Source organism: Bacillus sp. V3-13, from assembly GCF_002860165.1.
Lineage (GTDB): Bacteria > Bacillota > Bacilli > Bacillales > Cytobacillaceae > Bacillus_BJ.
This window is the reverse complement of the sequence record NZ_PGUZ01000001.1, coordinates 1-57,342: the sequence shown is the minus strand read 5'-3', so window position 1 is coordinate 57,342 and position 57,342 is coordinate 1. Positions and strand designations below refer to the sequence as shown.

General features: G+C 44.0%; 58 protein-coding genes, 13 tRNA genes and 1 riboswitch (1 of these 72 only partly in view). Of the genes, 20 read left to right on the top strand and 51 right to left on the bottom strand.

Annotated features, from left to right (window positions below; genetic code table 11):
* The 16 genes from CU633_RS00355 to CU633_RS00280 form a co-directional block, all read right to left on the bottom strand.
* Positions 1-986 carry the 5' portion of an ammonia-forming cytochrome c nitrite reductase subunit c552 gene (locus CU633_RS00355; protein ID WP_101657743.1) on the bottom strand. 445 nt of this gene lie to the left of the window's left edge, so 986 of the gene's 1,431 nt are visible here — the first part of the coding sequence; the start codon lies at positions 984-986; its stop codon lies beyond the left edge, outside the window.
* Entirely contained in the window at positions 979-1,503 is a 525-nt protein-coding gene (locus CU633_RS00350; protein ID WP_101657742.1) for a cytochrome c3 family protein, read from the bottom strand. Before CU633_RS00350 ends, CU633_RS00355 begins: the two co-directional genes overlap by 8 nt.
* Before the next feature lie 53 nt (positions 1,504-1,556).
* On the bottom strand, positions 1,557-2,069 hold the full coding sequence (locus CU633_RS00345) for a TlpA family protein disulfide reductase (protein WP_101657741.1): 513 nt from the start codon (positions 2,067-2,069) through the stop codon (positions 1,557-1,559).
* 57 nt (positions 2,070-2,126) lie between these two features.
* Positions 2,127-2,258, bottom strand: a complete 132-nt coding sequence (locus CU633_RS00340; RefSeq protein ID WP_101657740.1) for a CcmD family protein — start codon at positions 2,256-2,258, stop codon at positions 2,127-2,129.
* Positions 2,259-2,276: 18 nt separating this feature from the next.
* Positions 2,277-2,987 (bottom strand): cytochrome c biogenesis protein, encoded by a 711-nt coding sequence (locus CU633_RS00335; protein WP_101657739.1) that lies wholly within the window; start codon positions 2,985-2,987, stop codon positions 2,277-2,279.
* The gene (locus CU633_RS00330; RefSeq protein WP_101657738.1) at positions 2,987-3,670 is read right to left on the bottom strand and encodes a heme exporter protein CcmB; all 684 of its coding nucleotides are present in this window, start codon (positions 3,668-3,670) and stop codon (positions 2,987-2,989) included. The genes CU633_RS00335 and CU633_RS00330 overlap by 1 nt, the downstream gene beginning before the upstream one ends.
* Positions 3,667-4,371: a heme ABC exporter ATP-binding protein CcmA gene (gene ccmA / locus CU633_RS00325; protein ID WP_180954806.1), complete on the bottom strand. Its 705-nt coding sequence runs from the start codon at positions 4,369-4,371 to the stop codon at positions 3,667-3,669. Before ccmA ends, CU633_RS00330 begins: the two co-directional genes overlap by 4 nt.
* Positions 4,372-4,388: 17 nt before the next feature.
* The gene (locus CU633_RS00320) at positions 4,389-4,727 is read right to left on the bottom strand and encodes a hypothetical protein (protein ID WP_101657736.1); all 339 of its coding nucleotides are present in this window, start codon (positions 4,725-4,727) and stop codon (positions 4,389-4,391) included.
* Entirely contained in the window at positions 4,724-5,098 is a 375-nt protein-coding gene (locus CU633_RS00315; RefSeq protein WP_101657735.1) for a hypothetical protein, read from the bottom strand. Before CU633_RS00315 ends, CU633_RS00320 begins: the two co-directional genes overlap by 4 nt.
* A gap of 44 nt (positions 5,099-5,142) precedes the next feature.
* On the bottom strand, positions 5,143-5,622 hold the full coding sequence (locus tag CU633_RS00310; protein ID WP_101657734.1) for a cytochrome c-type biogenesis protein CcmH: 480 nt from the start codon (positions 5,620-5,622) through the stop codon (positions 5,143-5,145).
* 5 nt (positions 5,623-5,627) lie between these two features.
* Positions 5,628-7,604, bottom strand: a complete 1,977-nt coding sequence (locus tag CU633_RS00305; protein ID WP_101657733.1) for a heme lyase CcmF/NrfE family subunit — start codon at positions 7,602-7,604, stop codon at positions 5,628-5,630.
* Positions 7,605-7,675: 71 nt separating this feature from the next.
* On the bottom strand, positions 7,676-8,125 hold the full coding sequence (locus tag CU633_RS00300; protein ID WP_101657732.1) for a cytochrome c maturation protein CcmE: 450 nt from the start codon (positions 8,123-8,125) through the stop codon (positions 7,676-7,678).
* Positions 8,126-8,129: 4 nt separating this feature from the next.
* Positions 8,130-9,083, bottom strand: coding sequence for a hypothetical protein (locus CU633_RS00295; protein WP_101657731.1), 954 nt, complete (start codon positions 9,081-9,083; stop codon positions 8,130-8,132).
* 305 nt (positions 9,084-9,388) lie between these two features.
* Positions 9,389-9,841, bottom strand: a complete 453-nt coding sequence (locus CU633_RS00290; protein ID WP_101657730.1) for an Hsp20/alpha crystallin family protein — start codon at positions 9,839-9,841, stop codon at positions 9,389-9,391.
* 246 nt (positions 9,842-10,087) lie between these two features.
* A complete protein-coding gene (locus CU633_RS22615) occupies positions 10,088-10,255 on the bottom strand; it encodes a hypothetical protein (RefSeq protein ID WP_180954805.1) in 168 nt (55 codons plus the stop codon).
* 48 nt (positions 10,256-10,303) lie between these two features.
* A complete protein-coding gene (locus CU633_RS00280) occupies positions 10,304-10,495 on the bottom strand; it encodes a hypothetical protein (RefSeq protein ID WP_101657728.1) in 192 nt (63 codons plus the stop codon).
* A gap of 295 nt (positions 10,496-10,790) precedes the next feature.
* On the opposite strand from CU633_RS00280, the gene CU633_RS00275 reads away from it, so the two are divergent.
* Together CU633_RS00275 and CU633_RS00270 are read left to right on the top strand one after the other, a co-directional pair.
* Positions 10,791-11,750: a TIGR01212 family radical SAM protein gene (locus CU633_RS00275; protein ID WP_101657755.1), complete on the top strand. Its 960-nt coding sequence runs from the start codon at positions 10,791-10,793 to the stop codon at positions 11,748-11,750.
* A 41-nt stretch (positions 11,751-11,791) separates the two neighbouring features.
* Entirely contained in the window at positions 11,792-12,364 is a 573-nt protein-coding gene (locus CU633_RS00270; protein ID WP_101657727.1) for a class I SAM-dependent methyltransferase, read from the top strand.
* A gap of 34 nt (positions 12,365-12,398) precedes the next feature.
* Here CU633_RS00270 and CU633_RS00265 read toward each other — a convergent pair whose 3' ends face one another.
* Together CU633_RS00265 and CU633_RS00260 are read right to left on the bottom strand one after the other, a co-directional pair.
* On the bottom strand, positions 12,399-13,499 hold the full coding sequence (locus CU633_RS00265) for a tetraprenyl-beta-curcumene synthase family protein (RefSeq protein ID WP_101657726.1): 1,101 nt from the start codon (positions 13,497-13,499) through the stop codon (positions 12,399-12,401).
* Positions 13,500-13,513: 14 nt separating this feature from the next.
* Positions 13,514-14,317 (bottom strand): alpha/beta hydrolase, encoded by an 804-nt coding sequence (locus CU633_RS00260; RefSeq protein ID WP_101657725.1) that lies wholly within the window; start codon positions 14,315-14,317, stop codon positions 13,514-13,516.
* Between the two features lie 160 nt (positions 14,318-14,477).
* Between CU633_RS00260 and CU633_RS00255 the strand changes: the two genes are divergently transcribed.
* Together CU633_RS00255 and CU633_RS00250 are read left to right on the top strand one after the other, a co-directional pair.
* Positions 14,478-14,990, top strand: a complete 513-nt coding sequence (locus tag CU633_RS00255; protein ID WP_101657724.1) for a gamma carbonic anhydrase — start codon at positions 14,478-14,480, stop codon at positions 14,988-14,990.
* A gap of 139 nt (positions 14,991-15,129) precedes the next feature.
* Positions 15,130-15,996 (top strand): C39 family peptidase, encoded by an 867-nt coding sequence (locus tag CU633_RS00250; RefSeq protein WP_101657723.1) that lies wholly within the window; start codon positions 15,130-15,132, stop codon positions 15,994-15,996.
* Between the two features lie 101 nt (positions 15,997-16,097).
* On the opposite strand, the gene asnB is transcribed toward CU633_RS00250, so the two are convergent.
* Both asnB and metK read right to left on the bottom strand, forming a co-directional pair.
* Complete coding sequence (asnB, locus tag CU633_RS00245) at positions 16,098-18,005, bottom strand: asparagine synthase (glutamine-hydrolyzing) (RefSeq protein WP_101657722.1); 1,908 nt, start codon at positions 18,003-18,005, stop codon at positions 16,098-16,100.
* 234 nt (positions 18,006-18,239) lie between these two features.
* Entirely contained in the window at positions 18,240-19,442 is a 1,203-nt protein-coding gene (gene metK / locus CU633_RS00240) for a methionine adenosyltransferase (protein WP_101657721.1), read from the bottom strand.
* 387 nt (positions 19,443-19,829) lie between these two features.
* Positions 19,830-19,975, bottom strand: a riboswitch (SAM riboswitch).
* 229 nt (positions 19,976-20,204) lie between these two features.
* Between metK and pckA the strand changes: the two genes are divergently transcribed.
* Positions 20,205-21,791, top strand: a complete 1,587-nt coding sequence (gene pckA, locus CU633_RS00235) for a phosphoenolpyruvate carboxykinase (ATP) (protein WP_101657720.1) — start codon at positions 20,205-20,207, stop codon at positions 21,789-21,791.
* Between the two features lie 207 nt (positions 21,792-21,998).
* On the opposite strand, the gene CU633_RS00230 is transcribed toward pckA, so the two are convergent.
* Both CU633_RS00230 and CU633_RS00225 read right to left on the bottom strand, forming a co-directional pair.
* A complete protein-coding gene (locus CU633_RS00230) occupies positions 21,999-22,241 on the bottom strand; it encodes a DUF2584 domain-containing protein (RefSeq protein ID WP_101657719.1) in 243 nt (80 codons plus the stop codon).
* A gap of 46 nt (positions 22,242-22,287) precedes the next feature.
* On the bottom strand, positions 22,288-23,070 hold the full coding sequence (locus CU633_RS00225) for an alpha/beta hydrolase family protein (RefSeq protein WP_101657718.1): 783 nt from the start codon (positions 23,068-23,070) through the stop codon (positions 22,288-22,290).
* Positions 23,071-23,251: 181 nt separating this feature from the next.
* Here CU633_RS00225 and CU633_RS00220 point away from each other — a divergent pair, with 181 nt between their 5' ends.
* The 3 genes from CU633_RS00220 to CU633_RS00210 are packed head-to-tail and all read left to right on the top strand — an operon-like array spanning position 23,252 to position 25,856.
* Entirely contained in the window at positions 23,252-24,250 is a 999-nt protein-coding gene (locus tag CU633_RS00220; RefSeq protein WP_101657717.1) for an ABC transporter substrate-binding protein, read from the top strand.
* Between the two features lie 39 nt (positions 24,251-24,289).
* Positions 24,290-25,063 carry an ABC transporter ATP-binding protein gene (locus CU633_RS00215; RefSeq protein WP_101657716.1) on the top strand — a complete coding sequence of 258 codons (774 nt, stop codon included), beginning with the start codon at positions 24,290-24,292 and terminating at the stop codon, positions 25,061-25,063.
* The gene (locus tag CU633_RS00210; RefSeq protein ID WP_257958335.1) at positions 25,047-25,856 is read left to right on the top strand and encodes an ABC transporter permease; all 810 of its coding nucleotides are present in this window, start codon (positions 25,047-25,049) and stop codon (positions 25,854-25,856) included. The genes CU633_RS00215 and CU633_RS00210 overlap by 17 nt, the downstream gene beginning before the upstream one ends.
* 46 nt (positions 25,857-25,902) lie before the next feature.
* Here the strand turns inward: CU633_RS00210 and ytkD are convergent, their stop codons facing one another.
* Positions 25,903-26,385, bottom strand: coding sequence for an RNA deprotection pyrophosphohydrolase (ytkD, locus tag CU633_RS00205; protein ID WP_101657714.1), 483 nt, complete (start codon positions 26,383-26,385; stop codon positions 25,903-25,905).
* Between the two features lie 83 nt (positions 26,386-26,468).
* Positions 26,469-26,792, bottom strand: a complete 324-nt coding sequence (locus CU633_RS00200; RefSeq protein ID WP_101657713.1) for a hydrolase — start codon at positions 26,790-26,792, stop codon at positions 26,469-26,471.
* Positions 26,793-26,996: 204 nt separating this feature from the next.
* On the opposite strand from CU633_RS00200, the gene CU633_RS00195 reads away from it, so the two are divergent.
* Positions 26,997-27,251: a DUF6154 family protein gene (locus tag CU633_RS00195; RefSeq protein ID WP_101657712.1), complete on the top strand. Its 255-nt coding sequence runs from the start codon at positions 26,997-26,999 to the stop codon at positions 27,249-27,251.
* A 126-nt stretch (positions 27,252-27,377) separates the two neighbouring features.
* On the opposite strand, the gene CU633_RS00190 is transcribed toward CU633_RS00195, so the two are convergent.
* Complete coding sequence (locus CU633_RS00190) at positions 27,378-27,815, bottom strand: Dps family protein (protein ID WP_101657711.1); 438 nt, start codon at positions 27,813-27,815, stop codon at positions 27,378-27,380.
* A gap of 135 nt (positions 27,816-27,950) precedes the next feature.
* Between CU633_RS00190 and ytzI the strand changes: the two genes are divergently transcribed.
* Positions 27,951-28,127, top strand: a complete 177-nt coding sequence (ytzI, locus tag CU633_RS00185; protein WP_101657710.1) for a YtzI protein — start codon at positions 27,951-27,953, stop codon at positions 28,125-28,127.
* A gap of 54 nt (positions 28,128-28,181) precedes the next feature.
* Here the strand turns inward: ytzI and CU633_RS00180 are convergent, their stop codons facing one another.
* Positions 28,182-28,655 (bottom strand): S-ribosylhomocysteine lyase, encoded by a 474-nt coding sequence (locus CU633_RS00180; protein WP_101657709.1) that lies wholly within the window; start codon positions 28,653-28,655, stop codon positions 28,182-28,184.
* 148 nt (positions 28,656-28,803) lie between these two features.
* On the opposite strand from CU633_RS00180, the gene yidD reads away from it, so the two are divergent.
* Positions 28,804-29,034 carry a membrane protein insertion efficiency factor YidD gene (gene yidD / locus CU633_RS00175; protein WP_101657708.1) on the top strand — a complete coding sequence of 77 codons (231 nt, stop codon included), beginning with the start codon at positions 28,804-28,806 and terminating at the stop codon, positions 29,032-29,034.
* Here yidD and CU633_RS00170 read toward each other — a convergent pair.
* Positions 29,031-29,594, bottom strand: a complete 564-nt coding sequence (locus tag CU633_RS00170) for a beta-class carbonic anhydrase (protein WP_101657707.1) — start codon at positions 29,592-29,594, stop codon at positions 29,031-29,033. The genes yidD and CU633_RS00170 overlap by 4 nt on opposite strands.
* Positions 29,595-29,851: 257 nt before the next feature.
* Between CU633_RS00170 and CU633_RS00165 the strand changes: the two genes are divergently transcribed.
* The 4 genes from CU633_RS00165 to CU633_RS00150 all read left to right on the top strand — a co-directional run bounded on the left by CU633_RS00165 (position 29,852) and on the right by CU633_RS00150 (position 33,812).
* Positions 29,852-30,904 carry a metal ABC transporter solute-binding protein, Zn/Mn family gene (locus tag CU633_RS00165; RefSeq protein ID WP_101657706.1) on the top strand — a complete coding sequence of 351 codons (1,053 nt, stop codon included), beginning with the start codon at positions 29,852-29,854 and terminating at the stop codon, positions 30,902-30,904.
* 236 nt (positions 30,905-31,140) lie between these two features.
* Positions 31,141-32,502, top strand: coding sequence for a cytochrome ubiquinol oxidase subunit I (locus CU633_RS00160; protein ID WP_101657705.1), 1,362 nt, complete (start codon positions 31,141-31,143; stop codon positions 32,500-32,502).
* Positions 32,503-32,517: 15 nt separating this feature from the next.
* The gene (locus tag CU633_RS00155) at positions 32,518-33,558 is read left to right on the top strand and encodes a cytochrome d ubiquinol oxidase subunit II (protein WP_101657704.1); all 1,041 of its coding nucleotides are present in this window, start codon (positions 32,518-32,520) and stop codon (positions 33,556-33,558) included.
* A 101-nt stretch (positions 33,559-33,659) separates the two neighbouring features.
* Complete coding sequence (locus CU633_RS00150) at positions 33,660-33,812, top strand: DUF1540 domain-containing protein (protein ID WP_101657703.1); 153 nt, start codon at positions 33,660-33,662, stop codon at positions 33,810-33,812.
* A 163-nt stretch (positions 33,813-33,975) separates the two neighbouring features.
* Here CU633_RS00150 and menC read toward each other — a convergent pair whose 3' ends face one another.
* The 6 genes from menC to CU633_RS00120 all read right to left on the bottom strand — a co-directional run bounded on the left by menC (position 33,976) and on the right by CU633_RS00120 (position 41,450).
* Positions 33,976-35,082: an o-succinylbenzoate synthase gene (gene menC, locus CU633_RS00145; RefSeq protein ID WP_101657702.1), complete on the bottom strand. Its 1,107-nt coding sequence runs from the start codon at positions 35,080-35,082 to the stop codon at positions 33,976-33,978.
* Between the two features lie 6 nt (positions 35,083-35,088).
* Positions 35,089-36,570 carry an o-succinylbenzoate--CoA ligase gene (locus CU633_RS00140; RefSeq protein WP_101657754.1) on the bottom strand — a complete coding sequence of 494 codons (1,482 nt, stop codon included), beginning with the start codon at positions 36,568-36,570 and terminating at the stop codon, positions 35,089-35,091.
* A gap of 82 nt (positions 36,571-36,652) precedes the next feature.
* Positions 36,653-37,471, bottom strand: a complete 819-nt coding sequence (menB, locus tag CU633_RS00135; protein ID WP_101657701.1) for a 1,4-dihydroxy-2-naphthoyl-CoA synthase — start codon at positions 37,469-37,471, stop codon at positions 36,653-36,655.
* 15 nt (positions 37,472-37,486) lie between these two features.
* A complete protein-coding gene (gene menH / locus CU633_RS00130) occupies positions 37,487-38,296 on the bottom strand; it encodes a 2-succinyl-6-hydroxy-2,4-cyclohexadiene-1-carboxylate synthase (RefSeq protein ID WP_101657700.1) in 810 nt (269 codons plus the stop codon).
* Complete coding sequence (menD, locus tag CU633_RS00125) at positions 38,296-40,047, bottom strand: 2-succinyl-5-enolpyruvyl-6-hydroxy-3-cyclohexene-1-carboxylic-acid synthase (RefSeq protein ID WP_101657699.1); 1,752 nt, start codon at positions 40,045-40,047, stop codon at positions 38,296-38,298. The genes menH and menD overlap by 1 nt, the downstream gene beginning before the upstream one ends.
* A complete protein-coding gene (locus tag CU633_RS00120) occupies positions 40,044-41,450 on the bottom strand; it encodes an isochorismate synthase (RefSeq protein ID WP_101657698.1) in 1,407 nt (468 codons plus the stop codon). The genes menD and CU633_RS00120 overlap by 4 nt, the downstream gene beginning before the upstream one ends.
* A gap of 337 nt (positions 41,451-41,787) precedes the next feature.
* Here CU633_RS00120 and CU633_RS00115 point away from each other — a divergent pair, with 337 nt between their 5' ends.
* Positions 41,788-42,720, top strand: coding sequence for a 1,4-dihydroxy-2-naphthoate polyprenyltransferase (locus CU633_RS00115; protein WP_101657697.1), 933 nt, complete (start codon positions 41,788-41,790; stop codon positions 42,718-42,720).
* 183 nt (positions 42,721-42,903) lie between these two features.
* Positions 42,904-43,653 carry a TraR/DksA C4-type zinc finger protein gene (locus CU633_RS00110; protein WP_101657696.1) on the top strand — a complete coding sequence of 250 codons (750 nt, stop codon included), beginning with the start codon at positions 42,904-42,906 and terminating at the stop codon, positions 43,651-43,653.
* A gap of 25 nt (positions 43,654-43,678) precedes the next feature.
* Here the strand turns inward: CU633_RS00110 and CU633_RS00105 are convergent, their stop codons facing one another.
* From CU633_RS00105 to glgB, 5 genes are read right to left on the bottom strand one after another with little or no spacing between them, the layout of a single operon-like run.
* Positions 43,679-46,087, bottom strand: a complete 2,409-nt coding sequence (locus CU633_RS00105; protein WP_101657695.1) for a glycogen/starch/alpha-glucan phosphorylase — start codon at positions 46,085-46,087, stop codon at positions 43,679-43,681.
* Positions 46,077-47,528 (bottom strand): glycogen synthase GlgA, encoded by a 1,452-nt coding sequence (gene glgA, locus CU633_RS00100; RefSeq protein WP_101657694.1) that lies wholly within the window; start codon positions 47,526-47,528, stop codon positions 46,077-46,079. Before glgA ends, CU633_RS00105 begins: the two co-directional genes overlap by 11 nt.
* Positions 47,525-48,553, bottom strand: coding sequence for a sugar phosphate nucleotidyltransferase (locus CU633_RS00095; RefSeq protein ID WP_101657693.1), 1,029 nt, complete (start codon positions 48,551-48,553; stop codon positions 47,525-47,527). The genes glgA and CU633_RS00095 overlap by 4 nt, the downstream gene beginning before the upstream one ends.
* 40 nt (positions 48,554-48,593) lie before the next feature.
* Positions 48,594-49,763: a glucose-1-phosphate adenylyltransferase gene (locus CU633_RS00090; RefSeq protein WP_101657692.1), complete on the bottom strand. Its 1,170-nt coding sequence runs from the start codon at positions 49,761-49,763 to the stop codon at positions 48,594-48,596.
* Positions 49,705-51,651 (bottom strand): 1,4-alpha-glucan branching protein GlgB, encoded by a 1,947-nt coding sequence (glgB, locus tag CU633_RS00085; RefSeq protein WP_101657691.1) that lies wholly within the window; start codon positions 51,649-51,651, stop codon positions 49,705-49,707. Before glgB ends, CU633_RS00090 begins: the two co-directional genes overlap by 59 nt.
* A 504-nt stretch (positions 51,652-52,155) precedes the next feature.
* On the opposite strand from glgB, the gene CU633_RS00080 reads away from it, so the two are divergent.
* From CU633_RS00080 to CU633_RS00070, 3 genes are all read left to right on the top strand, one after another.
* On the top strand, positions 52,156-53,019 hold the full coding sequence (locus tag CU633_RS00080) for a metallophosphoesterase (protein ID WP_101657690.1): 864 nt from the start codon (positions 52,156-52,158) through the stop codon (positions 53,017-53,019).
* 205 nt (positions 53,020-53,224) lie between these two features.
* Positions 53,225-54,673, top strand: a complete 1,449-nt coding sequence (gene cls, locus CU633_RS00075) for a cardiolipin synthase (protein WP_101657689.1) — start codon at positions 53,225-53,227, stop codon at positions 54,671-54,673.
* Positions 54,674-54,904: 231 nt separating this feature from the next.
* Complete coding sequence (locus CU633_RS00070; RefSeq protein WP_180954804.1) at positions 54,905-55,528, top strand: GDSL-type esterase/lipase family protein; 624 nt, start codon at positions 54,905-54,907, stop codon at positions 55,526-55,528.
* A gap of 60 nt (positions 55,529-55,588) precedes the next feature.
* Here the strand turns inward: CU633_RS00070 and CU633_RS00065 are convergent.
* From CU633_RS00065 to CU633_RS00005, 13 genes are all read right to left on the bottom strand, one after another.
* Positions 55,589-55,660: transfer RNA gene (locus CU633_RS00065), tRNA-Glu, on the bottom strand.
* An 8-nt stretch (positions 55,661-55,668) separates the two neighbouring features.
* Positions 55,669-55,759 (bottom strand) — tRNA-Ser (locus CU633_RS00060).
* Positions 55,760-55,766: 7 nt separating this feature from the next.
* Positions 55,767-55,841 (bottom strand) — tRNA-Asn (locus tag CU633_RS00055).
* A gap of 213 nt (positions 55,842-56,054) precedes the next feature.
* Positions 56,055-56,131: transfer RNA gene (locus CU633_RS00050), tRNA-Ile, on the bottom strand.
* A 5-nt stretch (positions 56,132-56,136) separates the two neighbouring features.
* A tRNA-Gly gene (locus CU633_RS00045) sits at positions 56,137-56,210 on the bottom strand.
* 25 nt (positions 56,211-56,235) lie between these two features.
* Positions 56,236-56,311: transfer RNA gene (locus CU633_RS00040), tRNA-Phe, on the bottom strand.
* A 160-nt stretch (positions 56,312-56,471) separates the two neighbouring features.
* Positions 56,472-56,547: transfer RNA gene (locus tag CU633_RS00035), tRNA-Asp, on the bottom strand.
* Between the two features lie 3 nt (positions 56,548-56,550).
* Positions 56,551-56,624: transfer RNA gene (locus CU633_RS00030), tRNA-Met, on the bottom strand.
* A 36-nt stretch (positions 56,625-56,660) separates the two neighbouring features.
* Positions 56,661-56,753: transfer RNA gene (locus tag CU633_RS00025), tRNA-Ser, on the bottom strand.
* Between the two features lie 16 nt (positions 56,754-56,769).
* Positions 56,770-56,846 (bottom strand) — tRNA-Ile (locus tag CU633_RS00020).
* A gap of 165 nt (positions 56,847-57,011) precedes the next feature.
* Positions 57,012-57,088 (bottom strand) — tRNA-Met (locus tag CU633_RS00015).
* A gap of 19 nt (positions 57,089-57,107) precedes the next feature.
* Positions 57,108-57,183 (bottom strand) — tRNA-Ala (locus tag CU633_RS00010).
* A 14-nt stretch (positions 57,184-57,197) separates the two neighbouring features.
* Positions 57,198-57,274: transfer RNA gene (locus tag CU633_RS00005), tRNA-Pro, on the bottom strand.
* Positions 57,275-57,342 lie beyond the last annotated feature (68 nt).

Here is a 57,342-nt window from a genome sequence, read left to right as displayed (position 1 = left end):
CGGTTGCTGTGGCAGGTGGCACATGATTGATCCATCGTTTTAAGCGGTGATTGCCACCAGTGGGAACTGATTTTCTTCTTTCCATCAACACGCTCATATGGCATGTGGCAATCTGCACAGCTGACCCCGGCCTTGCCATGCGGCCCTTCGAGATGAGTTTCAAATTCAGGATGCTGTGCTTTCAGCATTGCTGTACCGGATACATTATGAACCCAGTCTTTTTCAAAGCCATTTTCTTTTGCGGTCGTTTGATAGTATTCAAACATATCTTCCGGTTTAAAGCCGTTTGCCCACGGGAATGTAACTTCTCCGTTTTCAGCAGCAAAATAGTATTCAACGTGACATTGCCCGCAAACATAGCTGCGCATCTCGTTTTTCGTAGGATTGGACATATCAATTCCTTGAGATTCCATTCCTTTTATAAAGTTTGGCCGGGTAATGCGGAGATCCATTGTTTCAGGATCGTGGCAGTCAGAGCAGCCGATCGGCGAATGCCCCATTGCTTCTGCTTTCGGCCAAATATCCTTATTAAAATTGCCATTCCAATAGTCGTCGCCCATTTCTTCAATCATCTGCGGAACCGCAGTTGACTTGCACGTTAAACAAGATCCAATTGACTTGTCGGTAATCCGGGCAACGGCACGGATATCCTCATTTGCGTAGATGTGGCCGCGGTCCTCATTATATTCAGTCGCAAAGCCATATCCGTTAAAGAGGATTGGCAAGTATGGCTCTTTGTCATGATCAAACTTACTTCGTTTAACAGATCCGCTGTATTTCGTATCTTCCTGTTTCTTATTTTTCATATAGCTGTCGTACTGAAGCGGAAACAAGTCTTTGAATGCTTCATTGCTGATTTCGTCTTTCGACAATCCGGTCTTCTGCCCATCGGTGGAAACAGCGGCTTCCTCATTGGCAGAGCAGCCCGCGATCATCAGCAGCACAGCGACCAGGAATAGGTATGTCCATCGGTAAGCCCTAGCCATTGTCCATTGTGCCTCCTTTGTTTTTCAATAGTTCTCCCGGCTTAGGCGGTTTATCAAAGTCTTCCGTCTTAAAGCCTTTTCCATGCGGTACTGCCTGGTGGCAGCTTGAGCAGCTGTCTTTCGCATCATGGGAGACGTTATCAAGCGTGCTTTCATGGCAATCAATACAGTTTTGATTAATCACTTCACCCGAGCTTTCGGTTGCATGTATGACATCGGGAACCTTTGACGACCCGATCGTGTTGTAATAAACGTGGGTCATCCCAGCCTTTGCCTTATACATCAGCTTTCCTGCTTTGCTCTCATGCGGCAAGTGGCAATCCGCACAGGCGAGCTTGGCATGTGTGGAATCTGTAAAAGATTCATGGACATTCGTCATAATGTGACAGCTCTGGCAAAAATCAGCTGAGTCTGTATAGGCCAGGGTTTTAACCGTTACTGCCGAAACGATAATTCCTGCAAACACGCCGATAAATAAAAGCAGCCTTTTATCTATTGCAAAAAACTTTCGCAACATTTTTTATCACCTCCTCTCAGATCAGCCTCAGACACGCTTTTCGGTGGTGACGGCTATTTATCGTTAAGGGCGGGATTTTCAATCAGGTCAATGAGCTTATCCTTCGTGGTCGGTCCTGAAAATCTTTGTTGAATGATGCCATTTTCATCGATAATAATCGTTTCCGGCTGGCCGATCACACTATAATTCTTCGAAACTTCTTCTTTCGTATCAAGTAAATAAGTTAATTGTGAGTTGGAATCTTTCAGATAATCTTCAATTCTTTTCTTCGTCTCTCCTTTTGCGATGATCAGGAGCTCTGCACCGCCATATTCAGCGCCGAAGGCTTCGAGCTCCGGAGCTTCGTCAAGGCACGGCTGGCACCACGTCGTAAAGAAATTCAGCACTACTTTCCTGCCTTTATAATCTGCTAATTTATAAGTCTCGCCAGTGACCGTCTGCAGTTCAAATTCTGCCGCTTTATCCCCTGGATTTGCCGAAGCTTTGCCGCTTAACCCGCTAACGAGCATCCCAATGATTGCAAACGCAACAATAATGACGATAACAGGAACCAGTTTTTTAACCATTAGCTTCACCTGCTTTAAATTTCGATTAAATAAATCCTGTTCAGACAATGCGGGCACTTATCTTTCTGAATTCCATTCTTCAAGAAGCGCGAGCTCTTTTTCCAGCTGCTTCTGGCGCTTGCCGAGTGTAAAAATATAGCCTGCTAATAGTCCCCAGATGACCGTGTATGCTGCAAATAAATATTCCATTTTTACTTCCTCCTTGTTTTAACCGGCTAACCGGTTGATCGTTTTTGATTTTGCTTTTTTGACGGTAAGCCGCATCCGCTCAATCTCCGTTCCTTTCCGGTGCAGGAATAAATACAGAACAGTCATTGTAAAAATACAGAATAATAGGGTTAAAAGCATATCAGGTGCAATTCCTCCGCCGGACTCACTTTTCCCTTCCCCAAAAACAACAGGGTGCAGTTTCGTGTTCCACCAGCGGATCGCCATAAAGACAATCGGTACGTTCAAACAGCCGACGATTCCAAAAACGGCTGACAGTTTGGCGATCTTTTCCCAGGAACCGTCCATTTTACGGACAAACAGATACGCGACATAGATAAACCATAGAATCAGCGTGGTTGCAAGGCGCGGTTCCCAAGTCCACCAAGTATTCCAGGCCGACTTTCCCCAGATCATTCCGGTAATTAATGTAATCGTCGTAAACAAAACGCCGATTTCTGCAGCTGCGCCGGCTTTAATATGAAAGGACTCCTTCGGTTTGATTAAAGTGCGGACGCTGTAGAATCCAACGGCAAAGAAGGCAAGAAAAGCGACCCAGGCACTGCTGACATGAAAATAAAAGATTTTTTGTGTCACCCCCATTATTTTTTCGACGGGAGACCATAGGAACACTAAATATAAACTGATGAAAAACGACGGCACCAATATCAAAAACAAGATGCGATCAATAAGCCCTGATGTTTGCTTCATCAAGATCCCTCCATAATAAATTCAAATAAGAAAAAGCATGCAGCGAAAAACAATAAGTCGTATCCGGACATGAGCTGCAGCCAAGATACCGCGTCTTCAATACTTTTATCATTGAGGACAATTTTGGTTGCCTGCACGGCGGAAATCATGAGCGGGCTTAACAGCGGCAGCAATAATACAGGCAGGAGCATTTCGCTGTTTTTTGCATTGGCTGCGAGCGCAGCCAAAAAAGTACCAACAACAATAAAACCAAATGTTGCACACAAAATAATCAGGATAAACGCCGCAAAATGCCCGTTAAAGTGATAGTCAAACAATATAAACAACACAGGAATACTTATTGCTTGCACACATGTCACAATCAAAAAATTTGCAATGACCTTTCCGAGAAAAATGCTGGAAGGATCAATCGGCGCTGAACGCAACCCTGTTAAACTGTCATTTTCATGCTCCAGCAGGAAGGAACGGTTCAGCCCGAGAATTCCCGAAAAGATTGTGATCACCCAAATCAATCCCGGGACCACAGCAGCAACGGTATTGTTTGTCGGGTCAAAGGCAAAGCTGAAAACAAGAATCACAAGGCTTGAGAAAATAATCATCATTCCGATTGTCTGTTTGGACTTTATTTCATTGCTTAAATCTTTACTCGCAATCGTCCACGAGTCAGCCAAAATCGTTTTCACAGCGGGTTCACCGTCATTTCATACCACAGTTTAAACTGCTGCAAATCATGCACTGCCCCTTTTTCCGCCTCAGCAATAATCCTTCCTTTGTGCAAGACGGCAATCCGCTCCGACAGCGCGACGACCTGTTCAAAATCATGGGAAATCAGTAAGACAGAAGTTCCTTCAGACTGTTTCTTTTTGATGATTTGATTGAGCAGGGAAACCGCTTCCTGGTCCAAACCGGTATGAGGCTCATCGAGCAATAAAATATCAGGTTCGGCAAGCAGCACGCGCGCAATGGCAAGCCGCTGCATCATTCCCCGTGAGAACGAACGGATTGGAATATCCCTGAATGTATACAGCCCAACCGTCTTTAAAAGTTCTTCCGTTTTAGCGGCAATATTTTTTACCTTATAGAGTTTTCCAAAGAAATGAAGATTCTCCACCGGTGTCATCGAATTATATAAGAAAGACTCATGCCCTAGGAATCCGATCTTTCTTTTCGTTGAAGCGGAATTTTTCTTTATGCGCTCACCGGCTAAGATGATTTCGCCGCTGTCCTGCTGGAGCAATCCGACGATGCACTTAAAAAAAGTACTTTTTCCTGCTCCGTTCGGTCCTACAATTGACAGGCTTTCACCTTTTTTAACCGCCAGAGATACGTTCCGCAACACATGTTTATCTCCGAGTACCTTGCTGACATTCTCGATTAGAAGCATCGTTCCCAACTCTTTCATTAAGTAAATTGATGCAGCCGCCTGATGACTCCCTGGAGGTGCTCCCTGTACTCTTCGATTGTTTTCGTGTATTGTTCCAGAGTGACATCACCTTGTTTTCGTTGGAGCTCCAATTGTTCGATCTGCTTTTCAATGATTTCTTTTTTCGTTAACAAAAGCTGAAATTGTCCTTCTTCAGAATCAACCCGGTTCCGGCTTGATTTCTTCTTTTTCAAATAAATAATCCCGATGACGAGAACAATAAGTCCGATCAGGAAATAATGCGGGTTAACGAGATTGAGTCCCGGTGTCGTTAACCAAAATGTGACGAGCCAATCGGGATGGTATGGAGGATTCATTCCTCTCGCCTTCCCTTCGTTTCGCGCAGCTTTTGAAGTTCTCTCATGATCTCCTCTTCCACTTCTTCAGATACAGCCTGTTTATGCGCTGCGTTTTTAGAACCAGCCGGCCTGGCTGCTTTTAGCAATTGAGCAGCCACGCAGTTGTAGTGGCTTTTCATTTGTTCAAAGTCTTCCTTGGATATTTTTTTCATTAGGTAATCCATTTCAAGCTCATTCAGCTCAGCATAAACCGCTTCCAGCGATAAACCGTCTTCAAGCTTTCCGCCAGTCGAAGCGAACTGGTACTTTCCGTTAAAAAAGGGGGCTATAATAAAATAAACACATGTAATCATCACGATTGAACCGATGATTAAAAATAAGTAATCCACTATTGGCAGCTCCTTTTTCGATTTTGCAACCCCTGGCCAGAACACTAAAACAGCTTGCGGCGCTCTTCCTCAATCGTTTTTTCAGTAATTTCTTTTTCTGCAGAAGAACTCCAATAATCGATCGAGGAAAACCCAGTCCCGGCAGCTTCCTTTTTGGTGATCATTTTTTTGATCAGAACCGCCACGATGATCGCTCCGGTCAGAAAGCCGAGTGCCGGCATCGCCCAGGCGACAAGGTCGGCACCTTGATTCCCGGGCGTTCTTAATGCCGCCTGCCCGTATTCATCAACATAAAACTGAATAATTTCCTTTCCACTTTTTCCTTGTTCCAGCATTTCAACGACTTCATCGTAATACACTTTTTTGACCGTACAGGTTGACAGGTCATGGTCAGCATGGCCCTGCATATCCAGCTGCTTGATGACATCCTTGAATTCCTTTGAGTTATAGGTGATTCCTGCTATGGACAGGCTCGGAATCAGGATAAAACCAAACACAATTAAAAGGATCATTTTATATTTCATGTTCGTCACCTGCCTTTAACCGTTGCATCTGTCTTTTTCGTGATTCGCACTGGTTTTCCGCCAATTAAAGCAATTGCCGTACCGAGAACCATTACGGCTCCTCCGATCCAGATCCAGCTGACAAATGGGTTTATCATCACCTGAAAGGTAGCTTTGTCCTCAGTTTCCCATGAGCTTAACACGACATATAGGTCCTGCTTCCAGTTGCTTTTAATCGCTACTTCTGTCGAAGGCTCCGGCCATGTTTTGTAAAATATTTTTTCGGGATGGATTTTCCCAATGTTTTGCCCTTTATAATCGACCGACATGTCCGCATACACGATGCCATTCCCATTTTCCATTCGTTCCGCAAGCTTATTGAAAGTCAGTTTGTATTCTCCGATCGACAAGCTTTCACCTTGGTTAATCGTATTGAGTCCTTCCTCCGGGTAGGCATGGGATGCCACTACCCCGATGGCAATCAAGGCAATACCGATGTGGACAATATAACCTCCATAACGGCGCTGATTTTTAAGAGTCAGCTTCAAAGCCGCGGTCAAATAGTTTTCTTTTGTTGCTTTGCGGCGGGCCCTCATCCCCCGCCAAAATTCAAGAAAATGGGTAGCCGCCATGAATACCGTTGCCGATAGGCCGATGATTGCATAGGTGCCTCTAATGCCGAGTGCGAGCAGTACAACAGTAAAAAGAACTGCCGTTAACAGCGGTACGAGCATGTTTTTTGTAAAGCGGCTCCATGCCGCTTTCTGCCATGAAATCAGCGGGCAAACAGCCATTAGCAGGATGAGAGCCAGCATGATCGGAGCCATCACTTTATTAAAATAAGGAGCTCCCACATTCACTTTTGCACCGGTTAAAGATTCGGAAATAAGCGGATACATCGTCCCCCAAAAGACGGCAAAAGCAGCAGCGACCAGAATCAGATTGTTCAGCAGAAAACTGCTTTCTTTCGAAAAATAAGCCTCAATCGGAGCGCTTTCTTTTTTTATCAGCTGGTACCTTGAGATCACAACATAGATCGATAACGCGAGCATAAATGTCATGAAGACGAGAAAGTAAGTTCCCAAATTGCTGTCCCCGAAGGCGTGAACACTTGTTAAAACGCCGCTCCGGACAAGGAATGTCCCGAACAGGGATAAAAGATATGAGAGAATGATCAAGCTAAGATTCCATGTTTTCAGCATGTTTTTCCGCTCTTGAATCATGACGGAATGCAGGAACGCTGATACGGTCAGCCACGGCAAGAAGGAAGCATTTTCAACAGGGTCCCAGGCCCAGTAACCGCCCCAGCCAAGTTCAAGATAAGCCCACCAGCCTCCGACTACATTGCCGAGCGTCAGGAATAGCCAGGCTGTCAGCGTCCACCGCCTTGTCAGCTTAATCCATTCTGCATCCATTCTTTTTAAAATTAACGCGGCAATTCCGAATGCAAATGGAACAGCAAGGCCGACATAGCCCATATACAGGGTGACGGGGTGAAGAATCATGCCCGGATTTTGCAGCATCGGATTCAAGCCTTTTCCATCGGCCGGAATGGTTTCGGTCATTTCAAACGGATTAGCGGATATCGCCATTACGGCAAAGAAGAATAAAATATTGACAAGCAAGATGCTCGTTACATATGGCGTCATCTCATTGCTTCTTTTTTTTGAAAATGAAATCATCGCTGCATAAATGCAAAGCAACAATGCCCACAAAAGCAATGATCCGGCATTCCCTGCCCAAAATGCGGTCAGCTTATAGATAAGCGGCAATTCATGGTTCGTGTAAGCTGCCGCGTATTTGTACTGAAACTGGCTCGTGCCAAGAATATAAAACAAAAGAAACGAAGCAATACTTGAAAGAAACACGAGAGATAAAATGCCGCCCCGGGCGCTTTCAAGCCATTTCGGACTCCTCTTTTTGATGCCGGTCATATTGGCAGCCAATGAATATAATGCGATTACAATTCCGAGAATAAGAGAAATATTGCCGATAAGATACATGATGCACCGCCTGTCTGTTTTTACTGTGTGAACGCAAAGGATAGAAACATCTTGTTATCACAGGAAGGTTTTTATTGTTCAGATTTGTCATTGTAAAGCTTTTTGTGCATTTCCTGATCGTAATTTTTCATGTCTTCGCCCTCGTATTTGGAAGGGCATTTCGTCTGGACTTTTTCCGCCTCAAACACGCCATTTTCTCTCATAAAGCCCTCGATAATGACAATGACATCCTTTGAAAAATTATCGGGCTGTACGCCTTCATACCGGACCGGAAGCGGGTCGCTTCCTTCTTCGTATAACTCGAAATTCAATATTATTTCATCCGGATTCCATTCCACAGACTCTTCGGAAAGCAGCCCCTGGGTCATGATATATTCATCTTTGTAAGTTGATTTATGTTGCTCAAGTTCCGCAATCGTAACCTCTTTGCTGCCTGCACTTGGCATCGTAGAGAAAAACATGATAAAAATAGCGGCTGTGACTAAAATGAGACCGAAGCCGATCTTTTTGTTTTTCGACATCCATCTAACCTCCCAGTTTTTTCATTAACTGTTTATACTCTTGTTCTGTAATGCTTCCATCAAGAAGCATGCCTCTTAAGCGTGCTTTTTTCCCGGCTGTGACTGCCTCGTTTTTATCGGTTTGGGATGATTTTTTCCCTCTTCTTTTCAAAAAGAAAATTAATGCAGCGGCGAAAACTGCGGTGATGCTTGCAATAACTGTGGCTGCAATCCATGTCGGGACCGTTTCGTTCTTCTTTTCAGCTGCGAGCGCCTGCGCGTCACCAGCCATTTCTTCCATGATTTCCATTGAGGTTCTTTCTTCACCGCGCTTGTATTCAAGGTTCAGCTTCTCTTCCTGATTCATTTTCACTCCATTAAACTGGTACATAAACATATTCATTCCATATGTGTTTTCCTGATGAGAGATTGGCTCGGGCTCCAATTTGAAGGAATCTGTGTTTAAAGGTTCCATAAATACGATATTGAGGATGCCAATGTCAGCAAAGCTTTTAAACGCGTAGGATAGCTTCTTGCTGTCGCCCGTTGCTTCAAGCGGTGCAGCATAATATTCAATCACAAATTTATAGAGCTCTTCAGGCTGGATGGCCTCGCTTGTTTTCCATGAAATTGTGCCTTTCTCCATGTCGAGCTCATATTCAATCTCGTTCATTTCTGTCAGATCATGGTTGTAGTCAGCGACAAAACCGATCCTGAATTTTTTTTCTGCCATCGGAAGAGGGATTTCAACCCTCCCTTTTTGCGGCTGGTCACTTTTGTTCATAAATGTGCCATGATACCCGTAAAGCACTACTGGCCCATCCTTCTTTTTATCATCCGGATGGTACGTGTATTCCGGCATTACTTGTACGGTCAGTTCTTCCAACGTTAAGACATTTCCGCCCTGCCCGGCTTTGGCGATGTCTGGCACTGGCAGAAGAAGAAGGATTATGATGAAATGAAATAAATGTTTTTTCATGGGTTGCTTCCTTTCTAAAACGCGGTCGTGTTAGCGTTTAATTGTGAAATTATTGTGAACAAATTCACATGAGAAATCAGATGAAGAGGTTTGAAAATAAATTTATTACTTTCCTACTCTATTTAAACCATTTTAAGCCAATTTAAATCTGTGACGTAAATCACGTTTGGCAATGAGAAAATTACCTTTTTGTGAACGGAGTTACTGGTTAATATGAAAAAATTCCAGTGAAACTGAAAGCGTGCAAACCGCGATCATAATAAAAAGACCAATCTGATTTATGATTGGTCTTTACGATAGGAAAATTAATGGAACTCAACATCAATTTTTTTCTGATTTCCGTTTTCGTCATTTAATTTACGCATGCGAATCTCGAGGATGCCGTTCTTGTACGTTGCTTTCGCATCCCCTTCTGTGGATACACGGGAAGGCAGACTGATCGTACGCTGAAAGCGTCCGGAAAACCGTTCTTTCCGGTGGATATTCTCTTCCTTCACTTCATTTTCCCGGTTTATTGTTCCGCTAATTGAAAGAACGTTCGTGTCAATATTGATGTTCACGTCTTCTTTCTTTTCCAGACCCGGGATATCGCATGTAGCAACCACTTCATTTTCTGTTTCGTACACATCGATTTTTGGCACGCCAAAGTCATGATTGAAACCTGTTGTAAGCGAAGGAAAATCGGAAGAGAAGAAGTGATTTAATTCTCTCCTCATATTATCAAGATGCCGGAATGGTTCAAATGGAATTAATGACATAGCTATCGCCCCCTAATAAGAAATGCGGAAGCGCCTTGGTCAGCCCCGACAAGCGCTGGCCGACTAAGAGCGCCACGTCCTGTGGCAACGTCGGCACTAGTACGTCCTGTACGTCGGACGGCCTGACAGTGAAGTCGTTCTTTGACTTCATTGGCAGGACCGAAGCGACTCGAGGGGCTAGGCGCTGAAGCTGGACACCGAAACGCCTAACTATAATTAGAAACTTACCGGAACTGATTTTTTTCATCATAAAGGATTGAGCGGTGTTCCATTCGATTCTGCTCTTTTCATCATATCGGGTATAAAGTTTCCGTTGTCCTTCATGATCCTTGTTGCTTGAAGACCCGTCTTTTTAAATTCTTTTTGAAGGAAGCGTTCAATTGCTCTGCGTCTGCGTCCTGCTTTTGTAGCCATCTTTGAACCTCCTTTTTGAATCCGTTTCAGAAAATAAGCAGTGATATGTTACACCTTAAACTCGTCCTCATATTCTCTGAGATCATCCCTGTCGTAAAAATAAGGGTCGTAATCGTATTCGTCCATGTAAATATTGTCGATGTAAGCCTCTTCCACAGCTGCCCTGCACGTTGTACAGTAAGGACGGTCTCTCTGCCAGAAAGCGAGTTCTTTACCACAATAAATACACGCATCTGTCATACCTATCCCCTCCCAACAGAATTGGAATGACTTTTTACACTTTTAATATAAAAAAAGAAAAATCAGCTTTCAACACCAAAAATAATCGATTATTCTGTCTATTTTTTTATTTTTCCGCGTTTTGTCCATAAAAATGGTTCATTTCTCAAATTCTCTTGTTTTTTCAACGGTTTTTGAGGCCGGACATACATCGGAATAGCACCCTCTGTAATAGCAGGATTTTCATTTGGATAACGATATGCTTCATGCTACAATTCTTCTTATCTATATTGTACTTTACGGAGGTGAGCTGAGTTTGGTTGAGAACAGCCGATTTTGCTATGCAGCTGATAATAAACGCTACCATACATGGAATTACCATTTGCGGCAAACATTTGGCCATAAAGTTTTTAAGGTTGCTTTAGACGCTGGCTTTGATTGCCCGAATCGCGACGGGACGGTCGCACATGGAGGCTGTACGTTCTGCAGCGCAGCCGGTTCCGGTGATTTTGCCGGAGACAGGGCCGAAGATATCGAAACACAGTTCTTCAACATTAAAGAAAAGATGCACAATAAATGGAAAGACGGCAAGTATATGGCCTATTTTCAGGCTTTCACGAATACACACGCCCCTGTTGAGATATTAAGAGAAAAGTTCGAGGCAGCACTTAAACAAGATCGGGTTGTCGGACTTTCGATTGCGACAAGGCCTGATTGTCTCCCGGACGATGTTGTTCAGTACCTGGCAGAATTGAATGAAAGAACCTATTTGTGGGTTGAGCTTGGCTTGCAGACGGTGCATGAACGGACAGCGCTTTTAATCAACCGTGCCCATGACTTTCAATGCTACAAGGATGGTGTTGCCAAGCTAAGAAAGCACGGAATTCGCGTCTGCTCTCATATTATTAATGGCCTTCCCCTGGAAACGCCGGAAATGATGATGGAAACAGCAGAGGAAGTAGCCAAATTGGATGTACAAGGCATAAAAATTCACCTGCTTCATTTGCTTAAAGGAACTCCGATGGTGAAACAATATGAAAAAGGGATGCTCGAATTTCTGCCCTTTGACGATTACGTAAACTTAGTTTGTGACCAGCTTGAGATTTTACCGCCGGAAATGATTATTCATCGTATCACAGGGGACGGCCCGATTGACCTAATGATCGGACCGATGTGGAGCGTCAATAAATGGGAAGTGCTAAATGCGATTGATGCGGAATTAAGACGCAGAAACAGCTGGCAGGGCAAGCTCTATCAAACAGTGAAAGTCCTTTAGTCTCATGCCATTAATTGTAAAAGTTCCATTGGAGGTTAACGATGAAGCTTGAACGAATTTTGCCTTTTGCGAAAACTTTATTGAGCAGGGCTGTAGAGCCTGGGGATATCGTTGTAGATGCAACGCTTGGAAACGGACACGATGCACTTTTTTTGGCAAACCTTGTCGGTCCCGAGGGAAAAGTTTATGGTTTTGACATTCAGGAGAAAGCGATACTTTCGAGCAAAGCAAGGCTTGCTGAGCATAACTTGCTTGACCGTATTACTCTTTTTCATAAAGGACACCAGCATATGGTCGAGACTATTCCGGCTGCCGATCATGGAAGGATTACCGGCGCCATCTTCAATTTGGGCTATTTACCGGGCGGCGATAAAGAAATTGTTACCCGGCCAGGGACAACCATTTCGGCGGTTGAGCAATTGCTCAAGATGATGGCGCCTGAGGGGATCATCGTACTGGTCATTTATCACGGACATCAGGAAGGGGCGGCTGAACGCGATGAACTTCTGCAATACTTGGAGGAGCTTGATCAAAATACCGCCCATGTGCTGCAATATCGATTTATCAATCAAAAAAATAATCCCCCTTTTATCACTGCCATCGAAAAAAGGTAGGAAAAAACGGAGCATCAATCAGGTGCTCCGTTTTTTAAAGCTTATTTAATAGCGATCTCATTAAACCGGCCGGCATCCATTTTTGCATCATTCGGTATACTCTGCCGTTTATATAAAAAAAGAAGCTGACCGACCCGCCCTTTTTTATTATTGCCTTTGCAAGCTTGCGGACCCGCCTCTGCTGCCGGACCTTTTCATCCGATAGATAGACTCCCAAGAGCCCCCTGTTGATCAATTGATGGAAGCGCTTATGGGGAAGGTTATCCGTATGGCGGTCAGCCTCGGCAAGGAAATGCTCCAATCTGCTGAACATTTTTTCTTGATCATCATAATAAAAGCAAAAATTTAAGTCGCCGCCGGCAAGGTCCTCTTCCTGGTCGATTAAATAGTCGAGCAGTATGTGCAGTCCTTGTATGTAAGGAAAATACCCTTTTTTGATAATATCTGCATCTTCAGCACGGAAGTCCGCGCTCATCGCATAGGACATTAAACAAAAAATGCCGAGCGTGGAACCTGAGCACGCTGAAAACTCATACCATTCCATTTCGGGAACCGCGCCCTTATGATCGGCAAACCATGTTTGCAGCCGTTCCACTCTTTCATCGACTGCGACATGCTTATGGATTTGCAAATCACAATAATAACGGCACAATTCAAGCAAATGTGATTTTATAAGAGAATAATTTCTGCTATTTGAAAGCACTTCACGGCATGTTCCGGCAAGGTCGGCAAGGTAGTTGCCGTCGTCCTGGTCCTTTCTTAGACGGTAATAATTTTTCGGTTCAGCATCAAGCGTTAAGGCATCTGCCATCGATTCATGCAAAGCCCGGAAATCAGACGGATGGAGCGAGGTGCTGCGGTCACAAAGATTATCCAAATAATCGCTGATCGTTTGATAAGCCACAATAAATCGAATCGCTTCTTTATAGTTTTCCCTTGCCAGCAAAGCCAGAATCGCGCCGCCTTCACAATGGAATGTTTTGTGCTGGATGCTTGCGAGCGCCTGTTTTCGCAGTTCCTTATTGGGGATGCTGGCGGCCCGCTCCTTCCAGTAGTTCAGCTCTTTATGTACTACCGGAAACACTTTTCTGTACACTTTTGACATTAAGCTGAGCGGCTCGATTGGAATCGACATTTCTTCACCCTCCGTTAAACCAGATAGCCAATCACCTTTAATTGGCTGATCACGAAATCCTTTGCATATTCAAAAACATCATCACGTTCCGGTTCATTAAAAATTTCATGATAACAGTTCGGCCATTCTTTAAACCGTTTTTCGGAAAGGGGAACTTGATTAAACCAATCCTTCACGTTGGCCTTGTTGACTATTTTATCATTCCCGGCTTGCATGACGAGCATCGGAATATCCTGGGTTGCTTCCATATTTTCAAATACTTCCTTCATCGCTCTCATCATTTCGCGATACCATCTTATCGACACTTTTGTGACATAAAGCGAATCATTTAAATCCGCATCGCGGACATCATCGTTGCGTGTTGCCATCTCGACCGTTAACCCTGACTCAATCCGCAAAGCAGGAAGGATAAAATTCAAACCGAGGGAAATCATATTCAGCATTTTTGACGGATATTCGACAAGCCCGAGGCAGGGGGATGATAAAATAACCCCGGCAATATTCAATTCCTCTTCCTGCAAAAGCTTGATCGAGATAAGCCCGCCAAGGCTGTGCCCGACAAGAAATACCGGCAGATTGAATTGGTAGGCTGCCTCAATCCAATCCTTTACCACTGTTAAATATTCATCGAAGGAATCGATATGGCCCCGTCTCGACCTTGTTGTCATGCCCTGGCCGGGAAGATCGCCCATGATTACGTGAAAGCCGGATAAACGCCACATCTCAATTAGCCAGCCATAGCGGCGGTGATGTTCAAACGCCCCGTGAACCATCACTATAACTGCTTTTGCTTCTCCTTCAGCTTCCCATTTCCACATACAATCTTCCTCCTGTAACTAACAAATAAATAAATTTCGCTCATAGGTCTATTTGAAATATATCATATTCTCAGGCAAATACCGTTAAAAAAGCTTTGACACAAACTTAAAAACTTTCGGTAAAATCAAATTAGATGATAAGAGTAAAGGAGAATGAACGATGATTTATCCATACAAAGGAAAAACACCTGAAATAGCTCCATCCGTGTTTCTTGCTGATCATGTTACGGTCACCGGGGATGTAAAGATCGGAGCAGAGTCAAGCGTCTGGTTTAATACCGTCATAAGAGGGGATGTCGCTCCGACGATTATTGGCAAAAGGGTGAACATACAGGACAATTCCGTTCTCCATCAAAGCCCCAATCATCCACTCATCATTGAAGACGAAGTCTCCGTTGGACACCAGGTTATCCTGCACAGCTGCGTGATTCGCCAAAAAGCATTAATCGGGATGGGCTCAATCATTTTGGATGAGGCCGAAATTGGCGAAGGAGCCTTTATCGGTGCCGGAAGCCTTGTCCCGCAAGGAAAAAAGATTCCGCCTCATACTCTCGCATTTGGCAGGCCCGCAAAAGTGATCAGACAATTGACTGATGAAGACAAGCGGGACATGGAGCGGATTTCCAGGGAGTATGCCGAAAAAGGCCAGTATTACAGAGCCTTGCAAAAATAGGGTTGTTCCGATCGGGATTCCTGATTTTTCGTCACCGTCTTAGCATGGCAAACTTATATTTTATTATTGAATAACATGGCTTAACATATACGGCTTTCAATCCGATAATAAGCCTATAGATTTGTTAACAGGTGATGCTATGAATATATTTTTAATAACAGGACTGCTGCTCATTTTTCTGCTGCTCCTGCTTCCTTTTATAAAAAAAACAAGCCCCTGGAAGCACGCTTTTATGCTTGTTTTTATCGCGCTCGTCATTTTCAGTGCTTTCCTGTTGGACAACTCCAATCATCAGGTTGCAAAAGCGGTTGAAACAATCAAAAATTTGGTCAAAAGGTCTGATTACGAAACACAATCGGCTCTCCCTGATGATCGCGATTTTTCAATTATTAAAATTGAGCCCAATGTGCTCCTTGACGCACCCGTTGTTTCACAATTTCCCGAGCTGCCGCGCGGCTGCGAAGTAACGAGCCTGGCGATGCTTCTTCAGGCCGCAAACATCCAGGTTGATAAAATGACGCTGGCTGAGCAAGTGGCAAAGGATCCCACCCCTTACCAAAACTCTGGTGGACAAATCTTTTTCGGCAACCCGCATGACGGTTTTGTCGGCAGTATGTATTCCTATCATGAACCCGGCCTCGGAGTTTACCACGAGCCAATTGCACAATTAGCTGAACAGTATCTGCCCGGCAAAATCCTTGATATTACCGGCTCCAGCTTTGAAGAGCTGAAAATTCACCTGTCTGACCGCAGACCGGTTTGGGTGATTACAAACACACGTTATAAAAAGCTTGAGGACAGCCAATTTCAAACATGGAACACTCCAACCGGACAAGTGAAGGTTACTGCCAGGGAACACTCAGTCCTGATTACCGGTTATGATCAAGATTATGTTTATTTTAACGACCCGCTTAGCGGCGAAAAAAATAAAAAAGCACCCATCGCCGACTTCGAACAAGCCTGGGTTCAGTTGGGAAGCCAGGCAATCACCTTTTTGTCCCGCTAAGCTTTTTTACAAATCAATGGTTCTGTAAAAAGAATCGAAAAAATCCGGACATGCTTGTGTAAAGGAAAAAGCCCTTTTATACAAAAGGGCCAGGATTTAAATTAATTTTCAAAAGAAGTCTGGTATGATTTTTTCATTTCAAATTCAGTCTGGAATGAATATTTTTTCTCAACATAGACATCGTGCCAGAGCATAAACATGAGCACCGTCCAGATTTTCCGGCTGTTATCCGCTTTATTCTGGCAATGGTCATCAAGCAGGTTCAATAAATATTGTTTGTTAATGAGATGGTCCGTGTTGCTTTCGCGGATCATTTTTTTCGCCCAATCATTCATTTCATCCTTTAACCAGTGGCGGATTGGAACAGGAAAGCCAAGCTTTTTCCGGTTCAGCACATGATCGGGAACAATTCCTTCAGCCGCTTTCCGTAAAATATACTTCGTCGTGCCGTTTGCCGTTTTCAGGCTGGTTGGAATTTTTGAAGCTGTTTCAAACACGGCTTTATCGAGAAACGGAACACGCAGCTCCAGTGAATGAGCCATCGTCATTTTATCAGCTTTCAGGAGTATATCGCCGCGCATCCACGTGTGAATATCGATATATTGCATCCGGTCAACCGGATCATAGCCTTCACTTTCTTCATATAATGGCTTTGTAATGTCCCTATAGTTTAAACTTTCGTTATATACGTTAAGGATGTTGCGTTTTTCTTCCTCCGTAAACATTTTTGCGTTGCCAATATAGCGTTCCTCCATTGGAGTGACGCCTCTTTCAATAAAGCTTTTGCCTCTCATGCCGTCCGGCATCATGCGGGCAATTCCTTTCAGCATCGCTTTACCTGTCCGCGGAATTTTGTTAAACACTTCAAGTGACTGCGGCTCCCGGTAAATATTATAACCCCCGAACAATTCGTCGGCACCTTCACCTGAAAGAACCACCGTGACGTGCTTTCTTGCTTCCCTTGCCACAAAGTACAGCGGCACTGCAGCCGGGTCGGCAAGAGGATCATCCATATGCCACATGATTTTCGGCAGTTCATCCATATACTCTTGCGGGGTAATAACATGGCTAATATTTTCGACACCGAGCTTTTCAGCTGTCTCTTTCGCCACATCAATTTCACTGAAGCCGTTCCGTTCAAATCCAACCGAGAACGTTTTAATAGCCGGATGGAATTCTTTTGCGATCGAAGCAATAATCGAAGAATCGATTCCGCCTGAAAGGAAAGAACCTACCGGCACATCGCTTCGCATATGAATTTTAACCGAATCAAAAAGCACGTCTTTAATTTCCTGAATATAATCCTGCTCCGACTTTTGAACCGGGCGGAAGGACGCTTTCCAATAGCGCTTCATTTCCATCGGCGCGCCGATTTTTTTTATAAAATAATGTCCCGGTTCGAGCTTGCGGATGCCTTCTGACATCGTCTCCGGCTCAGGGACAAACTGATAGGTTAAATAATGCTGGAGCGCCTCGTAATTGAGAACGTCATTTTCAAGTGCAAGCAGGATGCTTTTCTTTTCAGATGCAAAGAATGTTTTTTCCCCGTCATCGAAATAAAAGAACGGCTTAATTCCAAACGGGTCTCTGGCGCCGTATAAAGTTTCCTCCTGCTTATCCCAAATCACAAAGGAGAACATGCCACGCAGTTTTTCCACTGCTTTTTCTTTTAGATGGCTGTAAAGGGCAATGATTACCTCAGTATCTGAATGGGTTGCGAATGAGAGACCTTCTTTAAGCAGCTCATCGCGAAGCTCTACATAATTATAAATTTCGCCATTGAAAATGATCCAATAACGTTCATTTTCATACGTTAAGGGCTGATGGCCGCTTTCGATATCTATAATGCTTAACCGGCGGAACCCAAACTGAATATGATCATCAAAATAATAACCTTCATCATCAGGGCCGCGGTGCGTAATAATATTATTCATATTCTTAAACTGTTGTTTTTGATCATCTTGAAAAGCCTGCGCTTTCTCATGTACACAACCAATAAAACCACACATTATGTACGTCACCTACTCCATTTCTTCGTAAAAATTGTTCTTCACTAAATACATACTATCTAATAGTACCATAATCAATGTAAAAAGGCAGACCATTTGTGTAATAATCATCGGGAAATTTAAGGCAATTATTTGTATGTTACACGAATTTCCCACGTACTAAACCCCGGTCTGTATCGGATTAGACGAAAAAAGAAAAAAGGAGTTACACATCGTTATGTAACTCCCGCATTTTCAATTTACCTGAGCTTGAGCTTTCAAAGTTTCAGCTTTATCCGTGCGTTCCCAAGGAAGGTCCAGATCGTTACGTCCAAAGTGTCCGTAAGCAGCTGTCTGCTTGTAGATCGGTCGGCGGAGATTAAGCATGTTAATGATCCCTGCCGGACGAAGGTCGAAATTTTTGCGGACAAGATCGATTAGCACGTCTTCACTCACTGTTCCGGTGCCAAATGTGTCAATAGAGATCGACACAGGCTGGGCCACACCGATCGCATAGGCAAGCTGAACCTCCACTTTTTCTGCCAGGCCGGCAGCAACAATATTCTTCGCTACATAACGGGCTGCATATGCGGCAGAGCGGTCAACTTTCGTCGGATCCTTACCGGAGAAGGCACCGCCGCCATGACGTGCATAGCCGCCATATGTGTCAACGATAATTTTGCGGCCTGTTAAGCCTGCATCCCCTTGAGGACCGCCAATAACGAAACGGCCTGTCGGATTAATAAAGTACTTTGTGTTTTCATCGATCAATTCCTCTGGAACGACCGGGTTGATGACATATTCCTTTATGTTGCGCTGGATTTGCTCAAGCGTAACCTCCGGATGATGCTGTGTTGAAATTACGATTGTATCAATGCGCACCGGCTTGTCATTTTCATCGTATTCAACCGTTACTTGTGTTTTTCCGTCCGGACGCAGGTATGGAAGAATCTCTTCCTTGCGAACTTCGGTTAAGCGGCGGGCAAGCTTGTGTGCCAATGAGATCGGAAGCGGCATAAGCTCTTTCGTCTCGTTGCAGGCAAACCCGAACATTAATCCCTGGTCACCGGCTCCGATCGCTTCAATTTCTTCATCAGACATTTGGCCTTCACGGGCTTCAAGCGCCTGATCAACGCCCATCGCGATATCGGGAGACTGCTCGTCAATTGAAGTCAGCACTGCGCATGTTTCAGCATCAAAGCCATATTTTGCACGCGTGTAGCCGATTCCGGCAATTGTTTCACGAACGATTTTCGGAATATCCACATATGTGGAAGTAGTGATTTCGCCTGAAACCAAAACCAATCCTGTTGTAACAGAAGTTTCTGCCGCAACGCGGGCATTCGCATCTTTTGCAAGAATGGCGTCTAAAATGCCATCAGAAATTTGGTCACATATTTTATCCGGGTGACCTTCCGTAACTGATTCAGAAGTAAACAAGCGACGTTTTGTTGACATCTGATTCCCTCCTTATATATTCATAATAGGCAAGGGCATAAGAAAAGTGCCAGCACCCCGATTTTCCCGGAAAGGCAGACTCCTTATCCGCTGCTGCCTGGCAACTGGTATATCATAACACGGTACTAGTCAATGTGATTATTCTTAAGCCTTACATTGATACGGTATTCATTCCCTATGTAGTATGAAATAAACAAGGGCTTTTTATCCTGCTTTACGCAGTTTAAGAGGATCCGCCGGCAATTCTGGCAAAGTTCATGATTCAGCGCTCCAACCGGGTGACTATAAGACTCTTATTAGTCAAACCAACTGCGCTGGCACCTGGTAAACACAAAAAAACCTTCCTTAATATGAGGAAAGGTTGATGTCCAATGTACGCGCCTTTCACTCTTATCGTTCAAGGAGTGGGTCCTTGCGTCAGGTTAGCACCTTTGCTCGACAGAAATACGCTCCTAAAAAAAGAAGTCCATACCATCAAAAAGCAGGTTGCCGGGTTTCATTGGGCCTGTCCCTCCACCAGCTCGGGATAAGAGAATATCCGTTCAATGTAAAATCATAACCCAAGCCGAAAACTTCTGTCAATAAAATTTATATACGAGGCAAGGACGATTGACTCAATTTTTTCGAGGCACTGCATCTTTACGAAATTGTTCAATAATTGGTCCATAAATAGTATAGACTATTTATTTTAATGTGTTATACTAATTCATAAGATGTCATCACTTTCAACAAAAACAATTGGTAAAGGAAGGTTTTCATCAGATGAATTCTGTTAGTGTATCCAATAAGTTAACCGAATTAGTAAGAGGAAATAACGTCCATGTGCAATTGTCCGTTCCCCAGCTAGTAGAAAAAGTTTTAAAACGCAATGAGGGTTCATTAACCTCAACGGGTGCCATACGCGCGACAACGGGAAAATACACGGGACGCTCACCTAAAGATAAGTATATTGTCGAAGAACCATCCTCAAAGTCCAAAATTGAATGGGGACCCGTTAATCAGCCCATTTCTGAAGAAGCGTTCTCCAGCTTGTATAATAAAGTACTGGATTACCTGAAAGAAAAAGACGAACTTTTCGTATTCAAAGGATTTGCCGGTGCGGATAAAAAATACCGGATGCCGATACAGGTTATTAATGAATATGCCTGGCATAACCTGTTTGCCCATCAGCTATTTATCCGGCCGACCGAAGAGGAACTGCTTGATCACCAAGCTGAATTTACGGTGATCTCAGCGCCAAACTTTAAAGCGGATCCAAGCGTTGACGGTACAGCATCAGAAACGTTTATTATCATTTCATTTGAGCGACGCACCATTTTAATCGGCGGTACCGAATACGCCGGTGAAATGAAAAAATCGATTTTCTCTGTTATGAACTATATCCTTCCTGAAAACAACATATTATCGATGCACTGCTCAGCAAATGTCGGCCTTGAGGGGGATGTCGCCCTGTTTTTTGGCCTTTCCGGCACTGGTAAAACAACGCTGTCTGCGGATCCGAATCGCCGTCTAATCGGAGATGACGAACACGCCTGGTCACAAAATGGCGTCTTCAACATTGAAGGCGGCTGTTACGCGAAGTGCATAAACCTATCACGTGAAAAAGAACCACAGATCTTTGATGCGATCCGTTTCGGCTCTGTTTTAGAAAATGTTGTCATCAACAATGAAACCCGGGTCGCCGATTATGATGACAGCACCTTAACCGAAAACACACGGGCTGCATACCAGCTGCAGGCAATGGACAATATCGTCGATCCAAGCATTGCCGGACATCCAAATACGATTGTCTTTTTAACGGCCGATGCTTTTGGAGTCCTGCCTCCTATTTCAAGATTGACAAAAGAGCAAGCGATGTATCACTTCCTAAGCGGTTACACATCAAAGCTTGCCGGAACCGAGCGCGGCATTACATCGCCTCAGGCAACCTTCTCCACTTGCTTTGGCTCACCGTTTCTTCCGCTGCCTGCAACGCGCTATGCGGAAATGCTGGGCGAAAAAATTGATGAGCACAATGCGAAAGTATTTCTCGTCAATACCGGCTGGACTGGTGGAGAATACGGAGTGGGCAGCCGCATGAAGCTCAGCTACACGCGCGCGATGGTCCAGGCTGCCCTTGACGGCGAATTAAACAATGCCGAAACCGCAAAAGATGAAATCTTCGGCCTTGAAATTCCACTTCATATTCCGGGAGTGCCTGATGAAGTGCTCCAGCCGAACAAAACATGGGCTGACCAGGAACAATACAAACGAAAAGCAACCGAATTGGCTGCAAAATTCCGGGAAAACTTCAAGAAATTTTCCGGAGTCCCTGCCGATATTGAAGAAAAAGGCGGTCCTATCGCATAAATTTTAAAAACCAGGCGTTGCTTGCGCCTGGTTTTTTCGTATATTGATCCGGTTTTCCACTATTATAGCTGTTTCGCGGATAAAATTCTGGCTAATTTGCCGGCCGGCATCCATGATGACCCTCCCCCTTTATAGAATAAGACGGTCGCAATGCTGCAGAATTACACTTCCATAAAAATAAAAAAGCAGGAACATTTTCTGCCCTGCTCAGTTTGTTGAGTTCAGTGAAACAAGCTGATAAGTGAGAATCGTTTTTTCGCTTGCCCATTCAACCTTCGATATAACTGCAGTCCCGCTTGAATCACTTTCTGCCGTTTTTCTGACATCGATGGGAATATCAATCGGATAAAGCCGGTAGCCTTGCTTTTCCAGCGTAAAATAATTGTCCTTTAGACGTTTTTCTTTCCCCTTTGTCACGATCATCGTATTTAATTCGAAAGGCATGCCCATCTTTCTCTCTCCTTTACGATATCCTTAATGATATTTTATCACTTTTTTATGGTTGGGTTTTCATCCAGTTCGTCAAATCATCAACAATTTTTCGATTCACAGCCGGAGGGAAGTAGTGAGTGAATTCATCAAAATACCAGCTCGTGACTTTTTTGCCCAATTCCCGCATCCTTTTTTCGAGCCGGAACGCATGTTCAACTGAGACATTCTTATCCTGTACGCCATGGATAATTAATACGGGAGCCTGAAGCCGTTCAAGTTCAAACAGCGGAGTCCGAAACTGGTAGCGTTCAGGATACTTCGTCGGTGTCCCGCCAATCACCCGCTTCATCATCCGCCGCAAATCCTTCCTTTCAAAGTATGTTAAAAACATATCGCTCACTCCGCCCCATGTAACGACGGAAGCAGCTTCTCGGAACTGAATTGCGGTCAGGAGCGCCATTACTCCGCCGCGGGAGAACCCGAACACATGAACCCTGCTTACGCGCGGATGGTTTTGCAGCAGGGAAAAGGCTGAGAATGCGTCATGCCTGTCCTCTCCTGCAAAATCCTCATTCCCCTCCCCTCCCTGGTTTCCCCGGTAAAAAGGGGCAAATACAACAAAGCCTTGCGCGGCAAATTGTGCGATCCGGGAAGGCCTTACTTTTCCGACACTTTTTATGCCGCCCCGTAAATATAAGAGGCCTTCGCAAATATTTCCGCCAACCGGCTCGGCCAGCAGCCCTTTCACTTTCAGCCCGTCCGAATAATATGAAATTACGGAAAGCGCGACGTAAGGGTTTGGTGATGGAAACTTCCATTTATCGATGATCATGCCAGAGTGGTTCATCTTGTATTCCCCTTCCTTTTTTTTAATAAATGCTGCGGTTCTCCTCCGCCAAATCCGCTTTCCGTACCGATTAATAATTTTGTGACTGGGCATTCACACATTTTTTATCAACTCATACGATATCGTAAAACATGTTTAACTGCTACGAAACGATTTGTAACTTAAAGGAGGTTGTCCTGTTATGAAAAAACTTTGCTTCAAAATCAGCTTTATGCTGCTTTGCATCATGATACTTATTATACCTCTCACCGCCTGCAGCAATGAAGGAAATGAAAAAGTAAGAATAGCAGAAGTGACGAGATCGATCTTTTATGCTCCGCAATATGTTGCAATTGAAAAAGGCTTCTTTGAAGAAGAAGGCCTTGATGTCGAGCTGAAGACTACATGGGGCGGTGACAAAACGATGACCGCGCTGTTGTCTGACAATGCTGATGTCGCCCTTGTAGGTTCTGAAACTTCCATTTATGTTGAGGCGCAGGGCTCAAGCGACCCGGTTATTAATTTTGCCCAGTTAACACAGACAGATGGAACTTTCCTCGTTTCGCGAACAAAAATCGATCATTTCTCATGGGACCAGCTGAAGGGAACGACTTTCCTTGGCCAGCGGACCGGTGGAATGCCGCAAATGGTCGGTGAATTTGTTTTAAAGAAGCATGGCATTGATCCTCATCAAGACTTGAATTTAATCCAAAACATTGATTTTGCCAATATCGCAAGTGCATTCGCTTCCGGCACTGGCGAATTCGTCCAATTATTTGAACCAACAGCGAGCATTTTTGAAAAAGAAGGCAAGGGCTACATTGTCGCTTCATTCGGAACCGAGTCCGGCTATGTACCATATACCACTTTTATGGCAAAGCAAAGCTATATGAATGAAAACAAGGAAACGGTTGAGAAATTTACGAGAGCCATCTATAAAGCTCAACAATTTGTTCAAAAAGAGAGTGCGAAAACCGTTGCCGAGTTGATCCTGCCTTATTTTGAAGATACGGATATAGAGATCGTTGAAACAGTAATCGACCACTACAAGAGCCAGGGTTCGTTCGCTACTGATCCAATCCTGGATGAAGAAGAATGGAATAATCTCCAGGACATTATGGAAGAAGCAGGCGAGCTTCCGAAGCAAATTGACCACAGCACCCTGGTAAATACTGAAATCGCTGAAAAAGTGATTAAGTAATTTCTGATATAAAAATTTATTGAAGAGGAGGCCAACTTTATGGATTTTCTAACGCTTAAGAACATTCACCACACATATTTTAGTAAAACATCGGCAACCACGGCCCTCTCCGATGTTTCGCTTGAGGTGAAGGAAGGCGAATTTGTCACCTTCCTTGGCCCGAGCGGGTGCGGTAAAACAACGCTGTTATCAATTATTGCCGGATTGATTGCTCCGACCGAAGGGACCGTCACTCTTGAAGGCATTGAAGTGAAAGAATCAGACAGTAAATTCGGCTATATGCTTCAGCAGGATTATCTTTTTCCCTGGAAGACAATTGAGGAAAACATCCTGCTTGGCCTGAAACTATCAAACTCGCTTTCCACCGAAAACAGGCAATATGCTTTTCAATTATTATCACAAATGGGGCTCAAGGGAGTCGAAACACATTTTCCACAGCAGCTGTCAGGGGGGATGCGGCAGCGGGTCGCGCTTGTCAGGACTCTGGCAACCGATCCAAAGCTGTTGATGCTCGATGAGCCGTTTTCGGCACTGGATTACCAGACGAAGCTAAAGCTCGAGGACCTTGTCTGGCATACACTTAAGTCATTCAGAAAGACGGCTGTTCTTGTGACCCACGATATTGGAGAAGCTATTGCGATGAGTGACCGCGTCTTTCTGTTTTCTGCTGCTCCTGGACGATTACACCGCACGTTTTTAATTCCGGATGAGTTAAAAACAATCTCCCCGTTCGCAGCTCGAAATCATGAAGCCTTTTCAGGCATTTTTCAGACAATATGGAAGGAGCTGGAGTCCCTTGGACAAACCAAATAACATCGAACTCCTTCATCAAAAATACATCGCGTCCTTAAAGCGGGAAAAAAAATGGGTGACCTTTTACCAGCTCGTGATCTTTCTCGTCTTTTTTGCCTGTTGGGAACTGGCAAGCAGGAAGCAATGGATCGACCCGCTTATTTTCAGCTCGCCTTCGAAAATTTGGAGGCTTTTCCTGGATCAGATCGCTGATGGAACATTAATGGTCAACCTTGGTGTTACCTTAACCGAAACGGTGTTTGGATTTATCCTTGGAACCTTGCTTGGCACGATTCTCGCTGCGATCCTCTGGTGGTCACCATTCGTGTCGAAGGTGCTGGACCCGTACCTTGTGGTCCTGAATGCAATGCCAAAGGTGGCCCTTGGTCCGATCTTGATTGTCGCACTCGGGCCGGGATTTACTTCGATTATTGCGATGGGTGCAATCATCTCCGTGATCATAACGACAATCGTTGTCTACACTTCTTTTCGGGAGGTCGATCCAAACTACTTGAAGGTCCTGCTAACGTTCCGGGCCAGTCGTTACCAGTGCTTCCGGGAAGCCATTTTACCTGCATCGTTCCCAACGATCATCTCAACACTGAAGGTCAATGTCGGACTTTCATGGGTCGGGGTTATCGTCGGAGAATTCCTTGTCTCGGCAAAAGGGCTCGGTTATATGATTATTTACGGATTCCAGGTGTTTAATTTTACGCTTGTGCTGCTCGCCCTCCTCATCATCGCCGTTTTTGCCACAATTATGTATCAGCTTGTCGAATTGCTTGAGAGAAAGCTAATCAAGCATAATAGCTAACCATGACAAAAACCAGAAAGACTGCCTGTTTTCTGGTTTTTCCATGTTATACATCAATCCCCGCATCAAATTTACGCTTTATTTCAAGCAAACTTCTGGCGATGACATTGTCCTTCATGATGAAGCTGTACTCTTCTTTGAATCTTGCCTTGAGCAATGGCCCTGAGAAGAGTACAGGACCGTTTGTTTCACAGCATGTTTCCTTTTCTTCGATCCGTTCAACGATGCCGTAGAAAATTGTTTTTACAAAGGGAGTTTTACCGCCCACTTCATATTCGCCAAGATAATGAAGGCTTTGTAAAAGGGCGCCGGTTTCCTCGAAAACTTCCCGTCTCGCTGCTTCCTCTAACGTTTCTCCGCGCTCCGCTTTTCCGCCAGGGAATTCAAGTCCGCGGATTTTATGGCTGGTGAGGAGCCACTTGTCCTGAAAGCGGCAGATCACAAGGACATGCCTGCTCGGCAGTGAAAATTGGTTTGGTTCAAATGAAAGCCGGACAGGCTGTCCATTTTGATCGTGAAATTCTTCCATAAGCTACCCCGCTCTTTATTTCCGTTTATGCTATTATTATATAGCAATCGCTTAACGTAAAGCCATTCCGGGGGTCGGATTAACTAATGACCGTCGGTTAAAATGCCCATCTCTTCGATATGTTTTTTTGCCTGCTCATCACCCAATTCATAAATCATCCTGTAAATCTTCTGCATCGTTTCATCGTAAGCATCATTTTCGCGGTCATAGTGGTATTGAACATATGGGACATGGGCACGGAAAAAATTTTGCCATTCGGTCGAGTAATTTTGTTCAAAATATTCTCTTAAAATCGTGATCTCTTCGTCGGTCGCGTGTATTTGAAAATTCCATGGCGAAGCGGTGGCGCTTTGCGAAATCTCACCTGTTCCGACGCTTATATAATAAGTTTTTTTCGGCTCATCCATTTATTCATCCCCTTTTCTTTCTTTTCCCACTTTTACTGCAATAATATACAGAGTCTTTCGCTGTATTTTTGGACAAGAAAAGGATAATATTTTAAGTGAAAAAAGAGTTCACCCGAATAATTTTCACTATTAAGGGTATTGAATAACTATAGATTCAATCGCAATTACGGTCTCTTTAATCATGTATTGTGCGGGGGTGATAACGTGAAACTTGTTGATGAGTTGTATGAGCTTTACCGAGATAAGCTTACCGGAGATGAGGAAGACATTGATATGCTGGCCTTTGCATTCCTGGAAGAGATGAGCTATGAGGATTTGTTAAGCCTGATCAAGGAGATGGATAAACAGGAGCTGTATGATTTGATGGGAATATACTTGATCGAAAGCTTAAAAGGGAAGTTTGCCCAGGAGGAATTTGATCAGCGCCCCTACCCCTTTCCTTCACGCAATATTCATTAATCATACATAGAGATGCAAAAAGAAGCCGGTGTCCGTCAGCTTCTTTTTCCTAATCTAAAGGACAGAGCGAGGCTTGGATTGATTCTGCATTAGAAAACGGGACCGCGATGCGGGTCCCGTTTAAGTTTATTTTAAGTATGCGTTTAACATCCAAATATGCTTCCTCAGGCTTTTCTTAATGCCAATCAGGATGTCCGCTGTTCCTTCATCTTCAGCTGATTCGGCTAAGTCGATCGCCTCTTGAAGCTCACCGGCCACAATTGAAAAATCTTCACTGACCGTACGCACCATGTCTTCTTCATTTTCACTGCCTGTTGCTTCCTTCACCGACGACAGCTCGAGGTATTCCCTCAACGTTGCAACCGGTCTTCCTTCAAGGGCAAGAATTCGCTCCGCCAGCTCGTCAATATATACGGCTGCTTCATTGTAGAACTGTTCAAATTTTTCATGAAGCGTAAAGAAATGCGGCCCCTTGATAAACCAATGGTAGTTATGAAGCTTAATGTACAATACAGTCCAGTTGGCAACTTGCTTGTTTAATGATTGAATTAATTCCTGTGACATCACTTATCATCCTCCCGCTTTTATGTTACCCAGTTACCCTCAAATCAAACATCGGAATCGCAACGATTTTAGCGGTTAATTACCCGCTTTCAGTATATCGTGATAAAATAATTGTTAGATGAAGGAGGTAGATTTATGTATGCCGTTTTAATTGTTTCCGTTATTATCGTTCTCGCGGTGCTCCTGATCAGTGTGGTCACAACATCCAAAGCCTATAACTACAAGCATACTGTTGATCCGCTTGAAAATAATCCCCATTTAGAAAAGACCAATAAATATGAAGGGGAACGAACTGAAAACAAAACCAGGTAAGACACTTTAAAATAACAAAAGAACTGACTCGTACGGAGCCAGTTCTTCGTCTATTTAGGCAAATACTTGTTTTAAATCTTCTTTGCTTTGTTCCAGCCAGAAGCGCATCAGGCGTTTCGCTCCTTCAAGATCATGCAATTTGGCCTGGCCGCACTGGCGTTCATTTGCCGCAGGAATATCAGTAATTTCAACAGCATCCTTCATGGTGTCTTCCAAAAGGCCGATAATTTCTTCGACTTTCGGCTCACCGCTAACGACAAGGTAGTAGCCTGTCTGGCAGCCCATTGGTGAAATATCAATAATATCAAAATGTTCATATTTTTCCGCATGCTTGCGAATATTGAAGGCGAGCAAATGCTCGAGTGTATGAATGGCATCTGGTTTCATCGCGCCCTTATTTGGCTGGATAAAACGGATATCGAATTTATTTACAACTCCGTCGCTGCCAACTTTATGAACGCCGCAGTGTCTGACATAAGGTGCTTTAACGGCATTATGATCTAAATCAAAGCTTTCAACTGAAGGCATGAATCATCACTCCTTTTTTTGTCTATGTCTATCATAACGCAAATTCCGAGTTTTTTCATCTAATTAAACGGATTTTTATTAATTTAGACGCGATCCAAATTTTATGATATCTTTTGTTTGATACCATTGAAAGTGAGCCTGATGTGCAATGCTGCAAAAGCTATTGATCGGCCTGATCCGTTTTTATCAAACCGTGATTTCACCCTTAAAGCCGCCGACATGCCGGTTTTATCCAACCTGCTCCCAGTATGGCCTTGAGTCGGTGAAAAGGTTCGGCCCATTCAAAGGGGCATGGCTGACACTTAAACGAATTGTCAAATGCCACCCGTTTCATCCGGGCGGCTTTGATCCGGTACCCGAGAAAAAGGTGAAGGATTAGTCATTATAACCGTTTACGACCAAATCAAGCTTCCCTGTTTCCGGATCAATCACAAGCCCATGGACCGGAATGTCGGCCGGCAATAATGGATGCTTTTTTACGATTTCTACACTGTGTGCGACACTTTCACTGACATTGTTAAAGCCATGCAGCCACTCCGATATATCAATACCAGAATAGCCGAGGGTCTCAAGCGTTTCTTTTTTGACGCCCCGCTCCATCATTTTTTCCATCACATTTTCTGCCCTTATTCCGCTCATCCCGCAATCATGGTGGCCGATGATAAATACTTCCTCTGCCTGCAATTCGTAGATCGCAATCAGTATACTTCTCATAATACTTCCGAATGGATGCATAATAAGAGCTCCGGCATTTTTAACAAGCTTTACATCCCCGTTGCCGACGTTTAATGCCTTCGGCAGTAACTCGAGCAAACGGGTATCCATACAGGTGAGAATCACCATCCGTTTATTCGGGAACTTCGTGGTCACAAACTCCTCATATTTTTTTTCCTCAACAAATTGTTCATTATAAGCCAGGATTTCATTAAGCAGCTTCAACTTCATCACCTTCTATAATTATTTATATTTCCTTCTATTTAGAATACATAATACATAATACATAATAATCGCAAAAACAACCAATTTTTATCCTTGCATTTTCAGATGATCTTATGTATTATACAGTAGGATAAATCGTAACGATTCCGTATTATCTATTAAACTGCCATTTTGAAAACTAAAGCCGAGTTTACTCACAAATTTTTTCCCACTTAAATCGGAATGAATACGAATTCTCACAACAGGAAGGAGCCATTATGAAAAAATTATTTGTTTTTATCTCTTTTTTACTCCCACTCAGCCTGTTTTTATCAGGCTGCAATAACGAAGAAACACCGGAACAGGGGGAAGATCAGACTGTAAAAGTGTACACGACTGTTTACCCGCTTCAATATTTTACAGAAAGAATCGGCGGCAAATATGTCGATGTCCAAACAATTTATCCTCCTGGAGCTGATGAACACACTTTTGAACCTTCCCAAAAAGATATGCTTGAGTTGGCGGAAGCAGATGCGTTTGTTTACATTGGCCTCGGGCTGGAAGGCTTTGTCGAAAACGCGAAAAAAACTTTGGAAAATGAAAAAGTTACCTTTGTTGCTGCCGGTGATCATGTCGAGCTAAACGCCGGCGACCACGATCCTGTGCATGCCGACCACGATGTGCAGACTCATGAAGGAGAGGCTGATCATGCCGAAGCCGAAGCGCATGAGCATGGGGACAAGACTGAACACACAGAAGGAAATGCAAATTCCGGCAGCCACGCTGACGACGACGGACATGATCACGATGTTGATCCCCATGTGTGGCTTGATCCCCTATACTCCATTAAGCTTGCAGAAGCCATTAAAGAAGCGTTAACCGAAAAGCTGCCCGGACAGGCAAGTTTATTCCAGGAAAACTTTGATAAACTTGCCGGCGAGCTTGATGAGCTTCACCAGGACTTTGAAAAGGTTGTCGAAACAGCAAGCCATAAAGAAATCATTGTTTCCCATGCCGCTTACGGATATTGGGAAAAACGCTACGGGATTGAGCAACTCAGCATTTCCGGCATATCAACAGCAAATGAACCAACACAGAGAGACCTGGAGAAAATTATTGCACTTGCCGATGAGCACGGACTTAGCTATGTATTGACAGAGCAGAATGTCAGCTCAAAGTTCAGTGAGATTGTCCAAAAAGAAATCGGTGCCGAAACGATGACCCTCCATAATCTCTCAACCTTAACCGAAAAAGATATAAAAGCACAAGAAAATTATCTTACAATCATGAAAAAAAATATTGAGACATTGGAAAAAGCGTTAAACGGATAAAAACCTCCTTCATTGGAGGTTTTTTTAATGTGAACATGATAAAATTGTGAACTTATTGTCCGTTTCTTACAAGAAAAAAGCTCGTTCATCCTTGAAGGTTACCGGTTATTTGCTCAAAAACTTGTTCCCGGTTTTTGGCGCAAGTTACAGCAAAATAAGGAAACTTTTACATATTTATCTCTCTATTGTAAACACTATGCTTTAAATGTGAACCACAATGGAAGGGGAGATTATGGATGGATGATTTGCTGATTGCCCGTTCTTTATTTGGGACAACGATGGGATTTCATATTATTTTTGCAACGATTGGCGTTGGGTTGCCGTTAATGATGCTGACGGCTGAGCTCCTTTACCAAAAAACAAAGGACCAGGATTATGTGGTGATGGCAAAAAGATGGACGAAAGCGTTCGCTGTTTTGCTTGGCGTCGGCATTCCGACCGGGACGATTGCCGGCACCCAGCTGTCTTTATTGTGGCCGGGGTTTATGGAAGTCATCGGAAGAGTGATGGCGCTGCCATTTCAAATTGAAATCTACGCCTTTTTTATTGAAGCCTTGTTCATGTCGATCTATGTGTATGCGGCAGAACGGATACCGCCATGGGCAAGAATAGCCAGTCTCTCACTGGTCGCGTTGGGCGCCGTCGCCTCCGCCGTCTTAATTACAAACGTTCATGCCTTTCAGGGAAGCCCGACCGGATTTAATATTCGCAATGGCCAAATCGTGGACGTCGACCCATGGGCAGCTTTCTTTAATCCGGGCTTTTTTGTGAATGCTGTTCACGTTGCTCTTTCCGCTTATTTGACTGGAGCTTTCGTCGTCGCATCGGTTGCCGCGTTTAAATTGCTGCGAAGTGACTTTGGTACCCGGGTTTATAAATTTCACCATAAAGCGTTGATGCTAAGCTTGGTTATTGGCGGCATTTTTTCGCTTTTCACCGCATTTAATGGCCATGCAGCAGCCCAATACCTTCATGAATACCAGCCGGAGAAGCTCGCTGCCGCTGAAGGGCTGTTTGAAACGCAGTCTTATGCACCGTTAACGGTTGGCGGCTTTACCGATCCCGAAACGCAGGAAGTGAAATGGGGTGTTGAAATTCCGTGGGCGCTTAGCTTTTTGGCAGGAAACAGCTTTGATACAGTAGTCGTCGGCTTAAATGATTTTCCGAGGGAAGAATGGCCGCCGCTTTTTGTGCACACATTATTTAATGGAATGGTTGGAATCGGCACGCTGTTAATTTTGCTTTCGCTCGTTGCGTTTATATGGAACAAGTTTTTGAAAAAAGAAAGGTTTCCCCGCTTTCTCATGTGGATGTTTGTGGCATCCGGGCCATTAGCGGTATTGGGCATCGAATTCGGCTGGATCTTTGCCTGCACCGGCCGGCAGCCGTGGACAATTTACAGGGCCTTATTGACAGAGGATTCTGCGACAACGACAGGTAACCTCGGGCTTCTCTTTATTCTGTTTGCTGCCGTCTATGCTGTACTCGGGGCTGCAGTTGTTTTTGTGTTGCTCTATTATTTTAAACGGAACACCGTTCTCGATGATTTGAACCGTGCCGAGCAAAAAGGCGTGCCACTGTACGGATCCAATACTTAAAAAGGGTGAAACAACATGACAGATGCACTACTGGCCATCACAGTACTATGGGGATTCGTTTTTATCTATGCTGTGATGGCCACGATGGATTTTGGCGCCGGCTTCTGGTCGATGATTTATTTTAATAAAAAAAAAACAAAGGCCACAAATATTGCAAACCGCTACCTGTCGCCGACATGGGAAGTAACAAACACGTTTATTGTCGCACTCGTTGTCGCAGTCTACAGTCTATTTCCCGGAGCTGCGTATACGCTTGGTACCGTCCTGCTCGTCCCTGGAAGCATGATTCTGCTGCTTCTCGCAATCCGAAGCGCCTTTCTTGTTTTTTCAAACATCGCTGAGGAATATCGAAAAGTCTTAACGTATATTTCGGGGATTACAGGAATTCTCATTCCCGGGCTGTTGATCAGCGTCCTGCCGATTACCCATGGCGAGTTTGTCGAGTTTACAGACGACGGCCAAACGCTCAATTTAGGCAAACTGTTTACGAGCCCGCATGAGTATGCGTTTGTTGCTTTTGCCGTAAGCAGTACGCTTTATTTGTCATCGCTCTTGCTTGCAGACTACTCGAAGGCATCAAATGCTATGGAAGCATACTATGTATACAGGAGAGATGCATTAATGCTCGGACCTGTCTCGCTTTTGATGGCTTTTATGATCATGGTGACAATGGAGAATGAAGCGGAATGGCTTTATCATAAAATGCTTGGCGATTTAAACTTGCTGATCATTTCAGTTGTACTTTTTTTTATTGCCGGCCTCGCCCTGTTTCTGCCATCGTTCACCACTAAAGGAGTTAAGGGAATGCCGCGCGCTGCGATGATTGCTACCACCCTTCAATATCTCGCAGCAAGCTATGTGTACGGAAAGGCCCACCTGCCATATATCGTTTATCCGGAAGTAACGATCCAGTCAGGTTTCACGGACCCTAACTCCTTTCAGGCAGTGTTTATTACGTACATAGTCGGATTTTTGATTCTGTTCCCCGGCTTTATTTACTTTTGGAGCTTATTTATGAATGACAAGCGCTATTTGCGGCAAAAAAAAGCACCTTAACCATTATTTGCCGGTTACCCTTTCTATTATTGTTACGTATGGGCGGCGCAGATTCGTCAAAACCTATTCATGTATCCACCATTTTAAAGGAGTGATACAAGATGGCAAAAGACGTATTGTGCGAAGTAAATAACTGCACGTATTGGGAACACGGGAACCGCTGTGGTGCCGAGAGAATATATGTAGTAAGCCACACAGGCAAGCAGGCGGATAACAGCCGTGAAACAGATTGTAAAACATTCAAACCCTCCTGAGCAACGATCAAACAGGCAGAATCCCTGCCTGTTTTCTTTTTCGAGCAATCCGGTTTTTAAATCCGTCCTATTTATTTCCAAGATGACATGCTGAAATTGTCTCCTGATTATCATGAAAACGGAGAACACCTTATCATAGTGAACTCCGTTTTCAAAAAGGACTCTATAATCTAAACATTTCTTCAAAGCTGCACGCTGCCTTAAGACGCTTATAATTGATTTCAAAGCCGATTCCAGGCTGATCTGGTACCTCAATAGCCCCATTACGAACGGTAACCTCCGGGACGATAATATCCTCTTCCCAGTAGCGGCTGGATGAAGAAATATCTCCTGGAATGGTGAACCCCGGCAAACCAGCCATGGCAATATTATGGGCCCGGGAAACGCCAAATTCGAGCATCCCGCCGCACCAGACCGGAACTCCCCTGTCTTTACAGTAATCATGGATTGCCAGTGCCGTTTTCAGTCCGCCTACCCGGCCAATCTTAATATTGATCACTTGGCAGCTGCCAAGCTCGACAGCCTTTCTTGCATCATCAAAAGAAACGATGCTTTCATCGAGGCAGATCGGTGTCGTTAGCTGTTTTTGCAGCTTCGCATGATCGACGATATCATCCACGCCAAGCGGTTGCTCAATCATTAACAGGCCGAATTCATCGAGCGCCTTTAGCTTTTCGACATCATCAAGTGTATAAGCTGAATTGGCATCGGCCATCAACTGAATATCAGGGAATTTTCCCCTGATCATTGCAAGCAAAGCATAATCGTGATCAGGGCTGATTTTTACTTTAATCCGTGAATATCCTTCTTCAATGTAACCCTCTATTTGGTCGATGGCGGCGGCTGCCGTCTTTGCGCCAACGACAACTCCCGCTGGAATCGTTGTTGCCGTGCTGCCAAGAAGCCTTGCGAGCGGCATATTTTTCTGTTTCGCGTAAAGATCCCATACCGCCGTTTCAAGGGCAGCCTTTGCCATATGGTTTCGGCGGATTCCTTTAAAAAGAACATCAACTTGATTAGGGTGGATAATGTCTGAATCCAGTAGCAACGGAATTAAAAAATCCTTCAAGACGTGATAACACGTTTGGACGGTTTCTTCTGTATACCATGGCGAAGAAAAAGCGACAGCCTCCCCATATCCTTTCAATCCAGTTGAATCAATTGCTTCAATAATGATTGCCTCCCGCTCGGCAACCGTGCCAAGATGGGTTGAAAAAGGGAGCTTCAATGGCATTTTTATCACATACAGCCCGATTGCTTTTAGATTCAACCGAGTTCATTCCCCCTTTCTTAACAGCTTGGGCAATTCTCTTCTTAATAGTTTATTGGCGGCATTGCGCGGAAGCCCATCAACAAAGATCACTTTTTTCGGAACCTTATAGCCTGCAAGCTTTTCTCTGCAATAAGCGGTCAAATCATCTTCAGTTACTTTTGATCCACTTTTGCGGACGACGAATGCGGCCGGCACCTGGCCCCATTTTGAATCATCTATGCCGATCACACCTGCATCAGACACTTCAAAATGGGATAACAGAATGCCTTCAACCTCAGCAGGGTAAACATTTTCGCCACCTGAAATAATCAGATCTGAACGTCTGTCAAGAACGTATAAAAAGCCTTCGTCATCCAGAAAGCCAATATCTCCGGTTGATAGCCAGCCGTCACCATCCATCACGCTGTCGTGATGCAAATAACCTGGTGTCACATTCGGACCCTTTACAAAGATTTCTCCTTCTTCTTTTGGGGCCGCTTCATTTCCAAGGAAATCGACAATTTTTAATTGCGAAGGAAATAACGGTTTCCCTGCAGAGCCGAGTTTCGTTAAGCTGTACTCAGGAGCAAGCGTGACAATTTGCGAGGCTGTTTCCGTCATCCCGTATGTCTGGTAAACAGGAATAGCCTTCTTTTTGCATTTTTCAAGAAGCGGCAACGGAGCAGGTCCGCCTCCTAAGAGCATGCAGCGAAATGAAGCGGGCAGGGTGTTTTCATGTAACGCTTCAATCAAGTTGACCAGCATGACACTGACGACTGACATGATTGTTACATTGAATTTAGAAATATCGTTCAAAACCCTTTTTGCAGAAAATTTCTCATGAAGGACGATCGGGATTCCGTAAATAATGCTGCGAATCAGAATCGAATATCCGCTTATGTGAAAAAGGGGGACCGCGCAGAGCCAGCAATCTTGATCCATCAAGCCAAGATTAAGAGCAGAGCCGACCGCGCTCCACCAATGGTTTCCGTATGTTTGCACCACGCCTTTTGGATGGCCGGTCGTTCCAGACGTGTACATAATCGTACAGACATCGGCTAACGAAAATTCGTCGACGATCTGGGCGTCCCCGTCTTTACGCTCAAAAAGCTGCTCTTTCGTGATAACAGCGGTCTTGTCCGTTTTTTTGCTTATTTCGTCAGCTGTATGGCTAAAGCTCTCTTCCGTTATGAGAAAAGCGGAACCAGAGTCGCTAATTTGCCAGGAAAGTTCCTGCGCCGACAGCCGGTTATTCAGGATGACCGTCTTAATGCCACGCATTTGCAAGGCCAATAAAATGAATACTGTATCGGGGTGATTTTTTAAAAGAACGGCGACATAGCTGCCCGTCTCGATCTTTACTCCGGCAATCTTCGCCGCCGTTTTCAATGCTTCTATATATAGCTCTTTAAAGGTGTACGACTTCCCCGAAAAATACAGGGCTGTACGGTCCGGGGTCAGGTCTGCGCGTTTTTTCAACCAATTGGGAATACGCTGTGCATCCAGGATCAACACCCTCCTTCTGTCCCGTTTTGTTTCATTATACAAAAACAGCCTGATGGAGGTCCATCAAGCTGTTGCGAAACGATCACGGAAAACGCGGGAATTTCCCAAAGTCGGGCTTGCGTTTTTCTTTGAATGCGTCCCGGCCTTCCTTCGCTTCATCTGTTGTGTAATAGAGTAGCGTTGCGTCACCGGCAAACTGCTGGATTCCGGCAAGTCCGTCCGTATCGGCATTGAATGCCGCTTTCAGGAAGCGAATCGCCGTCGGGCTTTTTTCAAGAATTTCTTCACACCATTGAATCGTTTCCTCTTCAACCCGGTCAAGCGGAACCACCGTATTGACAAGTCCCATATCAAGAGCTTCCTGGGCATTGTATTGCCGGCACAGGTACCATATTTCGCGTGCTTTTTTATGGCCGACAATTCGCGCCAAATAACCAGAACCGTATCCCGCATCAAAGCTGCCAACTTTCGGCCCGGTTTGGCCGAACACCGCATTATCCGCAGCAATCGTCAAGTCACATACAATATGGAGCACATGGCCGCCTCCGATTGCATATCCTTTGACCATCGCAATAACCGGTTTTGGAATAACGCGGATTAACCGTTGCAAATCAAGAACGTTCAGGCGCGGAATTTGGTCATCGCCTACGTATCCACCATGTCCGCGGACTTTTTGGTCGCCACCCGAACAAAAAGCATCATCGCCAGCTCCCGTTAACACGATCACGCCGATCTTTTCATCATCGCGTGCATAGGCAAATGCATCGATTAATTCCGAAACTGTTTTCGGCCGAAATGCATTGCGCACTTCGGGACGGTTGATCGTGATTTTTGCGATACCGTTATATGTTTCGTATAAAATATCTTCATATTGACGTCCAGCTACCCATTCAACTGTCATCGTCGGTTCCTCCTTTTATGTATGAATCAAAAACTCACTTACTATTGTACCAAACTTTTCAGGTTGTTCCACATGAACTGCATGTCCGGCCTTGTCGACTTTTATCCACTGGTTTTGCGGCAATTTTTCAGACATCAGGGCAGCAATCCTGCAAAACTTGTCATCCAATGTCCCGGTGATAAGCAAGGTGTTATTCATAACATTAGTTAACTCTTTCCACCATGACGGCTGGGTCCCGGTTCCCATTCCGATTAGGCTGTTTGCAAGCCCGATTGCCGAGTTTTTCAGCCTTTGCTGCCTGATGATTTTCCTCTCCTCCTCAGCAAGCGTTTTTTGGCTGGCGAATAAAGGGGTTTCTTCCCAGTAAGCAATAAATTCTGCCACTCCCTTTTCCAATATAAACCCGGCAAGCTGCTTATCCGCATTCCTCCTGTTCGCTCTTTCTTCCGCACTGTTCAAGCCTGGAGAAGCACTTTCCAGAATAAGCTTGCGAACCCGGTCCGGATATTTCACCGCAAAAGTTAATGCGAGCCTGCCGCCCATTGAATAGCCGAGAACATCAGCTTGGTCGATTTCCATTTGATCGAGCAAATCACGCAAATCTTCTGCGGCCGATTCGATTCGGTAACGTTCCGGAGAATTTGGGCAATCTGTTTTTCCATGGCCAATAATATCGGGCATGATCAATTTGGAATGGTCTCCCCATAGTTTGCAGAATGATTCCCATCCCGACGAATCGCCTGTAAAACCATGAAGCAGAATGAGCGGAAAACCATCCCCGCACTGCTTCACATGGAAATTGAGTCCGTTTATCACGTATTTCATCATGATTCCTCTTTCAAAAAGCCGCTTATTTCCCGGGAAACATCATTCCACAATTCTCGATGTTCACTTACATTCCTGTCTCTTGCTGTCGGAATTTCAATGACACTTAATCCATCATCCTCCATATTTCGCCGGAATGCCAATGAAAAACCGTCCCAGTTGGAGATTCTCTCAAAAGTACCATGATACATTTTAACAGCGTGCTCGAAATCAAGGCCGATCGGGGTGCCAAATAAAAGTTCAAAATGTTCCGGCTCAGCCGCCTGGGGCAGGAACGAGAAAATGCCCCCGCCGTTATTATTAATCAGCAAAATTTTGATATTCAAACCGTACAGCTTTGCAGCAAGCAACCCATTCAGGTCATGGAAAAACGTTAAATCTCCAACGACTAAATAAACAGGGCCAGCTATAGCTGCAGCGCCAAGCGCCGTTGAAATAACACCGTCAATGCCATTTATTCCGCGGTTCGCCATGATCCGGATTGATTTTTCACTGTTATGAAAAAATGTATCCAAATCCCTGATCGGCATGCTGTTTGCAACAAATAAAACGGACTGATCCGGGATAAGATCTGCCAGCTGCCAAAAAAGCTTCCCTTCACTCAACTGTTCAATGTCATTTACTTTGCGCAGCGATTTTTTTGTGAAATCGTTTAACTGAACCCATGACTGCAGGTAACGTGAGCGATTTGCGGAAGAAGCATACTTTGCTGCCGAGCGGCAAAAATCACGCTCATTGCAATAAAGCATTTCCGAAGCACCCGCCGCAGGGTCCCGCCAGCCCGCGCCTCCATCAATCACATATTGGACGGCATCATTGTTTTCTTTTATAAAACCAGTCAGCGCCTTTGAGACAGGCATTGCCCCAAAGCGAAGAATCAGATCCGGCTTTAATGCTTGCCTGCCTTCGTCATTTCGCAGGAAAGTATCATAAGCGTCAATGACATAGTCCTTGTTATGCATGCCGCTTCTGAGTTGTGATAACGGGTCTGCAAGGATTGGGAACTGAAGCTTTTGCGCCAATTCAATGATTGGTTCTGTCAATTCAGGAGCATCGATCGGACCACAGACGATAATGCCTTTTTCAAACTGGTTGATATGATGCGAAATTTCCTGATATTTTTCATCACTGAACGTTAAATCTCCAGAGTGGATTCCGACATACTTGTCGACTCTCTCTTCGTGTTCGAACAAGTTTTCCTTCCGCAGGTCTGGCAAAAGCGGTTCACGGAACGGAAAATTCAAATGAACCGGGCCGGCCGGTGCCCGTAACGCCGTTGCAGCAGCACGTGCGCAAACAGTTCTTACATAACGCAGCATTTCAGGTGAATCCTCAGGCGGTGCCATTTCCACAAACCATTTGACATGCCTTCCGTATAAATGAATTTGGTCGATTGCCTGCGGGGCTCCGACATCTCTTAATTCGTGGGGACGGTCAGCGGTCAGGACGATTAACGGCACCCTGGAGCTGTTTGCTTCGACAAGTGCCGGATAGTAGTTAGCCGCAGCTGTACCTGACGTACAAAGAATCGCGGTTGGACGATTGGATGCCTTGGCCATCCCTAACGCAAAAAAAGCTGCCGAACGCTCGTCTACATGAACATAAAGACGAAGTTCAGGATGGGCAGCCATCACCAGCGCCATTGGAGTTGATCGGGATCCGGGGCTTACGACAACGTCCTTTACCCCGGCGGCCACTAATTCCGCTACAAAAGCAGCGATATAGGCGGTTAAATTTTCTTGATGGCTCATTCCATTCTTCCTCCAAGAGCAGTAAGCATTGGGCGGAATTTAATTCCCGTCTCCATGTACTCGCTTTCCGAATCTGAATCTGCGACAATTCCGCACCCGGCAAACAAAGATGCCTCTCCTCCCTGAATCAATCCGGAACGAATCGATACCGCAAACTCGCCGTTATCATGATAATCCATCCAGCCGAGCGGAGCGGCATAAAAGCCCCGGTCCATTGCCTCAACCTCTCTAATTTTCGCCATCGCTTCGCATTTTGGCGAGCCGCCCAATGCAGGAGTTGGATGGAGACGTTTCACCATCGAAAGCAATGTTTTATTCTTTAACAGCTTCCCGGTAACGGGGGTATATAAATGCTGAATATCCCTCATTTTTAAAAGTTGAGGCTCGCTTGGCATGTCCACTTGTTCGCATGCATCTGCCATCGCTTCTTTAATCATATCAACAACATATTGATGCTCGATTAAATTCTTTTGGTCGGTTAGCAGCGTTTCGCCGAGGAGTTTGTCTTCTTCCGGAGTTTTGCCCCTTGCAATCGATCCGGCAAGGCAAGTCGACTTCACCTGGTTTGCCGCTTTTTTCACAAGCCTTTCCGGGGAAGCACCGATAAAGCAATCCCCATTCGACTCAAAGGCAAAAATAAAGCTCTCTCTTTGTTCCTTGAGCAACCGCGAGAGAACCATTTCCACTTGAACAGCATCTTTAAAATAGAGGCGGAGTTCCCTTGCAAGAACGACCTTTTTTAAGGAACCTTCCTGCAGGTCGTCCACAACATTCGAAACAGTATTTTTCCAAGCCCCGGGATCTATCTCCTCTTTATGCAAAAGCTTGGCGGTTTGATAACTGGCACCTTTTGCAGCCGAAGACAAAATCTCCTGCCGTTTTTCCGCCACTTTTTCAGCCAACGACGCATCATCATGCTGCGTGCAAACGACATTGGTTGTTAAGTAGCTTTGTCCATCTATTATGCTGAGCATATATTTTGGGAGATGGAAAAGAGAATCGGAAAACTTTGACCATAAAGGGGTTTTCTGTTTCAGCGGGTCAAAGGAAAATCCACCGAACATAACTGGGCCGAGTCCAGGTTGTGGATATGGGTTAAAAATGACAGAGTCTTCAATAAAGCGCTTCCACTCTTTTTCAGTATGAAGAAAACGGTCAGCCGCCTGATCGGATTGAATTTGCTTGCATATCCCCAGACCAATAATCAAGGCTTGTCCGGAAGGATCCTTCCAAAAAAACCGTTCACCGAGATATTGATCGCTTCCTGCAGCGAAAAAATCAACAGGGTCGATATGACCGATTTTATGAACCTCACTAACCAATACAGGCTTTGCTAATCTTCTGGCCCTATCTATCGCTTCCGATATGCCTTCCTTAAGCTCTGTATCTTGAATAGTAACCAAAAAAATCCCTCCAATAACAGCGAAATAAAGCTGTTATTCTTCGTTATAAACTTATTTTAAGATACACCTCATACGAGTACAATGTCAATAATGCTGATCAGATGCACCCTAGTAATTTCCTTATTATATGATAATTCATCTATTCCTTTTTAACAGCTGGTAAAAGCAACCTGAAATACACGAAAAAAGTCATTGACAGTGCTTATTCGATTACCTAAACTAAAAATTGTAATGAAAATTTCACACGATTGCCATCTATATATTTTTGACAAGTCTATACACTTTCGTTAATATAAATAGGTTTGCACTATCATTTTTTTAAGGGAGAGACAAATTGATGCAATCTCATATGCACACAAGTCCTTCACCTGTTGCATCTTCACAAAATTGGAGAGTCTGGTGGCAGCTGACACGCCCCCATACTTTAACAGCTGCTTTTGTACCGGTTCTGCTTGGAACCGCTTTAGCGATCCAGGTTACTGACATTCATATTGGTTTATTTGCAGCGATGCTCATTGCCAGTTTATTGATCCAGGCGGCCACGAATATGTTCAATGAGTACTATGATTATAAACGCGGCTTGGATAATGAGGAATCAGTGGGTATTGGCGGCGCGATTGTCCGGCACGGTATTTCTGCGAAAACGGTTCTCTCACTGGCTCTTGGTTTGTATGGTCTCTCGATCCTGATTGGAATATATATTTGCATGAACAGCACATGGTGGCTTGCATTAATCGGGCTCGCTTGCATGCTTGCCGGGTATTTGTACACAGGCGGTCCTATCCCGATTGCCTATACTCCTTTCGGCGAACTTTTTGCCGGACTATTTATGGGCATCATGATTATCTTAATTTCCTTTTACATTCAAACAGGCTTTATCTCAACGATCAGTATCCTTGTCTCGATTCCAATCGCTTTATTGGTTGGCGCGATACTGCTTGCCAACAATATTCGTGACCTCGATGGTGATAAAGAAAACGGGCGAAAGACGCTCGCCATATTGCTGGGCAGAAAACGGGCGATCTATTTATTGGCCGGAAAATTCATTATCTCGTTTGTCTGGGTTTTTGGATTGATTGTGAGCACCGAAGCGTCCCCATGGCTCGCTCTTGTTGTTTTGAGCGCCCCGAAAGCAGTTGAAGCGATCAAAGGGTTTATTGGCAAATCACTGCCGCTCCAGATGATGCCTGCTATGAAAGCAACGGCGCAAACAAATACGATTTTTGGATTTTTGCTGTCGATTGGATTATTTTTGGGCTATTTTTTATAAAAGATATACAAAATGGCTTCCGTCTACAAGCGGAAGCTTTTTTTGTGAATGCATCTAAAGTTTTAAAATAGGGACTGATTCATGCATAGATTGGCTTCGCTTTAGTTTAACAAACTATCAACAGGGTATTTTTAAACATAAATACTCTTTAGTAGCTGGAAATCTAATGAGGATGTGAATAAGATGTTGTCAACAGAACAGCAAAACCAGTTAAAATCCATGCTTGAAGAAAATAAACATCAACTTGAGCACCGGCTCAGCCAGAATAAAGAAGAGGCGGGCGCCCGGGAAGCGGCCGGCGAGCTTTCCATGTATGATAATCATCCCGCCGATATGGGCACAGAGCTTTTCGAACGCGAGAAGGACTTTGCTTTAGAAGGGCATGCCGATTTCGAACTTGATAAAATTAATGCGGCACTAAAAGCGATCGAGGCTGGCACTTACGGGAAATGTGCTGAATGCGGGAAAGACATCCCGTTCGAGCGGCTGGAGGCGATCCCGGCTGCTTTATTTTGCAAAGAGCACAGTCCGGACCAGCTAGTTTCCAATGATCGCCCTGTTGAAGAAGAGGTGCTGGAACCAGCACAGGGGAATACCTTTCAGCATCATCAGTTCCGCGAGGTTATCGACAATGAGGACAGCTTCCGGGAAGCAGCCCGATACGGCACATCAGAAACTCCTGCTGACTTAAAAGGCGATTATCAGAATTATAACGACTTATACAATGACGATGATGATGAAGGATTCACCGAGGACTATGAAACCTTCGCCGCTACCGGAATAAACGGAAAAAATCGTCAATTTTACCGCTCTAAGAAGCAGGAAAAATATGAAGAAATGCTTGATGACAAGAATATTGAATCTCCGCTTGGAAATATTCCATATCATAGGTCTGATGGCTATGTAGAAGGCAATCATAAAGACAAAAAATGAGGCCGGAATCCGGCCTCATTTTGTACTAAATCACCGCTCCTGGTGAAGATTTGATGTTCCATATATCGTCCGCATACTCCCGAATCGTCCGGTCGCTCGAAAAATAGCCGGAATGCGCAATATTCATTAAGCTCATTTTCAGCCAGCCCCGCTCGTTTTCGTAAGCTTTGCCTGCCTGCTTATGAATCTCGGCATAAGCGTCAAAATCCCTTAATACGAAATATTGATCATTTTGCATAAGCAGGGAATCATAAATGGTTTCGAACTCATCCCCGACTCCTGGAAAAAAGCCATTCACAAGCGAGTCGACGACAATGCGAATCCGCGTATCAAGATGGTAATACTCACGGGAATGATAGCCGCCGTTTTGATAATAGTTCAAAACTTCACTTGCAGTTAAGCCAAAAATAAAAATATTCTCCTGACCGACCTTCTCCATAATTTCAATATTGGCCCCATCCAATGTTCCGAGTGTGACAGCTCCATTCATCATAAACTTCATATTCCCGGTGCCTGATGCTTCTTTGCTCGCGGTCGAAATTTGTTCACTAATATCAGCTGCCGGGAAAATTTCTTCCGCCAGTGAAACGCGATAGTTTTCCAGAAAGATCACTTTCATCCTGTCGTTTACTTTCGGATCATGATTTACTTTGTCGGCAACAGAATGAATCAGTTTAATAATCTTTTTTGCATAATAATAGCCTGGCGACGCTTTTGCCCCAAAGATAAACGTTCTCGGGTGCATTTTAAAATTTGGGTCCTCCTTGATTTGCTTGTATAAATGCATAATATGGAGAATGTTTAAGAGCTGGCGCTTATAGGCGTGCAGCCTTTTCACTTGCACATCAAAAATCGACGCGGGATCGACGATTATACCGGTTTTCTCCTTGATTTTCCCGGCCAGTTTTTCTTTGTTGCCCCTTTTAATTGTGTTCATTTGCCCCAGAAATAACTGATCCTGTAGATGCTCTGCCAGATGGGACAGGGCGGCGGGATTTTCTATCCAGGACGGGCCGATCGTCTCTGTGATGAGTGAAGCCAGGCGCGGGTTTGCTTTCAAAAGCCATCTTCTATGGTTAATCCCATTTGTTTTACTATTAAATTTTTCTGGCGATATTTCAAAAAAGCGGACCATCTCCCGTTTCTTCAAAATATCTGTGTGAATTTTTGCGACACCGTTGACACTATGGCTTCCCACGATCGCAAGATGAGCCATTTTCACTTCACCATGTGCGATAATCGCCATCGCTTCAATCCGCTCCCAATCACCGGGATAGCGCAGCCATAAATCTTTGCAAAAACGCTCATTAATCTCATTGATGATCATATATATCCTTGGCAGCAGCGGCTGGAACAGGCGAATCGGCCATTTTTCAAGCGCCTCTGAAAGAGTCGTATGATTTGTATAAGAAATCGTCTTTGTCGTGACTTTCCAAGCTTGATCCCAGCCAAGCTTCTCCTCATCCAGCAATACCCTCATCAACTCGGGAATCGCCAAAACAGGGTGTGTATCATTAATATGAAGCCCTATGTAGTGCGGGAGTTCAAGCAAGTTTGCATGATTCCGCTTATACGAACGGATAATCGAGCGAATGCTTGCCGAGACAAGAAAATATTGCTGCTTCAGCCGCAATATTTTTCCTTCGTCATGTGTGTCATCAGGATAAAGAAATTCTGACACGGATTCTGTTTCCCTTTTGTATTTCATAATATCCTTGTTGATTGGATACGGAGAGGGCTCTGCACTCCAAAGCCGCAGCGTATTGACCGTATTTGTTTTATAGCCGACGACCGGGATATCATATGGAACAGCCGTGATCATTTCTGCGTCCACATGGCGGAAACGCAGTTTCCCCTCTTCCGTATAGCTCTCAACCGTGCCCCAAAACGGGATATCGATGGCTAAATCCGCTTTGCGCACTTCCCAAACATGGCCATGCCGCAGCCAGTGTTCCGGCAGTTCGACTTGATAGCCATCAACAATTTTCTGCTCGAAAAGGCCATGCTTATAACGGATGCCGCAGCCATGGCCCGGCAAATTTAAAGAAGCGAGCGAATCAAGGAAACAGGCTGCGAGTCTGCCGAGCCCGCCATTCCCAAGGCCTGCGTCCATCTCGACCTCTTCAAGCTCATCAAGGTTGATTCCGAGCTCTTTTAAGCCGCTGTCTACAACGTCTTCCATACCGATATTTATTAAGTTATGCCGCAACAGGCGCCCCAGCAAAAACTCGATAGACAGGTAGTATACTTGCTTTGTCCCTGTACTTCTGTAGCGCTCGTTCGTCTGAATCCAATCCAGGCTAATATATTCCCTGATCATGCTGCCGAGTGTATGAAACTGGTCCCATTTCGTACTGTCATTAAAACTTTTTCCATACGTCAACTCAAGGCGCTGCAGAAACAAAGCTTTAAATTCCTCTTTATTAGAAAACATGACTCTCACTCCTTGAGATGAGCTCGGCATAAAGCCGATTATATTTGAATGCTGACTGTGCCCAGCTATAGTCGGTTTTCATCGCCCGTTTGACAAGCTGTTTCCAGATCTTTTTATCCTCGTAAAAGTGGAGCGCTCTCCGGATCGTGTAAAGCATATCGTGGGCATTGAAGTTTTTGAAAGAAAAACCATTCCCTTCATTATAAAACTCGTTGAAGGATTGGACTGTATCATTTAAGCCTCCCGTTTCCCGGACAATCGGAACCGCTCCATAGTTCATCGCGATCATCTGGCCAAGGCCGCACGGTTCAAAGAGGGACGGCATCAAAAACAAATCTGCGCCTGCGTATATTTTATGGGCCAATGCTTCATCGAACCCGATATGTGCGTTAAATTGTGCAGAAAACTGGTGGCTCTTCCACCTGAAAAAATCCTCAAACTCCGCATCCCCTGTGCCTAAAACAATCATTTGCATGTTTTCAGCCATAAGCTCATCAAACACCCGTTTGACGAGATCGAGTCCTTTTTGCTTCGTAAGCCTTGTGACCATCACCAAAAGCGGCTTATCTGCATGCTCCTCAAGCCCGAACAGACGCTGCAGCTCCAGTTTATTTTTGAATTTTCCGGCCAAATCGTCGCCACTGTATGGATGTGTTATAAAAGGATCATTGGCCGGATTATAAAATTCATCGTCAATTTCATTTAAAATGCCAACTAAATCGGAGTTTCTTTTCCTCAGCAAACCATCGAGTTTTTCCCCGTAATACGGCATTTGAATTTCCTGTAAGTAGGAAGGGCTCACGGTTGTGATCTTATCCGCGGCAACAAGTGCACCCTTCATAAAATTGATATCGCCATAAAACTCAAGCTGTTCGCTGTTAAAATATTCATCACCCAGCCCAAGTAAATCATGCAAAATTACTTTAGGGTATACTCCCTGAAATTGCAGGTTATGAATCGTAAAAACGGTTCTGATCAAGGCATAGCCTTCCCTTTTTGCATATTCTGCTTTAAGAAGGAAAGGAATCATGGCAGTATGCCAATCATGGCAATGAAGGATATCAGGATAAAAATCCAGGCATGATAGGCTTTCAAGCACAGCCCGGTCAAAGTAAGCAAATCTTTCACCATCATCAAAATATCCGTAGAGCCGGTCGCGCTTAAAATAATACTCGTTGTCGACAAAATAATAGGTGACCCCTTCAAATACAAGCTCTTCAATCCCGCAATACTGGTTGCGCCAGCCAACCTGTACATTGAATTCACAAATCTTTTTTAAATGCTTCCGGTACTCTTCCGGAAGGCTCCCGTATTTTGGCAGAATGACACGGATATCCGTTCCGAGTTTTTTCAGTTCTTTAGGCAATGATCCTGCGACATCCGCCAGGCCGCCGGATTTAATGAATGGGACACACTCCGAGACAGCAAATAGTAATTTCACGAATTCATCAACGCTCCCTGTACGGTTCCTTTTCGAATCACATACGGATGGCGGCTTGAAGTCTTCATAACGGTATTCGGCTCGATCTTTACGTCCTTATCCAAAATAACTGAATCGAGCACACAGTTTTCGGCAATTTGGCATTTTTGCATAATGATACTGTTTCGAATCACCGAATTTTTGCCTATTTTTACCCCCCTTGAGATAATGCTGTTTTCCACATGCCCTTCAAGGATGCAGCCGTTCGCAATCATCGCATTTTTCACCTTGGCTCCTGCTAAATAGCGGGTTGGCGGTTCATCTTTTACTTTTGTATAAATCGGCTGTTCCTTCAAGAATAGCTGCTGCCAGATCGATGGTTTAAGAATGCTCATGCTCGCATTGAAATAAGCGTTAATCGAATCGATCATAAAGGCAAATCCGGTATAATTATAGGTGCAGAGCCTATACGAATGTGCGATATCGGTCACAACATCCCGCATGCACGTATATCCCGTATTTTCTCTTGTTTCAATTAATTCAATCAACAGGGATTTTTTCACCAGATACATTTCGAGCGATTTTCCCTTCTGGCGAATCTCGGTAATATCACATTCGGATGCCAGATGCCAATCAAGGACCGGCCTGAAATCCATATTGAACACGGTATAACAGTTGGCAATCAAGGCATATTCCTGTGTGCTCCGGTAAAAATAATCGAGGTTCGCCGCAAAATGGGTAAACGATCCGATTCCTTGCTGCGGCCCATCCAAATTTGGCGATGGAAAAAAGAACAAACCATCCCGCTTGCGATTTAAATCCCAGTTGCGCCCGGAACCTAAATGATCCATTAAGGAGCGGTACTGGTATTTTGGAAAAATTGCGACGCTCTCAATCTCTGAATTCACCATATTAGATAGTACAAAGTCAATTAGTCGATATCGCCCGGCGATCGGAACTGCTGCAAGAGAACGATGAATAATCAATTCTTCTAAATCTTCATGATAGGTTGTTGCATCAATAACACCCAGTAGTCGCTTTTTCAACTTTTGTCCCTCCCGATTTGTTATTTGTAAGCGTTTCTGACTAATTTTTAATCTTGTGTGGTACATGATGAGAAATGCCTTTCAGCAGTTCATCGGTCACGAGTACCACCTCTTCCGACTCATCAACAGGGCGGATCACCGCTCCGTCGGGAATACGGATATTGGAAGGAACGATCGCTTTTTCAATATAAGAGTTTTTTCCAATGACAGCATCCGGCATTACGACTGTTTCTTTGACAACAGCCCCTTGTTCAACGGTAACACCCTGGAATAAAACCGATTTTCTAATATCGCCTTCAATGGTGCATCCTTCGTTGACGAGCGATTCAGTAATATCCGCTTCTGCCGAAATAAATTGGGGAGGATGGTTCGGGTTGATTGAGTAGATTCGCCATGAATAATCAAACAGGTTAAGTTCGCATTCTTCGTCAAGCATATCCATGTTTGCTTCCCAGAGGCTTTTTACTGTCCCAACATCTTTCCAGTAACCCTTAAATGGATAGGCATACATTTTCTTTTTCTCATCAAGAAGGAGCGGAATCACATCTTTACCAAAATCATGTGAGGATTCCGGGTTGCGGTCATCCATTTCCAAATACTCTTTTAAAACGCTCCAGTTAAAAATATAGATTCCCATTGAGGCAAGATTGCTTTTTGGCATTTGCGGTTTTTCATCAAATTGGGTAATTCTCATGTCGTCGCTCGTATTCATTATTCCGAACCGGCTCGCTTCAGCCCAGGGAACTTCGATAACGGAGATGGTGACATCTGCCCCTTTTTCTATGTGGTATTGCAGCATTTTTTCGTAATCCATTTTATAAATGTGATCTCCGGAAAGGATAAGTACATATTCAGGTTCGTACTGGACTAAATAATTTAAATTTTGGTAAATGGCACTCGCCGTTCCTGTATACCATTTCACTTCGGAGGACTCGCTGTACGGAGGCAGGACTGTAACCCCACCATCCTTGCGGTCCAGGTCCCAGGCACTGCCGATTCCAATATAGGAGTTTAAAACAAGAGGTTGATATTGAGTGAGGACACCGACAGTATCAATCCCTGAATTCGTGCAATTGCTTAACGTAAAATCAATGATTCTATATTTGCCCCCAAAGGGAACAGCCGGCTTCGCCAGGTTCTTCGTCAATGTACTAAGCCTGCTTCCCTTTCCTCCTGCCAGCAGCATTGCGACGCACTTTTTCTTCACCATTGCTGTTCATCTCCTTCCGCTTTTTCACAGGTCTTAATATGATTAAACCAAATGGCGATATCGTTAATTTCACAGAATAAGGCCGTCCATGAAAGCTGTTTTCTTCTGCCTTCACAACCCGCTTGTTCACAAAGCCCGCACCGCCAAACGCGAGCTGGTCACTGTTAAATGTTTCGCGGTATTGCCCGGCAGCAGGAACGCCAATTTTATAATCCAAGTATGTTTTTTCTGTAAAATTAGCAATTATGATAAGATATTCGCCATCCTTTGCTCCTTTACGTATGAAAGAAAAGATCGACTGCTGCCAATTATTTACGTCAATCCATTCAAAGCCTTCGCCAAGGTGATCCAATTCGTACAACGGCTTGGAACGCTTATAAACCTTCAGTAATTCTTTAACATAGTCATTCAATTTTTGGTGCATGTCATACTCAAGCAGATTCCAATCAAGCTGTTCTCTAAACTTCCATTCTGCAAACTGGCCAAGCTCGGTACCCATAAACATCAGTTTTTTTCCGGGATGGGCAAACATAAATCCAAGCAAAAGGCGCAGCTGCGCAAATTTTTGCCAATAATCTCCCGGCATTTTATCCAACAGTGATTTCTTGCCATGCACCACTTCATCATGCGAGAGTGGCAAAACAAAATTCTCATTAAATGCATATAACAATGAAAATGTTACTTTGCTGTGGTGTTTTGATCTTTCAAAGGAGGGAGCTTCCATATAGGTCAAAATGTCATTCATCCAACCCATATTCCACTTATAATTGAAGCCCAGCCCGCCATAATGCACAGGGCTCGTCACTTGCGGCCAGTCCGTTGAATCTTCGGCAATCATCAGCATGTTTGGATCTTGCTCAAAAATAGCCTTATTCAAATTCTTTAAAAATTCGAGACCGTATGGATTGGCATGGCCCCCATCTGAATTGGGCCAATAGATGATGTTCGCGACTGCATCAACGCGAAACCCGTCTACATGGAAATATTCCATCCAAAACAATGCATTGGAGATCAAAAAGCTTTGTACTTCCGGCTTTCCCAAATCAAAATTGGCCGTTCCCCATTCATGATTTTCCCGGTCATGGCTATTTTGGTACTCAAACAAATAGCTCCCATCAAAGCGGAACAGCCCATGATCATCCTTGCAAAAATGCCCCGGAACCCAGTCAAGGATTACACCTATCCCATTTTGATGGCACTGATCAATGAAAAACATCAGCTCTTGCGGTGTGCCGTAACGGCTTGTAACAGAATAATATCCAGTACCCTGATATCCCCATGAGTCGTCGAACGGATGCTCAACTAAAGGCAACAGCTCAATATGCGTAAAACCATGCTCCAGGACATACGGAATTAGCTGCTCAGCCAGCTCCCTGTAAGTCAGAAAACTTCCATCTTCTTTCTTTTTCCAGGAGCCTGCATGAACTTCGTATATCGCTGCCGGCTCAGCATAGATCGGCTTTTTCTCTTTGCGAATTCGCCAATTGTGGTCATTCCATTCGTAACCCTCAAGAGAATAGACAATTGAGGCAGTTCGAGGGCGAAGCTCGGCATAATAGCCGAACGGGTCAGATTTCAGCAGACGTTCACCGTTACTATTGATGATTTCATACTTATACAGGGCACCCTCCAGATTTCTATCGACCATCAGCATCCAAACACCTTCATTATTCACTCTATGAAAGACATACCCTTCTCCATTCCAATTGTTAAAATCACCGACTAGTCTGACAATAGCAGCAGATGGAGCCCACACACAAAATCGGGTAAACTGCCTGTCATTTTCCTGAAAAAGGTGGGCACCGAATAAACGATAGCTTTCATAAAACGTACCTTCATGAAACAAATGCAGCTGATAATCTGTTGGCAATAATGAGTTCAACACAATCCTTCTCCCCGCTCCAAAAATATTTCATGACTTTTATCTATTATTCGGCTTGCGTATCGAATATCCTTGTAAAAATTTTTTTAATTTTGTGACAATAAACTCTTTTTTTCGATAAATTTTAAATAGAAATGAGGTAATAATTGGGATTTCGACATCTTTATGAGCAAGCAGTGACAAATTACGAATTTAAAAAAATTTGGATTTTATCATGGAAGGTGTATTGGATAAGAGAGACAGGAGAGTTCTTAGTTATCATTTTCTTGTTAATCCGATGATTTCGGCTCCAGTAAATTTTAGATAAAGATTTTACTGGAAATTGGTATGAGTGCGACTAACATATAATTTGCACTAAAGGCAATTTTTTTCAGAAACAGTTTATATCAAACCCTTTTCAATGCAAATACAAGAGCGGACCATATCAATTTTCCACTAAAGAACCCCATTAATTTCCTTTAATAATCCGCTTTCGACTCTTCTATACTAATGTGGAAGGGAGGAAATTTAATGAAAGTACTTTTCTTGGTTATGCTGTTAATCGCCACTATGCTACTTTTTTATAGGGCATATAAAAATACTCAAAAAGTTGTTTTCAATAAAGTTCATTTACCTACTTTTGAATTTCAGCGTTCAACTGGTCCTCTTTTACATATTTTGCAAATCTCAGATATGCATCTTGAACACATTTCGATTTCACCCGAACAACTTTATGATAAGTTGGCCGGCGAAACCATTGATTTAATTGCTCTTACTGGCGATTTTCTGGATAGAAAACGCACGATTCCTAAACTTATTCCGTATTTAAAAGTGTTAAAGCGCCTAAATGCACCATATGGAATATATGTAGTGTTTGGAAATCACGATTACATTTTAAAAATGGAGGATTTTGAAATACTGAGGGAAGTATTGAAAAAATATGGCTGTAAAACACTGCAAAACGAAAACGAGGCCGTTTTTGTCGATGGAGAACGAATTAATATTATCGGGGTTGATGACTTTCACTCAAAAAGAAGTGAACTGCAAAAAGCATTTTCCGATCTAAAGGAAGGATATTCCTTAGTTTTAACCCATGATCCAAACATCGTTCTTAACATGAAAGACTTCCATTATGATTATCTTCTTTCAGGCCATTTCCATGGCGGACAGATTCACTGGCCTAAGCCTTATCATCTCGCGAAACTCGCACGTACAATGATGCGAATGAATATGATCAAAGGCCTCCAGCTTTATAATGAAAAACCTTTTTATATAGGTGAAGGATTAGGAGAAACATCCATTAACATACGGATTGGAAGCCGTCCTGAAATCACACTTCACCAACTATCTCTAAACAAAAAAATAGAAAAAGAAGAGGCTCTGGCGGCAGTTTAACGCCGGAGCCTTTTACTTAAGACACCGGTATTCCCTAGTCAATATATTTCTTCTCCACTGGCTTCCCTTTGGTCGAATCTGAAGCGTTCTCAGGACTAAACATCAATTGATATAAATACAAGACGTACACGGCCTGTCACATCACACATAATTATGAATAGCAATTATTATTAGTACTCATAACTTTTTTAGTGAGGATTTAATTATGCATATTACTTCCATATTGCTTGGGCTAGTTATTATATTAAATATTTTTTTTGCGATTATTGTTATTTTTCGCGAAAGGCGGGATGCCAGTTCCTCATGGGCTTGGTTGTTGGTTCTATATTTTATGCCTTTAGCCGGGTTTGTGTTATATCTCCTTTTAGGACAAAACCTGAGCCATTATCAACTGTTTCAATGGGATGATCGTAAAAAGATTAGAAGCGCAAAAATGGCAGCAACCCAATTGGCCCAGCTAGGTTCCCGCCAGTTCCAATTTCGCAATCAAGCTACAAGAAGCAGCAGAGATTTAATATATATGCATTTAATTAACAATGATGCTGTTTTAACTGAAGATAATTTAGTTGAATTGTTTACGGATGGTCAGGAAAAGTTTAACAGCTTATTTAAAGATATCGAAGATGCAAAGGACCATATTCATCTGCAGTACTTTATCATTAAAAAAGACGAGCTTGGCAAAAAACTCATAGAAGTTTTAACGAAGAAAGCAAAAGAAGGGGTTAAAGTACGGGTTTTATATGATGAACTGGGTTCGAGAGGATTAACAAAACGATTTTTTAAAGAGCTTCGAGAAGCTGGTGGTGAAGTGGAAGTCTTTTTTCCTTCCAAATTCCGCCTCATCAATCTGCGGTTAAATTATCGGAACCATCGCAAGTTAGTCATTATTGATGGAAAAACCGGTTATGTAGGCGGCTTTAATGTGGCCAATGAATATCTTGGGCTTGTACCAAAATTCGGCTATTGGCGTGACACTCATTTAAGGATACAGGGTACAGCTGTTCATGCGATTCAGACCCGTTTTATTCTCGATTGGAATCAGGCTTCCTGCTGCCACAAAATTTCCTTTCTTCCAAATTACTTCCCAGAGGATATTTCTCCAGGAAAAGTCGGAATGCAAATCGTTTCAAGCGGGCCGGATTCTGAATGGGAACATATTAAGAATGGATTGATTAAAATGATCACAACAGCAAAAAAATCCGTTCTCATCCAAACGCCATATTTTATTCCTGATACAAGTTTATTAGATGGCCTTCGAATTGCATGTTTATCTGGCGTTGAGGTTAAAATTATGATTCCTAATAAACCGGATCACATGTTTGTATATTGGGCAACCCTGTCTTACATTGGAGAATTACTAAAGGCTGGGGCAACGGTCTATATTTACGATAATGGTTTTATACATGCCAAAACCATTGTTGTAGATGAAGAAATATCTTCTGTTGGAACAGCGAATATTGATATAAGAAGCTTCAAATTAGATTTTGAGGTGAATGCCTTTATTTATGATGAGGGTATTGCTCAAAGGCTGACCAAAGCATTTAATCACGATGTAAAAGTATCCAGGGAACTCACTCTTGAACAGTATCAAAAACTCCCGCTATGGGTACGTTTCAAAGAATCGATATCCAGGTTATTATCCCCGATCTTATAAAGGAAACCGAATGCTGTCGTGAAAGTTTGTCAATGCAGCCTTAAGAAAATAATCAGTAATAATGCCCATGGTGGAAATATGAAAGCTGTACTAGTAAACCCCATTATGTGCATCGTTAACGTTTCATAACCTCGTAAGAAGCATTCCAAACATTCTCTTAAAAAAGATAAATAAAAAAATAAATATTGAACAAAATGTTAAAGTGCTCATTTTTACGCGAGGAGGATTCACTTGGAAAATCGAGTTTTTTATATTGCTCTGGGAGATTCTCTCACTGAGGGAGTGGGAGCTTCTAATCATGACAAGTCATTTGCCGCCAGTTTTTTTCAAGCTATAAAACAAACAAAAGATTGCCAGTACATAAACTTTGGTAAATCAGGGCGCAGCAGCGGGGAATTGCTTGAATTTGTTAGGGATTCCAAAATACAAGATATATTGAAGAAAGCAACCCTTATTACTATGACAACAGGCGGAATTGATATGATTCGTGCCTATGGGAATACCTCTAACATTCTAGAATACGCTCGTACGATTCAAATGTTAAAACAAAATTTGAGTCACATTTTGCAGATCATCACTGAAATTAATCCAAATGCCCAAGTATTCATAATGGGCCTTTATAATCCAGGTACTCTGGACCACAAATTATATAGTTTAGCCCAAAAATTAATTCAAGGGATAAACAAATTGTATGAAGAAACGGCCAAACAATTTGGAATTTACAACATCAACCCAATGGATTCTTTTAGAAACAAACCGCATCTATTGGCAGATGAAGTTCATCCCAATGATTTAGGATATAGAGTGATAACCGATTTGTTTCTAAATGAACAAAAATTTTCCATCCCTATGTGACCAAACCAATAATATAATCAAAAAAGCTGCTGACACATTGTCAACAGCTTTTTTGATAGATGACCCCTACGGGATTCGAACCCGTGTTACCGCCGTGAAAGGGCGGTGTCTTAACCGCTTGACCAAGGGGCCGTTCGTTATGGCGGAGAAGGAGGGATTTGAACCCTCGCGCCGCTTACGCGACCTACACCCTTAGCAGGGGCGCCTCTTCAGCCTCTTGAGTACTTCCCCATATAGATGGCTCCGCAGGCAGGATTCGAACCTGCGACCGTTCGGTTAACAGCCGAATGCTCTACCACTGAGCTACTGCGGAATACTAATAATGCTCCCTAAATCCAGTTTAGCTTCGAATGTCCCCATCTCGGGAAGCCGAGGCAAGATGTGGCTCGATGGGTCAACTCGCAGTCCATTCATGGCAGCTTTGCTCGTTGCTCTACCACTGAGCTACTGCGGAATAATAAGATTCATTTATTTCTGGCCTAGAGCAGCAAAACAATGCTATTCTCCGAACTAATTTTTGTGGGAATGGTGGGCCTAAATGGACTTGAACCATCGACCTCACGCTTATCAGGCGTGCGCTCTAACCAGCTGAGCTATAGGCCCATTTTTGGAGCGGGTGATGGGAATCGAACCCACGATATCAGCTTGGAAGGCTGAAGTTTTACCATTAAACTACACCCGCATTGTATAGAATTAATCGCCAACAATGGTGGCTCAGGACGGAATCGAACCGCCGACACAAGGATTTTCAGTCCTTTGCTCTACCGACTGAGCTACTGAGCCATAATTCAAGTGTTTCCTAAACCTTAATTCAAGTAAGTCCTTTGCTCAAAAGATCTCACGATCTTTCTCGCAGGTTGCCACAGAAGCCAACCATCGAAGAGAGCAACCTGCTCTACCGACTGAGCTACTGAGCCAATATAAAAAGTATTATAATAAAAAATGGCGGTCCCGACCGGGATCGAACCGGCGATCTCCTGCGTGACAGGCAGGCATGTTAACCGCTACACCACGGGACCAGATTGCGGGGGCAGGATTTGAACCTGCGACCTTCGGGTTATGAGCCCGACGAGCTACCGGACTGCTCCACCCCGCGACAATAATAGTGTAAGTTAAATCTTAAAAATAAATATGGAGGAGGAAGGGGGATTCGAACCCCCGCGCGGTTTGACCCGCCTGTCGGTTTTCAAGACCGATCCCTTCAGCCAGACTTGGGTATTCCTCCGGATAATAAGTATTAATGGTGGACCTTGTAGGACTCGAACCTACGACCGGACGGTTATGAGCCGTCTGCTCTAACCAGCTGAGCTAAAGGTCCATGTTAAACTATTTTTAATTAAGATTGTAGTCAAAACTGTCTGTCCCCATCTCAGTATGTTTATTCAAGCAGCGGCTCGATGGGTACAACTCGCAGCTTGATTCATGGATGCTTTGCTCGTTGCTCTAACCAGCTGAGCTAAAGGTCCATGCTTAAATTATTATATGGTAGCGGCGGAGGGGATCGAACCCCCGACCTCACGGGTATGAACCGTACGCTCTAGCCAGCTGAGCTACACCGCCAAATATAAAAAATAATGAATGGTGGAGCCTAGCGGGATCGAACCGCTGACCTCCTGCGTGCAAAGCAGGCGCTCTCCCAGCTGAGCTAAGGCCCCATGAAAGTGCTTACTGGTCGGGAAGACAGGATTCGAACCTGCGACCCCTTGGTCCCAAACCAAGTGCTCTACCAAGCTGAGCTACTTCCCGTTAAATAATGGCGCGCCCGACAGGAGTCGAACCCATAACCTTCTGATCCGTAGTCAGACGCTCTATCC

Coding starts and splice junctions, on each gene's coding strand:
- CU633_RS00350 (WP_101657742.1), bottom strand. CDS start 1,503: ATGTTGCGAAAGTTTTTTGCAATAGATAAAAGGCTGCTTTTATTTATC.
- CU633_RS00345 (WP_101657741.1), bottom strand. CDS start 2,069: ATGGTTAAAAAACTGGTTCCTGTTATCGTCATTATTGTTGCGTTTGCA.
- CU633_RS00340 (WP_101657740.1), bottom strand. CDS start 2,258: ATGGAATATTTATTTGCAGCATACACGGTCATCTGGGGACTATTAGCA.
- CU633_RS00335 (WP_101657739.1), bottom strand. CDS start 2,987: ATGAAGCAAACATCAGGGCTTATTGATCGCATCTTGTTTTTGATATTG.
- ccmA (WP_180954806.1), bottom strand. CDS start 4,371: ATGCTTCTAATCGAGAATGTCAGCAAGGTACTCGGAGATAAACATGTG.
- CU633_RS00320 (WP_101657736.1), bottom strand. CDS start 4,727: ATGAATCCTCCATACCATCCCGATTGGCTCGTCACATTTTGGTTAACG.
- CU633_RS00310 (WP_101657734.1), bottom strand. CDS start 5,622: ATGAAATATAAAATGATCCTTTTAATTGTGTTTGGTTTTATCCTGATT.
- CU633_RS00305 (WP_101657733.1), bottom strand. CDS start 7,604: ATGTATCTTATCGGCAATATTTCTCTTATTCTCGGAATTGTAATCGCA.
- CU633_RS00300 (WP_101657732.1), bottom strand. CDS start 8,125: ATGTCGAAAAACAAAAAGATCGGCTTCGGTCTCATTTTAGTCACAGCC.
- CU633_RS00295 (WP_101657731.1), bottom strand. CDS start 9,083: ATGAAAAAACATTTATTTCATTTCATCATAATCCTTCTTCTTCTGCCA.
- CU633_RS00290 (WP_101657730.1), bottom strand. CDS start 9,841: ATGTCATTAATTCCATTTGAACCATTCCGGCATCTTGATAATATGAGG.
- CU633_RS22615 (WP_180954805.1), bottom strand. CDS start 10,255: ATGGCTACAAAAGCAGGACGCAGACGCAGAGCAATTGAACGCTTCCTT.
- CU633_RS00280 (WP_101657728.1), bottom strand. CDS start 10,495: ATGACAGATGCGTGTATTTATTGTGGTAAAGAACTCGCTTTCTGGCAG.
- CU633_RS00270 (WP_101657727.1), top strand. CDS start 11,792: ATGAAGCTTGAACGAATTTTGCCTTTTGCGAAAACTTTATTGAGCAGG.
- CU633_RS00265 (WP_101657726.1), bottom strand. CDS start 13,499: ATGTCGATTCCAATCGAGCCGCTCAGCTTAATGTCAAAAGTGTACAGA.
- CU633_RS00260 (WP_101657725.1), bottom strand. CDS start 14,317: ATGTGGAAATGGGAAGCTGAAGGAGAAGCAAAAGCAGTTATAGTGATG.
- CU633_RS00255 (WP_101657724.1), top strand. CDS start 14,478: ATGATTTATCCATACAAAGGAAAAACACCTGAAATAGCTCCATCCGTG.
- CU633_RS00250 (WP_101657723.1), top strand. CDS start 15,130: ATGAATATATTTTTAATAACAGGACTGCTGCTCATTTTTCTGCTGCTC.
- asnB (WP_101657722.1), bottom strand. CDS start 18,005: ATGTGTGGTTTTATTGGTTGTGTACATGAGAAAGCGCAGGCTTTTCAA.
- metK (WP_101657721.1), bottom strand. CDS start 19,442: ATGTCAACAAAACGTCGCTTGTTTACTTCTGAATCAGTTACGGAAGGT.
- pckA (WP_101657720.1), top strand. CDS start 20,205: ATGAATTCTGTTAGTGTATCCAATAAGTTAACCGAATTAGTAAGAGGA.
- CU633_RS00230 (WP_101657719.1), bottom strand. CDS start 22,241: ATGGGCATGCCTTTCGAATTAAATACGATGATCGTGACAAAGGGGAAA.
- CU633_RS00225 (WP_101657718.1), bottom strand. CDS start 23,070: ATGAACCACTCTGGCATGATCATCGATAAATGGAAGTTTCCATCACCA.
- CU633_RS00220 (WP_101657717.1), top strand. CDS start 23,252: ATGAAAAAACTTTGCTTCAAAATCAGCTTTATGCTGCTTTGCATCATG.
- CU633_RS00215 (WP_101657716.1), top strand. CDS start 24,290: ATGGATTTTCTAACGCTTAAGAACATTCACCACACATATTTTAGTAAA.
- ytkD (WP_101657714.1), bottom strand. CDS start 26,385: ATGGAAGAATTTCACGATCAAAATGGACAGCCTGTCCGGCTTTCATTT.
- CU633_RS00200 (WP_101657713.1), bottom strand. CDS start 26,792: ATGGATGAGCCGAAAAAAACTTATTATATAAGCGTCGGAACAGGTGAG.
- CU633_RS00190 (WP_101657711.1), bottom strand. CDS start 27,815: ATGTCACAGGAATTAATTCAATCATTAAACAAGCAAGTTGCCAACTGG.
- ytzI (WP_101657710.1), top strand. CDS start 27,951: ATGTATGCCGTTTTAATTGTTTCCGTTATTATCGTTCTCGCGGTGCTC.
- CU633_RS00180 (WP_101657709.1), bottom strand. CDS start 28,655: ATGCCTTCAGTTGAAAGCTTTGATTTAGATCATAATGCCGTTAAAGCA.
- yidD (WP_101657708.1), top strand. CDS start 28,804: ATGCTGCAAAAGCTATTGATCGGCCTGATCCGTTTTTATCAAACCGTG.
- CU633_RS00165 (WP_101657706.1), top strand. CDS start 29,852: ATGAAAAAATTATTTGTTTTTATCTCTTTTTTACTCCCACTCAGCCTG.
- CU633_RS00160 (WP_101657705.1), top strand. CDS start 31,141: ATGGATGATTTGCTGATTGCCCGTTCTTTATTTGGGACAACGATGGGA.
- CU633_RS00155 (WP_101657704.1), top strand. CDS start 32,518: ATGACAGATGCACTACTGGCCATCACAGTACTATGGGGATTCGTTTTT.
- CU633_RS00150 (WP_101657703.1), top strand. CDS start 33,660: ATGGCAAAAGACGTATTGTGCGAAGTAAATAACTGCACGTATTGGGAA.
- menB (WP_101657701.1), bottom strand. CDS start 37,471: ATGACAGTTGAATGGGTAGCTGGACGTCAATATGAAGATATTTTATAC.
- menH (WP_101657700.1), bottom strand. CDS start 38,296: ATGAAATACGTGATAAACGGACTCAATTTCCATGTGAAGCAGTGCGGG.
- menD (WP_101657699.1), bottom strand. CDS start 40,047: ATGAGCCATCAAGAAAATTTAACCGCCTATATCGCTGCTTTTGTAGCG.
- CU633_RS00115 (WP_101657697.1), top strand. CDS start 41,788: ATGCAATCTCATATGCACACAAGTCCTTCACCTGTTGCATCTTCACAA.
- CU633_RS00110 (WP_101657696.1), top strand. CDS start 42,904: ATGTTGTCAACAGAACAGCAAAACCAGTTAAAATCCATGCTTGAAGAA.
- CU633_RS00105 (WP_101657695.1), bottom strand. CDS start 46,087: ATGTTTTCTAATAAAGAGGAATTTAAAGCTTTGTTTCTGCAGCGCCTT.
- CU633_RS00090 (WP_101657692.1), bottom strand. CDS start 49,763: ATGGTGAAGAAAAAGTGCGTCGCAATGCTGCTGGCAGGAGGAAAGGGA.
- CU633_RS00080 (WP_101657690.1), top strand. CDS start 52,156: ATGAAAGTACTTTTCTTGGTTATGCTGTTAATCGCCACTATGCTACTT.
- cls (WP_101657689.1), top strand. CDS start 53,225: ATGCATATTACTTCCATATTGCTTGGGCTAGTTATTATATTAAATATT.